At 67.6% G+C, this 57,671-nt stretch carries 50 protein-coding genes, 1 tRNA gene and 1 pseudogene (1 of these 52 running past the window's edge); 13 read left to right on the plus strand and 39 right to left on the minus strand.

The window, feature by feature from the left end:
• Positions 1-340 precede the first annotated feature (340 nt).
• The 8 genes from M7H19_RS04250 to M7H19_RS04285 all read right to left on the minus strand — a co-directional run bounded on the left by M7H19_RS04250 (position 341) and on the right by M7H19_RS04285 (position 7,513).
• The gene (locus M7H19_RS04250; protein ID WP_298177319.1) at positions 341-688 is read right to left on the minus strand and encodes an Lsr2 family protein; all 348 of its coding nucleotides are present in this window, start codon (positions 686-688) and stop codon (positions 341-343) included.
• 195 nt (positions 689-883) lie between these two features.
• Complete coding sequence (locus M7H19_RS04255) at positions 884-1,690, minus strand: type III pantothenate kinase (protein ID WP_298177321.1); 807 nt, start codon at positions 1,688-1,690, stop codon at positions 884-886.
• Positions 1,691-2,191 carry an aspartate 1-decarboxylase gene (panD, locus tag M7H19_RS04260; RefSeq protein ID WP_298177323.1) on the minus strand — a complete coding sequence of 167 codons (501 nt, stop codon included), beginning with the start codon at positions 2,189-2,191 and terminating at the stop codon, positions 1,691-1,693. It abuts the gene before it with no gap.
• A gap of 28 nt (positions 2,192-2,219) precedes the next feature.
• Positions 2,220-3,128: a pantoate--beta-alanine ligase gene (panC, locus tag M7H19_RS04265; RefSeq protein ID WP_298177325.1), complete on the minus strand. Its 909-nt coding sequence runs from the start codon at positions 3,126-3,128 to the stop codon at positions 2,220-2,222.
• Positions 3,125-4,021: a DUF2520 domain-containing protein gene (locus M7H19_RS04270; RefSeq protein ID WP_298177327.1), complete on the minus strand. Its 897-nt coding sequence runs from the start codon at positions 4,019-4,021 to the stop codon at positions 3,125-3,127. The genes panC and M7H19_RS04270 overlap by 4 nt, the downstream gene beginning before the upstream one ends.
• Before the next feature lie 132 nt (positions 4,022-4,153).
• Positions 4,154-5,263 carry a PrsW family intramembrane metalloprotease gene (locus M7H19_RS04275; RefSeq protein ID WP_298177329.1) on the minus strand — a complete coding sequence of 370 codons (1,110 nt, stop codon included), beginning with the start codon at positions 5,261-5,263 and terminating at the stop codon, positions 4,154-4,156.
• A 127-nt stretch (positions 5,264-5,390) separates the two neighbouring features.
• The gene (locus tag M7H19_RS04280) at positions 5,391-6,968 is read right to left on the minus strand and encodes a DUF6779 domain-containing protein (protein WP_298177331.1); all 1,578 of its coding nucleotides are present in this window, start codon (positions 6,966-6,968) and stop codon (positions 5,391-5,393) included.
• A 68-nt stretch (positions 6,969-7,036) separates the two neighbouring features.
• Positions 7,037-7,513, minus strand: a complete 477-nt coding sequence (locus M7H19_RS04285; RefSeq protein WP_298177333.1) for a DUF3180 domain-containing protein — start codon at positions 7,511-7,513, stop codon at positions 7,037-7,039.
• An 88-nt stretch (positions 7,514-7,601) separates the two neighbouring features.
• On the opposite strand from M7H19_RS04285, the gene M7H19_RS04290 reads away from it, so the two are divergent.
• Positions 7,602-8,534 (plus strand): MerR family transcriptional regulator, encoded by a 933-nt coding sequence (locus M7H19_RS04290; RefSeq protein ID WP_298177335.1) that lies wholly within the window; start codon positions 7,602-7,604, stop codon positions 8,532-8,534.
• A 133-nt stretch (positions 8,535-8,667) separates the two neighbouring features.
• On the opposite strand, the gene folK is transcribed toward M7H19_RS04290, so the two are convergent.
• The 13 genes from folK to dacB form a co-directional block, all read right to left on the minus strand.
• Positions 8,668-9,159, minus strand: coding sequence for a 2-amino-4-hydroxy-6-hydroxymethyldihydropteridine diphosphokinase (folK, locus tag M7H19_RS04295; RefSeq protein ID WP_298177337.1), 492 nt, complete (start codon positions 9,157-9,159; stop codon positions 8,668-8,670).
• A 32-nt stretch (positions 9,160-9,191) separates the two neighbouring features.
• Positions 9,192-9,593, minus strand: a complete 402-nt coding sequence (gene folB, locus M7H19_RS04300) for a dihydroneopterin aldolase (RefSeq protein WP_298177339.1) — start codon at positions 9,591-9,593, stop codon at positions 9,192-9,194.
• Positions 9,544-10,392: a dihydropteroate synthase gene (folP, locus tag M7H19_RS04305; protein WP_298177341.1), complete on the minus strand. Its 849-nt coding sequence runs from the start codon at positions 10,390-10,392 to the stop codon at positions 9,544-9,546. Before folP ends, folB begins: the two co-directional genes overlap by 50 nt.
• Complete coding sequence (gene folE / locus M7H19_RS04310) at positions 10,389-11,042, minus strand: GTP cyclohydrolase I FolE (protein WP_298177343.1); 654 nt, start codon at positions 11,040-11,042, stop codon at positions 10,389-10,391. The genes folP and folE overlap by 4 nt, the downstream gene beginning before the upstream one ends.
• Complete coding sequence (gene ftsH, locus M7H19_RS04315) at positions 11,039-13,447, minus strand: ATP-dependent zinc metalloprotease FtsH (protein WP_298177345.1); 2,409 nt, start codon at positions 13,445-13,447, stop codon at positions 11,039-11,041. Before ftsH ends, folE begins: the two co-directional genes overlap by 4 nt.
• A gap of 199 nt (positions 13,448-13,646) precedes the next feature.
• A complete protein-coding gene (locus M7H19_RS04320) occupies positions 13,647-14,432 on the minus strand; it encodes an ESX secretion-associated protein EspG (RefSeq protein WP_298177347.1) in 786 nt (261 codons plus the stop codon).
• Between the two features lie 67 nt (positions 14,433-14,499).
• Complete coding sequence (locus M7H19_RS04325) at positions 14,500-15,291, minus strand: ESX secretion-associated protein EspG (protein ID WP_298177349.1); 792 nt, start codon at positions 15,289-15,291, stop codon at positions 14,500-14,502.
• 3 nt (positions 15,292-15,294) lie between these two features.
• On the minus strand, positions 15,295-16,755 hold the full coding sequence (locus tag M7H19_RS04330) for a hypothetical protein (protein ID WP_298177351.1): 1,461 nt from the start codon (positions 16,753-16,755) through the stop codon (positions 15,295-15,297).
• 22 nt (positions 16,756-16,777) lie between these two features.
• Positions 16,778-17,146 (minus strand): hypothetical protein, encoded by a 369-nt coding sequence (locus M7H19_RS04335; protein ID WP_298177353.1) that lies wholly within the window; start codon positions 17,144-17,146, stop codon positions 16,778-16,780.
• Between the two features lie 151 nt (positions 17,147-17,297).
• Positions 17,298-17,852 (minus strand): hypoxanthine phosphoribosyltransferase, encoded by a 555-nt coding sequence (gene hpt, locus M7H19_RS04340; RefSeq protein WP_298177355.1) that lies wholly within the window; start codon positions 17,850-17,852, stop codon positions 17,298-17,300.
• A gap of 2 nt (positions 17,853-17,854) precedes the next feature.
• Positions 17,855-18,883, minus strand: a complete 1,029-nt coding sequence (gene tilS / locus M7H19_RS04345; protein WP_298177357.1) for a tRNA lysidine(34) synthetase TilS — start codon at positions 18,881-18,883, stop codon at positions 17,855-17,857.
• Positions 18,859-19,914, minus strand: coding sequence for a zinc-dependent metalloprotease (locus tag M7H19_RS04350; protein ID WP_298177359.1), 1,056 nt, complete (start codon positions 19,912-19,914; stop codon positions 18,859-18,861). Before M7H19_RS04350 ends, tilS begins: the two co-directional genes overlap by 25 nt.
• 124 nt (positions 19,915-20,038) lie before the next feature.
• On the minus strand, positions 20,039-21,778 hold the full coding sequence (dacB, locus tag M7H19_RS04355) for a D-alanyl-D-alanine carboxypeptidase/D-alanyl-D-alanine-endopeptidase (RefSeq protein WP_298177361.1): 1,740 nt from the start codon (positions 21,776-21,778) through the stop codon (positions 20,039-20,041).
• A 680-nt stretch (positions 21,779-22,458) separates the two neighbouring features.
• On the opposite strand from dacB, the gene M7H19_RS04360 reads away from it, so the two are divergent.
• On the plus strand, positions 22,459-22,974 hold the full coding sequence (locus tag M7H19_RS04360) for an inorganic diphosphatase (protein WP_298177431.1): 516 nt from the start codon (positions 22,459-22,461) through the stop codon (positions 22,972-22,974).
• Between the two features lie 99 nt (positions 22,975-23,073).
• Here M7H19_RS04360 and M7H19_RS04365 read toward each other — a convergent pair whose 3' ends face one another.
• Positions 23,074-23,592, minus strand: coding sequence for a gamma carbonic anhydrase family protein (locus tag M7H19_RS04365; RefSeq protein WP_298177363.1), 519 nt, complete (start codon positions 23,590-23,592; stop codon positions 23,074-23,076).
• Between the two features lie 84 nt (positions 23,593-23,676).
• Positions 23,677-23,750: transfer RNA gene (locus M7H19_RS04370), tRNA-Thr, on the minus strand.
• Positions 23,751-23,882: 132 nt separating this feature from the next.
• Between M7H19_RS04370 and M7H19_RS04375 the strand changes: the two genes are divergently transcribed.
• A complete protein-coding gene (locus M7H19_RS04375) occupies positions 23,883-25,559 on the plus strand; it encodes a hypothetical protein (protein WP_298177365.1) in 1,677 nt (558 codons plus the stop codon).
• A gap of 116 nt (positions 25,560-25,675) precedes the next feature.
• Here M7H19_RS04375 and M7H19_RS04380 read toward each other — a convergent pair whose 3' ends face one another.
• From M7H19_RS04380 to M7H19_RS04400, 5 genes are all read right to left on the minus strand, one after another.
• Positions 25,676-26,896 carry a DNA polymerase III subunit delta' gene (locus tag M7H19_RS04380; RefSeq protein WP_298177367.1) on the minus strand — a complete coding sequence of 407 codons (1,221 nt, stop codon included), beginning with the start codon at positions 26,894-26,896 and terminating at the stop codon, positions 25,676-25,678.
• Between the two features lie 2 nt (positions 26,897-26,898).
• The gene (locus tag M7H19_RS04385) at positions 26,899-28,980 is read right to left on the minus strand and encodes an MFS transporter (protein ID WP_298177369.1); all 2,082 of its coding nucleotides are present in this window, start codon (positions 28,978-28,980) and stop codon (positions 26,899-26,901) included.
• A 119-nt stretch (positions 28,981-29,099) separates the two neighbouring features.
• A complete protein-coding gene (locus M7H19_RS04390; RefSeq protein WP_298177371.1) occupies positions 29,100-29,573 on the minus strand; it encodes a hypothetical protein in 474 nt (157 codons plus the stop codon).
• Positions 29,574-29,775: 202 nt separating this feature from the next.
• Entirely contained in the window at positions 29,776-32,535 is a 2,760-nt protein-coding gene (gene topA, locus M7H19_RS04395) for a type I DNA topoisomerase (RefSeq protein ID WP_298177373.1), read from the minus strand.
• A gap of 291 nt (positions 32,536-32,826) precedes the next feature.
• The gene (locus M7H19_RS04400) at positions 32,827-33,504 is read right to left on the minus strand and encodes a hypothetical protein (RefSeq protein ID WP_298177375.1); all 678 of its coding nucleotides are present in this window, start codon (positions 33,502-33,504) and stop codon (positions 32,827-32,829) included.
• A gap of 479 nt (positions 33,505-33,983) precedes the next feature.
• Here M7H19_RS04400 and M7H19_RS04405 point away from each other — a divergent pair, with 479 nt between their 5' ends.
• Entirely contained in the window at positions 33,984-36,383 is a 2,400-nt protein-coding gene (locus M7H19_RS04405) for a DEAD/DEAH box helicase (protein WP_298177376.1), read from the plus strand.
• Here the strand turns inward: M7H19_RS04405 and M7H19_RS04410 are convergent.
• The 8 genes from M7H19_RS04410 to ssd all read right to left on the minus strand — a co-directional run bounded on the left by M7H19_RS04410 (position 36,347) and on the right by ssd (position 42,642).
• Positions 36,347-37,015 (minus strand): bifunctional DNA primase/polymerase, encoded by a 669-nt coding sequence (locus tag M7H19_RS04410; RefSeq protein ID WP_298177378.1) that lies wholly within the window; start codon positions 37,013-37,015, stop codon positions 36,347-36,349. The genes M7H19_RS04405 and M7H19_RS04410 overlap by 37 nt on opposite strands.
• 316 nt (positions 37,016-37,331) lie before the next feature.
• Positions 37,332-37,958 (minus strand): Rv3654c family TadE-like protein, encoded by a 627-nt coding sequence (locus M7H19_RS04415; RefSeq protein ID WP_298177380.1) that lies wholly within the window; start codon positions 37,956-37,958, stop codon positions 37,332-37,334.
• Positions 37,945-38,343 (minus strand): TadE family type IV pilus minor pilin, encoded by a 399-nt coding sequence (locus tag M7H19_RS04420; RefSeq protein ID WP_298177382.1) that lies wholly within the window; start codon positions 38,341-38,343, stop codon positions 37,945-37,947. Before M7H19_RS04420 ends, M7H19_RS04415 begins: the two co-directional genes overlap by 14 nt.
• Positions 38,344-38,523 (minus strand): DUF4244 domain-containing protein, encoded by a 180-nt coding sequence (locus tag M7H19_RS04425; RefSeq protein WP_298177384.1) that lies wholly within the window; start codon positions 38,521-38,523, stop codon positions 38,344-38,346.
• 72 nt (positions 38,524-38,595) lie between these two features.
• Positions 38,596-39,273, minus strand: a complete 678-nt coding sequence (locus tag M7H19_RS04430; protein ID WP_298177386.1) for a type II secretion system F family protein — start codon at positions 39,271-39,273, stop codon at positions 38,596-38,598.
• On the minus strand, positions 39,270-40,094 hold the full coding sequence (locus tag M7H19_RS04435; protein WP_298177389.1) for a type II secretion system F family protein: 825 nt from the start codon (positions 40,092-40,094) through the stop codon (positions 39,270-39,272). The genes M7H19_RS04430 and M7H19_RS04435 overlap by 4 nt, the downstream gene beginning before the upstream one ends.
• Before the next feature lie 4 nt (positions 40,095-40,098).
• Positions 40,099-41,280: a TadA family conjugal transfer-associated ATPase gene (locus M7H19_RS04440; protein WP_298177391.1), complete on the minus strand. Its 1,182-nt coding sequence runs from the start codon at positions 41,278-41,280 to the stop codon at positions 40,099-40,101.
• A gap of 249 nt (positions 41,281-41,529) precedes the next feature.
• On the minus strand, positions 41,530-42,642 hold the full coding sequence (gene ssd / locus M7H19_RS04445) for a septum site-determining protein Ssd (protein ID WP_298177393.1): 1,113 nt from the start codon (positions 42,640-42,642) through the stop codon (positions 41,530-41,532).
• A gap of 388 nt (positions 42,643-43,030) precedes the next feature.
• Here ssd and M7H19_RS04450 point away from each other — a divergent pair, with 388 nt between their 5' ends.
• The 6 genes from M7H19_RS04450 to murQ all read left to right on the plus strand — a co-directional run bounded on the left by M7H19_RS04450 (position 43,031) and on the right by murQ (position 51,578).
• Positions 43,031-43,882, plus strand: coding sequence for an HAD-IB family hydrolase (locus M7H19_RS04450; protein ID WP_298177396.1), 852 nt, complete (start codon positions 43,031-43,033; stop codon positions 43,880-43,882).
• A gap of 603 nt (positions 43,883-44,485) precedes the next feature.
• On the plus strand, positions 44,486-46,342 hold the full coding sequence (locus M7H19_RS04455; RefSeq protein WP_298177398.1) for a glycoside hydrolase family 3 protein: 1,857 nt from the start codon (positions 44,486-44,488) through the stop codon (positions 46,340-46,342).
• Positions 46,343-46,373: 31 nt separating this feature from the next.
• Entirely contained in the window at positions 46,374-47,645 is a 1,272-nt protein-coding gene (locus M7H19_RS04460; RefSeq protein ID WP_298177400.1) for a DUF1343 domain-containing protein, read from the plus strand.
• Between the two features lie 75 nt (positions 47,646-47,720).
• A complete protein-coding gene (locus M7H19_RS04465; protein ID WP_298177402.1) occupies positions 47,721-49,469 on the plus strand; it encodes a serine hydrolase in 1,749 nt (582 codons plus the stop codon).
• 140 nt (positions 49,470-49,609) lie between these two features.
• Positions 49,610-50,596: a MurR/RpiR family transcriptional regulator gene (locus tag M7H19_RS04470; RefSeq protein WP_298177404.1), complete on the plus strand. Its 987-nt coding sequence runs from the start codon at positions 49,610-49,612 to the stop codon at positions 50,594-50,596.
• A 55-nt stretch (positions 50,597-50,651) separates the two neighbouring features.
• Complete coding sequence (gene murQ, locus M7H19_RS04475) at positions 50,652-51,578, plus strand: N-acetylmuramic acid 6-phosphate etherase (protein ID WP_298177406.1); 927 nt, start codon at positions 50,652-50,654, stop codon at positions 51,576-51,578.
• 57 nt (positions 51,579-51,635) lie between these two features.
• Here the strand turns inward: murQ and M7H19_RS04480 are convergent, their stop codons facing one another.
• Entirely contained in the window at positions 51,636-52,370 is a 735-nt protein-coding gene (locus M7H19_RS04480) for an oxidoreductase (RefSeq protein ID WP_298177408.1), read from the minus strand.
• Between the two features lie 160 nt (positions 52,371-52,530).
• Between M7H19_RS04480 and acs the strand changes: the two genes are divergently transcribed.
• Positions 52,531-54,522 carry an acetate--CoA ligase gene (gene acs, locus M7H19_RS04485; protein ID WP_298177410.1) on the plus strand — a complete coding sequence of 664 codons (1,992 nt, stop codon included), beginning with the start codon at positions 52,531-52,533 and terminating at the stop codon, positions 54,520-54,522.
• Between the two features lie 188 nt (positions 54,523-54,710).
• On the opposite strand, the gene M7H19_RS04490 is transcribed toward acs, so the two are convergent.
• Complete coding sequence (locus tag M7H19_RS04490) at positions 54,711-55,496, minus strand: choice-of-anchor P family protein (protein ID WP_298177411.1); 786 nt, start codon at positions 55,494-55,496, stop codon at positions 54,711-54,713.
• A gap of 73 nt (positions 55,497-55,569) precedes the next feature.
• Positions 55,570-56,328, minus strand: a complete 759-nt coding sequence (locus M7H19_RS04495) for a L,D-transpeptidase (protein WP_298177433.1) — start codon at positions 56,326-56,328, stop codon at positions 55,570-55,572.
• Positions 56,329-56,989: 661 nt separating this feature from the next.
• Between M7H19_RS04495 and M7H19_RS04500 the strand changes: the two genes are divergently transcribed.
• Both M7H19_RS04500 and M7H19_RS04505 read left to right on the plus strand, forming a co-directional pair.
• Positions 56,990-57,442, plus strand: a complete 453-nt coding sequence (locus tag M7H19_RS04500; RefSeq protein ID WP_298177413.1) for a DUF6319 family protein — start codon at positions 56,990-56,992, stop codon at positions 57,440-57,442.
• 209 nt (positions 57,443-57,651) lie between these two features.
• Positions 57,652-57,671 (plus strand): annotated as a pseudogene (locus tag M7H19_RS04505) (VIT1/CCC1 transporter family protein); its annotated part runs 157 nt beyond the window's last position; the annotation flags it as partial.

The raw sequence follows: 57,671 nt of genomic DNA on the forward strand, positions 1-57,671 counted from the left end.
GACTACTCAGCGAAACCGGCCGGATACACTAATGCCCTATCGCGCCGCAATGACTCACCCCGATTACCCCACCGAACGAAAAAAGCCGGACCGCTCCCCACCACAACGGCTGTTCCACCCCACACCGAAACGGAATCGAAACAGATCACCCACGCCCACCGACCCAAGAACATCATCGAACCCAACGCCCCCGGCCACCACGACGGAATCATTTCGCCTCGATTTCACATCGGCCGACACCCACCCGGGCTATCCGAACGACAGCGGAAAGTAACCGTCCCACCGCGAAAAAATGGCCTCTCGGGCAGCTCGCCCGAGAGGCCACAACATACGGCTTCTTTCAGTTTCGCCTGTGGTAAGCCTCGACGATCTCCGACGGGATACGTCCACGATCCGAGACTTCGTAACCGTTCTTCCTGGCCCACGCACGAATCGCCTGGTTCTGCTCGCGGTCCACAGTGGCCGAGCGAGCCGGCGATTTCGCGGCGCCCCTGCTGGACGGCCGCTTGCGGCCACCAGACCTGCGGGCATGCTCAACGTACTGGGCGAGGGCGTCGCGCAATTCTTCCGCATTTTCCGCGGAGAGATCGATCTCGTAGTTGACGCCGTCGAGACCGAACTCGATCGTCTCATCCGCCTCCGACCCGTCGAGGTCGTCCACGAGAGAGACAAAGACCTTCTGCGCCATCCTATTCCTCCTGCTGAAGCCGTGGTGAGATCACGTAGTGCCCATGCCCGAGCCAAAAGCCTCGCCTGAGCATATTGTTACCCGCGCACATAGAATAACGCAAATCAACTTCACCGATTGTCTCGGCCACCCGAGTGCGCCTTAAGCAAGAGGAACACAATCCTTCGACGGACGAACCGACAGGAAACAACCCGCTCAGGACCGCGAGTGCCGCCTCGGCCCCGTGTTCCTCTCAAAAACGAGACGCAGTCCCAACAGAGTGAGCTGTGGCACGTGTTCTGTGATGGTTTCCGACTCACCCAACACAAGCGGAGCCGATCCACCGGTGGCGATCACTTCCACGGGTCCACCCGAGATCGCCGACAACTCTCGCGAGATTCTTCTGACGAGCCCGTCGACCTGTCCGGCGAAACCGTACAAAATACCCGACTGCAGACACTCGACGGTGTTTTTACCGATCACCGATCGAGGCGGAACGAGCTCCACCTTCCGCAGCGCAGCAGCACGGGAAGCCAACGCGTCCACCGAAATGTCGATTCCCGGGGCGAAAGCGCCACCCAGGAACTCCCCCTTCGCCGAAATGGCGTCCACGGTCGTCGACGTGCCGAAATCGACGACCACACAGGCCTTGTCGTACAGGTGGTGGGCGGCCAGGGTGTTGACGAGGCGGTCGCCGCCCACCTCCTTCGGATTGTCCACCAGCAGCGGCACACCGGTGCGCACCCCGGGCTCCACAATGATCTTCGGTACCCCCGGGTAGTAGCGGTCCGCCATCACCCGCAGTTCCCGCAACACGGTGGGCACCGTCGACAAGGCACTGATCCCGGTGACCTCGTCGACGGACCGGCCGAGCAGCCCCCGCATGGTGAGCGCGAGTTCGTCGGCCGTCATGCGCGGGTCCGTCCGAATCCGCCAGTCACGCACCAGGCAGGCACTCTCCCCTCGGCCCAAGAACAGGCCGAGAACGATGTTGGAGTTGCCGACGTCGACGGTGAGCAGCACCTACTTCTCCGCGTGCAACAACGCGTCCAGGCGAGCGGCGTCAGCCGTCTCGGCCATCGGCAACGCACGCATCTTCGTGCCTTCACCGTTCGCTGTGTTGGCCCCGCTTTCCAGGCCGTAACCGTCAGGCACCTCGGCGGGATCGTCGCCGAGATTCACGATGCGGTTGTCGCCGTCGACGAACACGATCCGAGGCTCGAACAACGCGGCCTCGGCCGAGTCCATCTGCCCGTAGGCAATCAGGATGACGATGTCCCCGGGGTGGACGAGGTGCGCGGCCGCACCGTTGATCCCCAGTACACCGCTGTCCCGTTCGCCCTCGATGACATACGTCTCCAACCGCGCGCCGTTGGTGACGTCCACGATCGTCACCTGTTCACCGGGCAGCAGGTCGGCCGCCTCCATCAGCGTCCGATCCACCGTCACCGAACCGACGTAGTGCAGGTCCGCCTGCGTCACCGTCGCCCGGTGGATCTTGGACTTCAGCATGGTTCGATACATGGCGGAATCTCCTCCTCCCCCTGCGTCCTCACTGCTGGCCGATACCGTGCTCGGCCGCCGCGCCGAGCAGGACTCCGACGTTGTCGATGAGTCGCGTGGTGCCGATCCTGGCGGCCACGAGCAGTCGGGCCTCCCCGTCGGTGGGTGGTGGCCCCAGCTCGGTGCTTCGGAGTTCGAGGTAATCGACCTCAACCTCGGGCCGCGCCGCGAGTGTGCTCCTGGCAGCGTCGAGCACCGCCTCCGCGCCGCGCGCACCGGCATGGGCACCCGCGACGAGTGCCGCCGACAACACCACCGCGAGTTCCCGCTGCTCGGCGGACAGGTAGGCGTTACGGGACGACAACGCCAACCCATCGGACTCGCGCACCGTCGGAACACCGAGGACCCTCACGTCCAGGTCCAGGTCGCGCACCATCCGCTTGATCAGCACGAGCTGCTGGTAGTCCTTCTCGCCGAACAGTGCGTAATGCGGGCGCACGATGTTGAACAGCTTCGCCACCACCGTGAGCACGCCCGCGAAATGGCCGGGACGCGACGCGCCCTCCAACTCATCGCCCAACGGGCCCGGGTGCACGGTGACACTCGCGTCCGGGGCGTAGAGGTCCTCGGTCTGCGGCGTGAACGCGATCTCGACGCCCGCCTCCTCCAACACCTCGAGGTCGGCGTCGAGGGTGCGTGGATAGGCGCCGAAGTCCTCGCCCTGCCCGAACTGCAGCGGGTTCACGAAAATCGAGGCCGCGACCACCGTGTTCGGCAGGCGTTTGGCCCGGCGCAACAACTCCTGGTGCCCGGCGTGCAGCGCGCCCATGGTGGGCACGAGCGCCACATTGCGGCCGACCGAGCGCAGAGCCGCGGTGACCTGGTGCACGTCACTCGGCTTGCGGTAGACGTTCACCCGGCCCCGGGTGAACTTAGGTGTGATCTTCGGTGTCGTCACTGGCCCTCACGTCCGTCGTCGAGCAGGTCGGTGATCTCGGCGGCGCCGTCCGACCCGAGAAGTCCGGCCTCACTCGCCCTCGCGGCCGTCCTTCTGGCCAACGCGGTGTATGCGGGCCTCAACTCGGGTGCGTGCTCAGCCAACACCCGCAGGTGAGTCCGCACGGTGCCCGTGTCTCCTCGCGAGACCGGCCCGGTGAGCGCACGGTCACCGTGGCGCAAGGCGTTGTCGAGCGAGGCGGACAGCAGCGGCGCGAGAAGGCGCTCCGGGTCGCTGACACCGTTGCGCCGTAACAATTCCACACAGTCTGAGACCAGAGTCGCGAGGTGGTTCGCTCCGTGAGCGAGCGACGCATGGTAGAGGGGCCGAGCCGGCTCGGGAATGCGCACGGGTTCGGCGCTCATCTCCATGGTCAGCGCCTCACCGACGTTCCACGCGGCCTCGTCCCCGTCGGCGGCGGTGACACCGATGGTGCACGAATCGAGACGCTGGAGGTCTTCGGGCGCTCCGGTGAACGTCATCACGGGGTGCAACGCCAACGGCAGCGCCCCCGCCTCCACGGCAGGCCGCAGCACCTCGATGCCGTAGGCCCCGCACGTGTGCACCACGATCTGGCCCACCCGGAACACACCGGCGTTAGCCAGCCCCGACACCATGGGGCCCAAAACGTCGTCCGGCAACGCGAGCAACACCAGATCAGCCCTCGCCACCACCTCGTCGGGAGGCAACAGGGGAACGCCGGACAACAACCGCTCGGCTCTTCGTACGGACGCGTCGGACACACCGGACGCGGCGACGACAGGGTGACCGGCGCGGGCGAGTGCCGCGCCCAACACGCTCCCGACCCGGCCTGCCGACACCACACCCACGGCAAGCCGCGCGGGACGGGTCATCGCGTGCCCCACTGGACGCTCATTGCACAAACTCCCAAACTCGTTCCAGTCCCGCTCTGCGGTCGCGGGTACCAGACGATGGCGCGAGATTAGTCCTCATCGGGCGGAAGCGCGCCCACGAGGTGACAAGCTTCACCCATCGGTGCTGCTGGCGAGCCTGACGGCGTCGTTGCGGGTTCGCCGCAGAACGGCGAGCAACTCGGCGTGACGACTCGAATGTTCGTCCCCGTCGTCGGCCCAGCGGCGCGCGAACGCGAGTTCGGTCACGGCCGCCTGATAATCGCCCACGGCCTTCGCGGCCGCTCGACCCGATTCCTTGCGCGCCTGCCTGCGCCACTGGCGACGACCCCGGAGATCGGCCAGCAGCGGCACCTCGGACGGGGCGATCCAGCCCGCCTCCGCCATGCCCGGCAGCGCGGCGGCGATGATGCGTTGCTCCCTGCGCCGTTGCCACGCCATGATCAACACCACGGCGGTGAAGATCGGGACCATGATCAGGAAGTAGATGTTGAGGAACACGTCGGCGCCGCCGAGCGTGGCGGACGCGTTCCACAAAGTGTGCAACAGGACCGCACCGACGTACGCGACCGCGGGGACCGCGATCTTCGCGCCCGGACCATCCGACCTCACCACCAGACCGACACCGATGCCGATGAGCACGGTGAACAGTGGGTGCGCGAACGGTGACAGCAATCCGCGCAGAATGAACGCCGCGAACACGCCCGCCGTCGTCCCGTCCCCGAAACCGTGTTCCACGAAGGCGCGGCCGAAGTAGTAGACGTTCTCGACGAACGCGAAACCCGCCGCGCTCAGCCCCGCGTACACGATGCCGTCGACCACGCCGTCGAACTCGTGCGAGCGCCGCCACATGAGCGCGACGACGGGCACCGCCTTGATCGCCTCCTCCACCAAAGGCGCGGATACGAGGGTGCTCACCTTGCTGCCGTTGCCCTCGCCCAACAACATGTCGCCCACAGCCGCCGCGGTGTCGTTGACCAACAGTGCCGTCAGGGTTGCGACACAGGCACCCCACGCGAACGTGAGGAGCAGCAACTTGGCGGGTTCCGGCTCCCAGCGGTCGATCCACAGAAACGCCGCCACCACGACCAGCACCGGCACCACGGCGGCCACCACACCGACGAGCACCGCGAGCGCGCCCACCCGCACGGTGGCCAACCCCAGGACGAACAGACCGGACAGCGCGAGCCCCACGATGCCCGCCACGGGCACCAGTACGGTCACTCGCCGCGGTGAATGCCTACGAAGCGTGGTTGTCGCCGGATCGGTCCGGTCGGCGGTGGCTCCCTTCACGCGGGCACCTTAGCGGCAATCCCCGGATGCGCGCCGAGCAGTGGAGCCCGCGGGACCGTCAATCCGCGGCGCGCCGACGACGGCGCGGCGTGATGTTGCCACCGCCATAGGCGGCGAGCAGTTCGCTCACCGAGCGCCCCTTGCTGTGAGAACCGGTCGACTCGTCGTCCGACTCCGACTCCGCGGCTTCCGGCGCGCGGCGACGACCACCCGAGGACGCCCCCGAAAGCCAAGCGGGTTCCTCGTCGTCGTCGCGATACCGCCTCCCACCGGAGGACTGGGACGGTGCCGGGGACTCCGTGACCGTGTCCTCGCCGTCGGCTTCGGCCCGGCGCCTACGGCCCCCGGGCTTCTGCACGGCCCTGATCTCCGGCGGCAACGTGGGGTTCGGCTCGGGCCGGGATTCGGCCGTCAACCCGGTGTCGGCCACCGCCGCTTCGAGCGTTTCTTCGACCACGGGTTCGGTCGCAGACGTCGCCTCAGCGGAAGACTCGGGCGGCACGTTCCGCACGGCATCGGCGGGTTTGCGCCCACCCGCGACGGGAGGTGTCACGGCAGTCCTGGCGTCCACGGGCACCTGGGTACGCGTCGGCGCTTCCTCGACAGCAGGACGACGCCTCTGCTGCGTGTGGTCCGCCCCATCGTGGCTCGAGGACTGGGCCGTCCTGCCCTCCACCGGGGCGACGGCGGAACGGGAACGTTCGGCGGCCCCGCGAGCGTCACCGGTGTTACCGGGCGCACGATACGGCGCATACGGCTCGGAACCTGGCTTTCCGGTCGGCCGGCCGACCGGCCGCTGATGAGGCCGGGACATCTCGGCCCGAGCCCTGCTCGCGGCCTCACTGGCCCGAGCCATCGCCGTGCCCGGCCTCGACCGCACCCTGCGGCTCGCGGGATCGACAGGCTGCTGACCGGGGTTACTGTCCTCAGGCGGACGCGACGGGCGAGGGACGAAACGTGTGCGCGGCGCTCCGGGCCGACGACGGCGGGGCTGTTCGGCGCGGGCCATGGTGGATTCCTCGACGTCGTCGTCCACCGGCTCGGCGTCCGAATCGCGAATGCGGCCGATCAACTCGGTAGGTGAGTCGGGTGCTTCGGCCGAGTCTTCCCCCACCGTGATCTGCGCGGCATGTCCGTTCGCGTCCTCGCCCACCGTGACCAGGCGAGGCTCCTCACCGAGCTTGCGCATACGCGTGGACTGCGCGGTCAAAGCCACCCGCTCCCATAACACCTCGCCACCGAAGAGGTTCTGGAGGTTCTCGCGCAGCGTCTTCAGTTCCTCGCGCAACGACTCCAGCTCGTCGCGGGTCTCCGCCTCGACCCGCTGCCGGGTCTCCGCCTCGACCTCCAGCTCGTGCTCCCGCCGAGCCGCGATCTCCTTCTCGAGTTCGAGCTCGTAGATCCGTTGCGCTTTTGTCGCCGACTTCTCGCTCAGCGCCGCCTGCCTGCGGTACTTGGCGGCCATGAGCGCCCCGATCAACGCCGCCCACAGCGCGGCGACGACCGCGAGCCGGACCCAACGCAGGTCGTCGGTGAGCACCAGAGCGAGAGTGGCACCGATGGCGAGGAGGAAGCCGACAGCCAACCAGGGTTTGGAGGCCGAGCGGTTCCGCGAGTCGTCACCCACGCCAGTCATGCCCACACCGTACCTTCCGGTAATCCATCTGAGACCTTTCCGGTACTTCGAACGGTGGGATCGGTGCGCTAATCGGTCGACGACCCACGGTTCCGGTCACCGCGACCACCGCGGTCACCGTTGCCCGGTGCGCGGCAACAGTGCTCCAACCACAGCGCAGCACCGACGAGTGCCACCGCACAACAGACTCCCACGACCGCCGCCGGAAGGTCCTCCGAGGCGGCGACGATTTCGCTCGAACGTGGCGCCAGATAGACCAGTGCACCGAGCCACGCACCGGCCATGAGCGCGCCCAACAACGACGACGCCTTGGCCAACGCGACCGCTCGCGCGATCCCGAGCCCGGTCACCACCCGATGCGAACGGATGCGCGAACGAACGGTGAACGCGAGTACCAGTTCCACGCCGGCGAGCACCAGCAACGTCACCCCGGCGAACGTGGGCAGACTGGGCAGTTCCCCGAAGGCGAAGCGGAACAGGGGAAACGTCAACCCGAACCCGATCACCCCGGTGACGAGCAGATCCCTTGCCCGCGTGAAGTGCATGTTCACACCGTACCGAGGGCTACGAAATCGTGTTTGACTCTCCATCGGCTGGAGACTTCAGCATGGGTTCTCGGTGACGGGGGTGAGCATGTTCGCGATCGGAGAATTGTCCAGAAGAACCGGCCTACCGGTCAAGACCATCCGGTTCTACTCCGACAGGGGACTACTGCCACCCACCGGCCGCACTCGCGCGGGTTACCGGCTCTACGACGCGCAGGCGCTGGCCAGGCTGGAACTGGTTCGGACCCTGCGGGAACTGGGGATCGGGCTCGCCGAGGTCGAGGCCGTGCTCAAGCAGGTGGCGAGCATTCCCGAGCTCGCCGCCAAACACGTGGAGGTGCTCGACGAGCAGATCCGCGTGCTGCGGCTACGACGATCGGTGCTCCGCGCGGTGATGAAACGAGAATCCGAACCGGATGAGGTGAGGCTGATGAACAAACTGGCTTCCATGTCGGACGAGGAGCGCAGGCGTCTCGTCGACGAGTTCTGGGACGAGGTCACCGAGGGCCTCGACATCGACCCGGAATTCTACGGTCGAATGCGCGAGGCCAAACCGGAGCTGCCCGACGACCCCACACCGGAACAGCTGGAGGCGTGGATCGAGTTCGTCGAACTGGTCCAGGACACCGATTTCCGCCGCACGATTCGGGAAATGGGTGAGCAGCAGGCCGCTCTACGGGAACGAAGCGGCGGCACGACCGACGCTTTGTCGAAGGCCCAGACCGAACACTGGTGCACGTGGAGTCAGCGGGCGCAGGCGGCCCTCGACTCCGGTGTGCTGCCGGACTCGGCGCAAGGCAGGGCACTCGCCGACGAGATCGTCGCCGCGAGCCTCGAAGAGGACGAGTCCGACACTCCCGAGCTGCGTAGGTCGCTGGCCGACCGGATCGCTCAAGGCTCCGATCGCCGTGGCGAGCGGTACTGGCAGCTGATGGCGATCATCAACGGATGGCCGCCGATCCCCACCCGCGTGCCCGCGGCACTGTGGATCGTCGACGCCCTCCGCGCTTCGGCGCAGTAGATCAGCGCAGTAGATCGGCACGGTAGTCCGGTGGGTGGTCCGGGTGGCATGGCCCGGACCACCCACGGCTCGGGTTTCGCCTCCTTGCAGCCGCCGTACCGTCGGCAGCACACATGTGCCGCAGGCGGGCACGTCACAGTGCCACGTCGGCACGCAGACGCACGCCCTCGCGGTCGTCCTCGGGAAGCGCGGCGAGCAGGTCGGCCGCCTTGCCACGACCCGGCACCTCGGCGTCGGGGTCGATCTCCAGCCACGGGATCAACACCGTGGCGCGCTCGTGCGCGCCGGGATGGGGCAACAGCAGGTCGGGGTCGTCGGAACGCACCGCGTCCACCGTGACCACGTCGACGTCGAGTGTGCGCGGACCCCAACGGCGCTCGCGGACCCGCTCCGCCCTGCGCTCCAGCTCCTGCGCGGTACGCAGCCACGCCCAGTGGTCGCGGGCAGGGTCGTCCACGAGACAGACGGCGTTGAAAAAGTCCGGTTGGTCGGTCACGCCCCACGGTTTCGTCTCGTACACCGACGAAACGGCCACCAGCACGTCCCGCAACCCGTCCACGGCCAGACGCAAATAACCGGCCCGGTCACCCAGATTGGACCCGAGGGACAACACCGCCCTGCTCATCGCCACACCTCGCCCACCACGTGTTTGACCCGTCAGCGCTGCCTGCGCACGGTCACGGCCACATCGGCGAACGTCAACGGGATCGGCGCGGACGGCTTGTGCACCGTCACCTCGACAGCGGACAACCGCTCGTCCTGCAAGACCTCGTCGGCGATCCGGCCCGCCACACTCTCGATCAGATCGAACGGCGGCCCCGCCACGATGTCGGCGGCCAGCTGCGCGAGTTCGCCGTAGTTCACAGTCTCGCCGAGATCGTCGGAACTCGCCGCGGCCGACAGGTCGAGCCACACCGTCAGATCGACCACGAACTCCTGGCCGTCCCGTTTCTCGTGCTCGTAGACACCGTGCCTGCCGAAGACCCGCAGACCCGTCAGCGTGATGCGATCACCCTCGGGCACGGCCGCTCCGCCAAGCCTGTCCGACCAACACCGCATCTAGTGACGCGCCCACGTCGTGCACCCGTACCCCCCACGCACCCGCGTGCGCGGCCAGAGCCGAGACGGCGGCCGTGGCCACCTCCCGCCCCGCCGGAGGCCTCGGTGTGCCATCACCATCGGCGAGCAACCGGCCGAGAAACCGTTTACGCGAGGCTCCCACCAGCACCGGGAAACCGAGCGACGACACCACATCGAGGCCGTGCAGCAGCGCCCAGTCGTGCTCGGCCCGTTTGGCGAAACCCAGCCCGGGGTCGAGCACGATGGCCTCCTCCCGCACACCCGCCGCGAGCGCTGCGTCCACGCGGGCGCTCAACTCGTCCCGGACCTCGGACACCACGTCGTCGTAGGTGGCCAGAGCGTTCATGTTCCTGCTGTGGCCACGCCAATGCATGAGCACCCACGGTGCCCCCGTGTCGGCTGCCACCTTGGCCATGTCCGGGTCGGCCAATCCTCCCGACACGTCGTTGATGATGTGGGCACCCGCCTCGATCGCGGCAGCCGCGACAGCGGCGCGCGTGGTGTCCACAGACAGCACCAGTCCTTCGGCGGCCAACGTCCTGACCACCGGCACCACGCGGGACTTCTCCGTCTCGGCGTCCACGCGTTCGGCCCCCGGCCGCGTCGACTCACCACCGACGTCGATGACATCCGCGCCCCGCCGCCACATCGCATGCGCGTGTGCGAGAGCGTCCTGCCGACTCAGATACCGACCACCGTCGGAGAACGAATCGGGCGTGACATTGAGAATGCCCATCACCACGCACCGGCCCGGATCGGGCAGCGCCGCGTGGCTCATCGCCGGCCCTTGATGAGCTCCAGCGCCTCGGACCGCGACGACGCCGACGACTGCAACAAGCCCCGCACCGCCGAGGTGGTGGTGCGGGACCCGGGCTTACGGACACCGCGCATCGACATGCACAGATGCTCCGCCTCGACGACCACGATCACGCCCCTCGGACGGAGCTTGCGGTTCAACGCGTCGGCCACCTGGGAAGTGAGCCGCTCCTGAACCTGCGGCCGCTTCGCGTACATGTCGACCAGACGCGCGAGCTTCGACAACCCCGTCACCTTGCCCTGCCCGTTCGGGATGTAGCCCACATGGGCAACACCGTGGAAAGGCAGGAGGTGGTGCTCGCAGAGACTGAAGATCGGGATGTCCGTCACGAGGACGAGCTCCTCGTGACTCTCGTCGAACGTCCGGTCCAGCACGTGGTCCGGGTCGCTGTACAGCCCGGCGAACAACTCTCGGTAAGCCCGCGCGACCCTGGCCGGCGTCTCCTTCAGGCCGTCGCGCTCCGGGTCCTCACCGCAGGCGAGCAGAAACTCCCGGACAGCGCGCTCAGCCCTTTCCTGGTCGAAGACGGCGTGACCGGCCTCGGGCCGTTCCTCGTCGACCCCGAGTGAAAAGGAGCCGTTGACTGTCACGTCACTGCCTTCCCCGATCACGAAGGCTGTTGGCCGTCCTGATCGTTTTCGTCATTGCGCTCGGTTTGTGGCTTCCCTTCCGCGGGCGGTGACGGTTGTCCCTGCTGCAGGGGCGGTTGGTCACGCCACGGGTAGCCATGATTGCCCCTCGGCTGCGTCGCCGGAGTCCACCCCGGAGGAGCCCCGTAGTGGGGCGGCCCCGGGTTGCTGCCGCCAGTACTCGGCTGGTTGCCGTGCGAGGACCACGGGGTGATGCCGCTGTTCTTGCTGGGCACCCCGTTGGAACCCGTGTCGCCGGAAGGCGGGGCGTACGGATTGTACGTCGACGACGTCGCAGGAGGTTCCGGCTGCTCACGCGGTGGTCCGCCGGGCAAGTCGCCGGCACCGGGCGCGGTCCGCACCGGGGTCGGCTCCGGCTCCTGGGCCTTGTCGGCGTCCGAACCCTTGTCGCCCTTGTCGGAATCCGACTCCGGGGGCCACGGCTCACCCCGCTCCAACGCCAGCTCACGCGGCGTCTTGATCGGCGGCTTGTCCGACGGGAGACGCTCTCCGAACTCGTTGAACGTCGTGATCCGCGGCCGCTTCTCCACCGTGGCGAAGATGCGTTCGAGGTCCTTGCGCTGCAGGGTCTCCTTCTCCAGCACTTCCATCACGAGGTTGTCAAGGACGTCGCGGTAGGTGGTGAGCACCTCCCACGCCTCGGTGTGCGCCGTCTCGATGAGCTTGCGCACCTCCTCGTCGATCTCGTGCGCGACCTCCAACGAGTAGTCCGCCTGCCTGCCCGCCGAGCGGCCCAGGAACGGATCACCCTGCTCTTGGCCGTACTTGACCGCACCGAGACGGGACGACATGCCGTACTCGGTCACCATCGCCTTGGCGATCTTGGTGGCCTGCTCGATGTCGGAGGACGCACCGGTGGTGGGCTCGTGGAAGACGAGCTCCTCGGCCGCGCGGCCACCCATCGCGAAGACGAGGCGGCCGATCATCTCCGACCGCGTCATCAGCTGCTTGTCGTCCTCGGGGACGATCAACGCGTGCCCGCCGGTACGCCCACGAGGCAGGATCGTCAGCTTGTAGACGGGTTCGATGTCGGGCATCGCCCACGCCGCGAGCGCGTGCCCACCCTCGTGATAAGCGGTGATCTTCTTCTCGTGCTCGGAGATGATGCGGCTCTTGCGGGCGGGCCCGCCGATCACTCTGTCGACGGACTCCTCCAACGCCTCCTCGGTGATGACGGAGCCGTTCTCCCGCGCCGTGAGCAGGGCCGCCTCGTTGATGACGTTGGCGAGGTCGGCACCCGACATGCCCACCGTGCGCTTGGCCAGCGCCTCCAGGTCGACGTTGTCGGCCAACGGCTTGCCCTTGGCGTGGACCTCGAGGATCCGCTTACGCCCCGCGAGGTCGGGGGCCGACACCGGGATCTGCCGGTCGAACCGGCCGGGGCGCAGCAGAGCCGGGTCGAGAATGTCGGGACGGTTCGTGGCCGCGATCAGAATGATGCCGCCACGCGAGTCGAACCCGTCCATCTCGACGAGCAACTGGTTCAGCGTCTGCTCACGCTCGTCATGGCCACCGCCGAGGCCCGCGCCACGCTGCCGACCCACGGCGTCGATCTCGTCGACGAAGACGATGCACGGCGCGTTCTGCTTGGCCTGTTCGAACAGGTCACGCACACGGGAGGCACCGACACCGACGAACATCTCGACGAAGTCGGAACCGGAGATCGTGTAGAACGGCACGCCCGCCTCACCGGCGACCGCGCGCGCGAGCAGTGTCTTACCCGTACCGGGCGGGCCGTACAGCAGCACGCCCTTCGGGATCTTGGCGCCCAAGGCCTGGTAGCGCGCCGGGTTCTGCAGGAAGTCCTTGATCTCGTGCAGCTCCTCGACGGCCTCGTCGGCTCCCGCGACGTCGCTGAAGGTCGTCGTCGGCATGTCCTTGTTCAGCTGCTTGGCCTTGGACTTGCCGAAATTGAGCACCCTGTTTCCGCCACCCTGCGCGCTGTTCATCATCCACATGAGCAGCAGCACAAGGATGCCCAGCGGAATCATGTAGATCAGCAGCTGGGTGAAGAAGCCGTCCTGGTTGACGGTGGTGTCGAACTTGACGTTCTGCTCACCCGTGCTCGAGTTGAGCAGCGTGTTGTAGAGCTGGTCCGACGCCCCTGCCGGGAACTTCGTGATGACCTGTTCTATCTGCTCGCCCTCGACCTCGATGGGTTCGGAGAGCTGCAGTTTGAGTTGCTGTTCCCGGTCCTCCAGGGTGGCCTCGTCGACGTTGCCAGAGCGGATCTGCTCGATGGCTTGCGACGTCGGCACTTCGGTATAGCCGCGGTCACCGTCTGTAAGAGTGCTGATACCGAAGTACAGCACCAAAGCCACGAGTATCCACAGCAGTGGGTTTCTGAACAGGCGCTTGCGGTCCATTCGATCCGGCCGTGGTGGCCTCGACCCTCCCTGGCTAGGCGGCAAGTCGTGATATCCGCCGTCGCGGTGTTGACGAAAGCATGGGCGCTACGGAGTTCACCGTCTCACCAGCGTACCGTCCGGCTTCGTCGAGGTGCCGGGCGATCCTGCTGTTGTCAACGGCCGGGGCCGCCACGATGTTCCCCACCTCTTGCCCGGCTCAGGATGTGACTTCGGCGACCAGTTCACCGAGACGGGTACGCAGCGTCTTGGTGTCCGCGGGCGCCACGGTCACCCACTCCCGGCCGTCCGGACCCGTGCGCGACACGCTGAGGTAACGCCCCGAGGCCGTGTCGAACCATGCCAATACCGACGAACGTCGCTTACCGCCCAGGTCATCGCGGCTGTTGGTGGCGAACTGGCCTCCTCGCAGCCGCGGCTGCGCGATCAGCCGGGCATAGGTTTCGACCGGGTCGTGCGAGCGGTCGGCGAGTCCCCCGCGCCTGCGCGGCGCGTCGTCCTTGCCTCCCACTCCCGCCACCACGCCCGTGCGTGCCGGCTGAATGCGCATGGCCTGGTCCAGCGGCAACGTGACGGACGCCTCGGTGCCGCGCCCACTCGCGGGCAGCAGATCCACGATCGCGGAAGCGAGACCGTCCGCGTAGATCGACCGCAGCCAGACACCGTCGGCATTCTGGATGGCGAGCACGGCCTGCCTACCGTCGGAGGCCGCCAACGCCGCGACCGGGTGCTGCTGGAACTCGGGGATGTACAGCGCGTCGATGCTGACCGAGGGCCGGGCCAGCAACCGCAGCCATTCCCCCACCGGGGAGGAAGCGAGATCGCGGGCGGAGAACTCGACGTGCACCCGTTGCCGCAGAGCGGCGCGTTCGGTCTCGTCGTCACCATGCGACGGCACGTTCAACGGATACGGCAATTCACCGACGCCCGCCTCCTCCCACAGAATGTCGAAGGCGACGGGTGTGAAGAACTCCTGCGCGGACACGATTTCCCCTGATCTGAAGCTGTGTAACGCGGCGAACTCTGACTCTGGCGATCGAGAGAATAGCGGTTCACAGACGGACAGTGGTGGCTTCGGCCGCGGAAGCCAACATCTCGGCCAACCGATGCCGCAGAGTAGGCGCGTCGGCCGGAGCGATGATGATCCAGTCCCTGCCGTCCGACCCCTTGCTCGCCTGGGTGAGATACCGGCCGGTCTCGGTATCGAACCAACTCAGCACGGGCGACCGGCTCTTACCGCCGGCCTGACCGCGAGCGTTGGCACCGATCTGACCACCGCGCTCCCGTTCCTGGGCGTGTAGCCGGGCCAGCGCCTTGCGGTCCTCGTCCGCGCGCGCCGTGTTGCCGTCCGCCGTGGTGGGTCGACGCTGCATGAAGTCGGCACCCGGCCCCACGAGCAGCTGCTCCAACGGGACGTTGATCGACTTCTCCTTGCCTCTCGGCGCCGCGGGCAACTGGCCGACGATCGCGGAGGCGAGGCCGTCAGCGGGTACCCGCTCCAACCACACCGTGCCGGCCTCCTGGACGACGAGGACACCGTGACCGCCCGCCGTCGCCGCCACCGCCATCCTCGGTTCCGCGTTCGGCGCGCTGAGCAACACGGAGTCGAGGCTGCGCTCGGCGAAAGCCAACACGCCGAACGCATCCTCGATATGCGGCTGCAGCCTGCCGCTCTCGTCGACGAGACCGCGCTGGACCAGGCCCGCAAGCACACGGGTCCGCAGAACCGCGCGCTCCTCCAGCGTGTCTCCGTGGGAGCGCACCGTGAGCGGATAAGGCAGTTCACCGAGGCCGCTTGACTCCCACAGAAAATCGAGTTCGACCTCGGTGAGCTGTTCACGCACCTGTTATCGCCCTTCGTCGTCGGGGTCCCACGCGCCCAGCACCGGGGGCGCCGCGGACTCCGTGGCTCCGAACGTGTCGTCGGGGTCGGGCTCGATGAGGAACGACGCGTGCGTGTGTTCCTTCTCGTCCTGCTGCCCAGCGGACGCGGCACCACCCATCGCGCCCATGCCGCCCATCGGTCCGACCGCCGGCGTGGCCGCCGGTCCGGCACCGACCACACCACCGGCGGAAGGCACGACACCCTGGTTCTGCATCGGCGCGACATTGACCGATGCGGGGGCCGCGCTGCCCGTCTGGTTGGCCGAAGCGACCGTCTCGGAAGCTCCCGAGGACACGGCCTCGGCGGCCTCGGCAGCCGTGATGGCCTCGGCGGTCTCGGGGGACTCGATGTTCTTCTTCGAGCCGGTGCGCTTGCCCGACAGGGCCTTGACACCCGCGTACCCGAGCGCACCGCCCGCTGCCGCCACGCCGAGCGACTGTCCGACGTTCAAGCCGCCACCGCCACTGGGAGTGGGAGCGGAAACGGAACCGGCACCCACACCGGGACCCGCGACCGGCGTGACAGGTCCACGGGGGCTGTCGGTGCCACCACCCGTGACGGCGTTGACACCACCCGCCGTCACACCGGGAGCGGCGCCGTGACCGGCCGGGACCCCGCCCGCATCGACACCGGAGACGGAGACGGTACCGACGGCGCCGAGCGTCCTGGCCTCGGTGGCGATACCGTCCGACAGCGGCTTGAGCCCCAGCGACTCCGGCCCGAAGCTCGGAGTGGTGCTGTCGATCTGCGACAGCTCCTCGGTGTACGCCTCCAGGAACGCGAGCTGCTGAGCCTTCACGGCCTGAGCCTCGTCGTACTGCTTCTTCAGATCGGCGACCATCGCAGCGGGGCCGCCCGCCAGCATGGCTGCTGTCTCAGCGCCGGGATCGAAGTCCTTCGGCGCCGGCATCGTCTTCAGCTTCGAAGCCGCCGAGGCCTGCTGAACCAGCCTGTCCTGCATCGTCCTCGCCGCCTCGGAAGCCTGCGCACCCGAGTTGGCGATACCGACGAGAGCGCCCTGCGCGGCACCGGAACCCTGGCCGACCCACACCGAGCCGAGCTCCATGATGGCGTTGTAGAGGTCGTCGGCGATCCGGTTGAGCTCACCGCCGTGCCTGCCCCAGACCTGCCCGAGTTCCTCGGCGGTGCCCGGCTCGTTGTTCACGGTGGCGTAGGCGTACAGCTGCTTGCTGTCCCTCGCCGCCCAGTTCGGCCGCGAACCGATGGCGCGGTCGTCACCGTAGTGGAAGGAGTCGGAACGGCTGCGCGCCCGCTGCACGAGATCGGCGACTTCCCCGCCCTCGCGCCGCATCACGGATTCGACGTCGACACGGCGCTCGCTCCAGCCGTATCCACCGTGCGCCCCGTACCCGCCTTCCGGCCCCGTGGTGGGCTCGGGTTCCTCGTTTCTCTCCGAGTACATGTCTCCCGTCTCCCCCTACCTCTCAGAGCTGCCCGGTGAACGACTGGGCGCTGGAGCTGTCGAAGTCCTCGTAACGGCTCATCGCCTCGAGGATCGCATGTTCGGCCTGGTCGTACTGGGTGTACAGGTTCCGCAGCGCCTGAGCGTAGGAGTCCCCCATCCCGGCAGCGCGGTTCGCGAACTTGCTCGCGATGGCCTCCCCCACGGGATTGGCCCCCAACTTCGGCGATACCGCGAGAAAACCGGTATCATCCAGCAGGGCCGCGACCGCGTCCTTACCGGTACGGATCTTTTTCAGGACGGCTTGCGCGGCGTCCGGGTCGATCCCAACCTGACCCTTCGCGGCGGCTTCGCGGAACGCGGCGGCGTCCGCATAGCTGCTGTTCGGCATGTGTTCGCTCTCCTGTCCCCAGCACAGCCCGACATCGGCTAAGCGCCTGCGATCTTCGCTAAGGCTAACGCAACTGAGTTACATCTACGACGACTTCTCACCGGTTCGGGTTCCGTATTCGCGGAATGTATCCGCTCGCGATGCCGGACCGTTACGAAGAGTAGACCCGTGGGTGGAGAGTTCCGATGAACGGCAGGTCACGGTACCGCTCCGCGTAGTCGAGCCCGTAGCCCACCACGAACTCGTTCGGGATGTCGAAGCCCACGTAACGGACCGGCACGTCGACCTTCACCGCCTCACGCTTGCGCAACAGCGAACACACGGCCAACGACGCGGGATTGCGGCTGGCGAGGTTCTTCAACAGCCACGACAGGGTCAGTCCCGAGTCGACGATGTCCTCGACGATGAGCACGTCCCTTCCGGCGATGTCGCGGTCGAGGTCCTTCAGGATGCGCACGACCCCGGATGACGAGGTCGAGGAGCCGTAGGACGACACCGCCATGAACTCCAACTGCGCCGGAACCGGCAACGCGCGAGCGAAATCGGTCATGAACATGACCGCGCCCTTGAGTACACCGACGAGGACGAGATCGGACGCCGCCTTGTCCGCCGGGTAATCCGCCGCGACCTTCTCGGCCAGCTCGGCGACCTTGTCCTTGATCTGCTCCTCGGTGATGAGCACGGAGGCGATGTCGCCCTCGTACACGGTCAGCTCCCTCGAATGGTGGGTTGGCATCGGTTCAAAACGAGCTTTTCATGCGCCCTGCGGGCCTCGACATCGCCGGGTAGGAAAACACCGCCCTGCCCACGCCAACGCCCCACGAGGTCATCCACCGATCGCAGGTGCGCGTCCGTGAGTTCCCGGACTCCGCCGTCGAGCAACCAAGTGCGCAACACCCTCCTCCGCACGGGTGGCGGCGTGTCGGCGAGCACGTCGACACGCAGGTCGGCACCCTCCCGGGCCCGCTTCGCCACCTCGTCGGCCATGGCGTCGAGGGCGTCACAGTCCTCCCGTAGTTGTCGCGCCGTACGCACGAGCGCCTCCGCGACCCCACCGGAGAGCACGTCCTCCAACAGCGGCAGCACCTCGTGACGCACGCGCACCCGCCGGAATCGGGGATCGGCGTTGTGAGGATCGCTCCACGGCTTCACCCCCAGTTCCTCACACGCCGCCGCGGTGACGGACCGGGGCACGTCCAGCAATGGGCGGGCCCACGGCGGGTCGAGCGGGCGCATACCGGCCAGCGACCGCGACCCCGACCCCCTGCCGAGCCCGAGCAACACGGTCTCGGCCTGGTCGTCGCGGGTGTGGCCGAACAGGACGAGCGCGTCGTCACCGGCGTGCTCCCGCAGCGCGGCGTAGCGCGCCTTGCGGGCCGCGGCCTCGGGACCACCACCGCCGCTGACCGTCACCGGCAGCACCTTCGCCGTGTCCACTCCCAGCCGCAGCGCCGTCTGCGCGGCCCACTCGGCCACCTCGGCCGACCCGGGCTGCAAGCCGTGGTCCACCACCAGCGCGCCCACCGTGAGACCACGTCGCCGCCCCACGTACGCGGCCGCCTCCGCGAGTGAGAGCGAGTCGGCCCCACCCGACACCGCCACGAACAACTGTCCCGACCTCAAGTGAGCGGACGCCACCGGTTCGGCGAGGAACGAACGCACCGCCCTCCGCACCGTCAACACCGCGTCCAACGGCGGACGCCTGAAACCCCCTACCGATGGACCCGACGCAACCATGCCTTCGGCTCCCTGATCTCGGCCCTGCTCGGGAGCGTCTCCGGAGATGTCCACACCGCGTTGAACCCGTCCATACCCACAGCCCGGACCACCTCACGAGTGAACGTGGAACCCAGCGCGTACTGCCGCACCTTGGCGTCGACGCCGAGCAGCACGCGCAACAACCGGTCCAGCGGACCACCGCCCTTACGGCGGGACGTGAACCGGCGCCTGATCGTCGCCACGCTCGGCACCACCTCGGGTCCCACAGCGTCCATGACGTAGTCGGCGTGTCCCTCCAACAGTGTGGACAACGCCAGGACGCGGTCGAACACCTCGCGCTGCCCCGGTGACTGCATCAGCTCCGCCAACCCCAACGAACCGTCCAGCTTGATCCGCCGTAGGTCCTCCGGCAAGCGCGACAGCACGGTGAGCAGCCCGTCCGACTCGGCGAACCCGGTGAGCAACCTGCCCACCTCGCCGGCGAAGTAGTCCCGCAGCCAGGGGACCGCGGTGAACTGCAGCCGGTGAGTGCACTCGTGCAAGCAGACCCACATGCGAAAGTCCCGACCCGGCACCCGCATGGCCCGTTGGGCGGCCACCACGTTCGGGGCGACGAGCAGCAACGTACCCCCGTGCTCGGAGCCGCCGAACGGGTCGTACTGGCCCAACACGCGCGAACCGAAGAAAGCCAACACCACCCCGGTCTGCACACCCGCGCTGCTCGCGAGCACCGGAGCGAGCGCACCCCTGGGCCCCTCGACGGTCGACATGGCCTCGCCGGTCAGTTCGTCGAGACCCGCGGCCGCCGAACGTATCCAGCCCGGTCGATCGACGACCTCCGCGGTCAACAACGGCAGGTCGGCGCCGAGCCCGGTGAGTTCCCTGACATGCCGTTCGGCGCCCACGGTCAACTCACGTAACTCCGTCACCACCCGGTCGGCCTCGGACCGCTCCACGACAGGACCGCCCCGCACGAGACGCACACCGGTCGAGGCGGCCACAGACCAGTCGATCAACGCACCCTGCCGGACACTCGCCTGCGCAGTCACGACGGCCGCTTCGGGTCGGTCGACATCGCGTTGCCGGGGATAAGGGTCCTCACGCGTCGTCCTTTCGCCGTGCCTACGCCTGTCCGGGTGCCGCTTCTCGGCTCGATCCCGACGCTACCCGTCCTCAGCGGCAACCACAGCCACGTAATTGGGCCGCGATCCGGTCCAGCGCCGCCCGCGCAGGTTCCGCTTCTCCGCCGTTGGACATGAGGGCGAACACCAATACCCTCTCGTCCTCGGTCAGTACCACCCCGGCGAGTGTGTGTACACGTTCCGCCGGGATGCTTCCCGTCTTGGCGCGCACCCATCCCCGGCCCTGCGTGGCCGTGTCGTGGTCGTAGCGGGCGGTCAGAGTGCCGCTCCCACCGGCCACCGGCAGGCCGACCAGCATCGGCCGCAGTTTCACCGTCACCTCGTTGCCGTTGTCCGGGGACGCCGCCAACACCAGCAACTGTGTGAGCGTGGTCGGTGAGATCTCGTTCAAGGGGGAGAGCCCGCTGCCGTCGTTGAGTCGGACGCCCCCGACGTCGATGCCGTGCCGGGACAGCACCTCCAACATCGCCTCGACACCACCTTCGAAGGAAGGCTGCTTGCCCTCGGCGATGGCGACCTGCCGAGCCAACACCTCGGACAGGAGGTTGTCGGATTCCACGAGTGAGACCCGCACCAGCTCGTCCACCGGTGGAGACCACACCTCACCCAGCACCTTCGCACCCTCCGGAGCGGTGGTCTCGCCCCCAACTTCCGCGCCGAGCCGCTGCGCGAACACCTCGGCGAGGTGCCCGGCCGGATCGGCGCGCCCCATCGAATGCCCGTTCGTGGGATCCGTGCGGCCACCGTCGAGCATGGCGGGCTGGGTCTGCACCATGTAGGTCGACGGCACGTCCTCCGACGCCCAGCCGCGGCCCTCCGTCGGCCCGGTGAACGCCGACAGGTCCAGCTCCACCCGGGAGACGTCACCACCGGTAGCCTCCCGCACCTGGTCGACGAGATCGTCGAGATGCGCCGCGCCGGGGAAAATCGACTCCTCCCCTCTCGGCAAGGACGAGAGAGTGACGTCACCACCGCCGACCAGAACCACCGTGCCCGGCTCCGAGCCCTCCACCACCCTCGTGGGGAAACGCATGTCGTGGTCGAGCGCCAGCAGCGCTGCGGCGGATGTCAACAGCTTCGTCGTCGAGGCAGGAGGCAGGGCCTGCGCGGCATTGCGTTCCCACAGGGCCGTGCCCGTGGCGGGGTCGACGACACTGCCGATGAGGGTGCCGAGCGCCGGATCGGACGCCAGATCATCGATGGCGGCGGCGACCCCCGACGGCGTGGGCGAGGGAGCCGATTCCGGTGGCTCGCCCAGAGCGAGCGCGACGTCCTGCGGGGCGGGCGGATCACCCTTCGGCGCGTTGGGCGCCCACGGCAACCCGAGCCGGTTGGACACGTCGGGCACCGCTAACGTCCCACCGACGACCAGCAGGACCGCCACGAGCACCGCCGCGATGACCAGCGGACGACGACGAGGACGCGGAACGGGGTCCTCTCCCTCGCTTCCCCCCGTCGGAGGCGTGGCACCGGGCGGGATCTCCTCGACCGATGTCCCGGCGGCGGGTGGACCCGCCTGCCCCGATTCCCCGGACTCGGCCGTAGACGCGGTGGACGCGGCAGACGCCGGGGGCGCTGGGGATGCCGCGGACGCCGTGGACACGGCCTGCTGCTCACTGGTGCCGTCGGGCCGCGGTTCGATGCGGACGGGCCACGCCTGCCTTCCCGCGGCGGGGATGGTCCTGTCGGGCTGGGGTACCGGGCCCGCCTGCGGTTCGGAGTGAAACTGAAGTGACTGAGGAGGGGACTGAGCAGGCGCCTGAGAACGCACGAACTGAGGCCGCTCCGACAGAGGCGCCGGAGGAGACCCGGCCTGCGAGGGAGACGACGGCGAAGACTGCGGGGGAGACTGCGGCGTCTGAGGCGCCTGTGACGCCTGAGGCGCCTGCGGTGACTGTGGTGACCGTGGTGACTGTGACTTCTGTGACACCTGCGACGAGGCCGGGGACCGCGGCTGAGGGTCGGCGGGACGTGGCGAGAGGTCGACGTCCTCCGGCTGCGAGGTGGGCCAGACGTGATCATCCGCCTGCTGGGAAGGCCACTCCTGTTCGTGCGCGTGCGAGGACGGCCAACCCCCGTCCTCCGATTCCGGAGCCGGCTGACCCTCCCCCCGACCCTCCACCGGCTGCGGGAAGGATGCGTGCACCCGTACCGTGGGATGATCCTGGGGATTGCTCGCGTAATTCGCGGGAATCCTCATCTTGTCGGTTGTCTGACGTGTCGAGGAGTCGGAATTGTCGGGATCATGGTCGGCCGATGGCCATCTAGGACCCGAACCGCCTCCAGTGCCTGGCAAAGCCCCTCCTTACAGTCAAGGGGGCAGACGTCACATTTGACACCATCAGTGCCCCACGTACCCGCTACGTGGTCCACACTAATGACGACCGAAATTGATCACATATGAGCCGCCCGGATAAGCAGCGGCGCGAGAGACGAGTCAGCGAGGACGGCGTGGAGTTCGACGTCACGATCGAAATCCCCAAGGGGGAACGCAACAAGTACGAGATGGACCATGAGACAGGGCGCATCAGGCTTGACCGCACCCTGTTCACGGCCACCCAGTATCCGGCCGACTACGGGTTCATCGACGACACGCTGGGCCAGGACGGCGATCCGCTCGACGTTCTCGTCATCGTGCAGGAACCGACATTCCCCGGCTGCCTGATCCGGTGCAGGGCCATCGGCATGTACCGCATGACCGACGAGAAAGGCCCGGACGACAAGGTGTTGGCCGTGCCCTCCGACGACCCGCGCATGGAACACCTGCGGGACATCCACCACCTGAACGAGTTCCACAAGCTCGAGGTCGAACACTTCTTCCAGGTCTACAAGGACCTGGAGCCCGCCAAGAGCGTCGAGGGCTCGACCTGGGTCAGCCGCGCGGAGGCCGAGGCCGAGATCCAGCGTTCCTACGAGCGCCACGCCGCCGAGCTGGAGAAGAAGAAGGAACAGACCACCGAGGTGTGAGCGCGAGCCGAATTCGCGCACCGAAGTGTGAAAAGGAGGGTCACGTCGCAGCCGACGTGACCCTCCTTTTTGTGGTTTCGTTCCTTTTGTGAAAACGCCTTACAGCTGTTCGATGCCCTCTGCGTGCCTGCGCGCCAGCGCTCGGTACACCTCGGCGTTGTGATCCACCCACACCTTCGCCGTGTCGGTGAGTGGAGTGAAATCCTTCGCCGGGCTGCCCTTGGCGATCGTCTCGTCGGGCACCCGGGTGTTGGGTGTGACGGTGGCTCCGGCCGCGACCAGGCTCCGCGTACCCACAACGGCCTTGTCGAGCACGATGGACCCGTTGCCCACCAGCGCCTGCTCACCGATCGTGCAGTCGTGGACGATGCAGGAATGCCCGATCGTGGCGTTGCGACCGACTTCGCACACTCCGTCGTTCACATGCACGACCGTGTTGTCCTGAATGTTGGCGCCCTCACGGACGACGATGCGCCCGAAGTCGCCTCGCAACACCGCCCCGTACCACACCGAGGCGTTCTTCTCCACGACGACATCCCCGATCAACGTCGCGGTAGGGGCGATCCAGGCTTCCGGGTGCACGGTGGGGCTTACGCCCTCGAAGGCGAACATCGGCATGGGGCACACCTTAACGATCTCGCCCGGCGGGCCGACGAAAAAGAGGTCCCTTCCATACCCGTGGAAGGGACCTCTTGCAAACAGAGCCGCCTGGGGGACTCGAACCCCCGACCTGCTCATTACGAGTGAGCCGCTCTGGCCGACTGAGCTAAGGCGGCGCGGGCGTACCCGGCTGCCTACGAGTATAGCGATTCGATTTCAAGCGTCACTGGCGGGGGCCGATGTCGTTGATCAAGCAGTGACACCGGCGCCCACCGCGCCGGCTCATGGCTACTGGGAGGACTTCTCGCATGCGCCGACGCCGTCTCCGCGTCCTGACTCTGCCCGTGATGGCCGCGATGCTGGTGTTGTCAGCCGGGCCGGCCGCCGGCCAGACCATCCCGACGACCCCGGAACCCGAACCGGCCGAGGACGGCCAGCCCCCGTTCTCGGAGGAGGAGGGCAAGCCGAACGGTCGCGTCATCGCCGAGGCCAGCACCGCACTCGGCGTACTCCGCCTACTGCCCGAGGCCATGGAGGCCGACGCCGTCCTACCCGGCGAACAGCCCCTGCCCAAGCAGTCCGTGTTGGAAGGGGGCGTGGGGCTGTCCTACGCGGGCGCCGACTCCGAGTCGTACCTGGCACACGAGCGTGCCATCGCCGAGGCCTCTCCGCTCGGGTTGTCCGTCGCGGGACACACCCCGCAGACCCCCGGCTCGGCGGTTCAGACGGCATTGCCCGACAACAACAAAGCTCTCTCCACGGGCCTGAAGGCGCCCGATAATCCCCTGGCCAACGTGAGCGCTCTCGAAGGCAGAGCCCACGCCCGCTGGAGCGAGACCAGCGGACCGTGCGTCGGCGACGGCACGATCGCCGACGCCGGCACGACGGCGGCAAGCCTCTCGCTGGTCAACATCATCCCGACGATGCCGGACACCAACCGCGCCACCCAGGCCGGCGGTGAACTCGGTTCCGCCCTGCGGGAACTGCCCGGCTCACTGGCCAACCTCGGAGGGCTGCTCTCCGGCCAGGGCAAACCGAACTCCGACGGCACCGGCTCGCTCGTCAGCGTTGACAAGGCGCTGGCGACCCGCTCGGTGGTGCGTTTGATGGACGTCGAAGGCACCGACGGCAAGGACCACAAAGGAGTCGAAGCCGTTTCCACGCTCCAGGGTGGGCGGATCGACATCCTGAAGGGCACCCCTCTCGGGCTCACCGTCAAGGTCACGAGCCAGCCGACACTGCGAGTGGTGTCCACAGGCGACGCCGAGACGTCCACCGTCGACTACACAGCACCCGTCCTGGCGGTCGAACGCAACGGCAAGGTCCTGTTCGAGCTCGACGCCGCCAACCCCACGGCCGACATTCCCGTCGGTCTTCCGAAACCCAGTCTGAAGGACATCCCCGGCTACGAGGACGTCAAGAACACGCCCGTTGTGGGCGATGCGGCCGAGAAAGTCGACGGCAGCGTCACCACCCTGTCGGAAAAAGCCGCGGACCACGTGCTCGATATCGGCGTGCTGCGCCTGAGCATCGCCGAACTCGACGAGAAGGCACAGACGGTGAGCGAACCGTTCGCCGGGCACCAGGTGTCGGCGGTCGCGCGGCTGCTCGACGTGCGGGTATTGCCCACCGACAGACTGAGGAACCTGCTGCCCGACAGCCTGGCTTCGAAGCTGCCGTCGGCGTTGGCCCAGGTGTCCCTGGGAGAACAGAGCGCGAGCGCGTACGCCCCCGAGGGCGGAGTCGACTGCTCCCAACCCGCCGCCGCATCGCCTCAGCCGATAGCCAATGAGCCCGCGGACTCCGATCCGTCCGGCGCGCCCACCAAGCTGGCACAGACCAACGCCGCGTACTCGGCTGTTCCGCTGTTCTGGAGCGGGACGGTGATGTTGCTGGTCGGCGTGGTGTTGGTAGCGGCACTGCCCAACCGCAGACACCGTGAGCCCGCCCCGGTGAAACCGTCACCCCACTCCCGAGGGGAATGACGAACCCGGGTCACCTCGGCAGCGCGCCGGGGTGACCCGGGCACTCACCCTGTGGTGTGCACCGGACTACACAGGCTGCGGACACAGCTACGCAAACTGCGGACACGGTGGGGGCGTCAGCCCTCGCGGAGGGTCGTGAGCATGGCTTCCACGGCGATTCGGGGCTTGACGTTCCAGGCGATGGCGTCGCGACAGGCCAGCACCGCTTCCAGCCGCCGCAGTGTCGACGCGGGGGTCCACTGCCGGGCAGCCTCCGCCGCCTGTTCGGCGACGTCGGGGTGATTCAACGCCGCGTCCGAACCACTCGACAACACGAGCACGTCACGGTAGAAACCCGCGAGGTCCACGAGGGCGAGATCGAGCGTGTCCCGCTGCGTCCGCGTCGCCCTGGACTTCTGCTTCTTCTCCAGAGCGCGGACGGCCGCGTCGGCCGCACGCTTCGCCCCGGCGACTCCCTTGCCCGTGCCGCCGGATCCCATCGCGGTGCGCAACGCGTCCTGTTCCGCCTCGTCCCGGGCCTTACTCGTCTCGGTGGCGTCGGCCTCGGCCGTTGTGATCAGCTCGTCGGCGCAGCGGAACACGTCCTCGGCGCGACGCAAGCCGAGCGGAATACGCAGCACCGCCTCCCTCCTGGCGCGGGCGTTCTCGTCAGTGGCCAGCCTGCGGGCCCGCCCCACGTGACCACCGCACACCGACGCCGCCCACCGAGCCCGTTCCGGGTCTATACCGTCGCGTTCGACGAGCACGGTGGCGATCGACCGCGATGAAGGCGTCCGCAAGTTCACCGAGCGACACCGCGACCGAATGGTGACGCTGATGTCGTCAGGGTGGTCCGACGGGGCGCACAGAAGGAACACCGTGCGTTCGGGCGGCTCCTCCACGGCCTTGAGCAGCGCGTTCGACGCGCCCTCCGTCAACCGGTCGGCATCCTCGATGATCACGATCTGCCATTGCCCCGTCGTGGGCCTGCGCGCGGCGGCCTGCACCAGCGCACGCATCTCCGCGACCGAGATCGAAAGCCCCTCGGGCACGACCAGCTTCACGTCGGCGTGGGTGCCCGCGAGTGTCGTATGGCAGCCCTGGCACCGACCACATCCGGCGTCGACGGTGCACTGCAGGGCCGCCGCGAACGTACGGGCCGCTACCGAACGCCCCGACCCGGGCGGGCCGGTGAACAGCCACGCGTGCGTCATGGAACCCGGGTCGGTGGTACGTCCGGACACCAACGCGGCAGCCGACTCGGCAGCCGACGAGAGGAGTTCCACGGCGGACTCCTGGCCGACGAGCTGCGACCACACTCGGCCGACCGTCTCGCCGGCCGCGGCAGGAGCAGTCACGATCACATCACCCCCTGTTTCGCGGGCGGCAACGCGACCTTTCCGGACAGCGCCTCCGACACCGACGTCCGTACCCGCTCCGCGACCTCACCCTCGGTGCCTTCGGCGTCGACAACGACGTACCTGTCGGGGGCCGAGGCCGCCATTTCCGTCAATATCTCCTGCACCCGCCAATGACGGTGCTCGGAGGTACCCGTGGACTGTCCGGAGGTCTCTCCGGGATCGGCGTCGAGCAGCACCGTGAGATCGGGACGCAACGCACCGGTCGCCCAGTCGGTCAAGCCCTCCAGCTCGGTGGCGTCGAGCCCCGCCATCGCCGACAGGTGGGCCAGCGGGGTGTCCACGAATCTCTCCATCACCACGATCGCACCTCCGTCGAGCGCCGGTCTCACGTTACGTTCGACGATGTCGGCGCGGACGGCCGCGGCGGCCAGCGCCTTCGCCCTCGCCCCGGTGAGCGATGCTCTGGACATCAGGGAGGTCAGTCGTTCGTCGTCGAGCGCCGGGTCGGCGGCCAGCACCACTCGCTGGGTACCGCTGCCGAGCCACTCCGCCAACCGCGAGGCCTGGGCGGCGGTGTCGGCGGCCGTCGTCCCCTCCAGCACGATGAGCAGACCGCTCGTCCTGCGGGGACGGCGGATGACGTTGCGGAGATCGGCGAAGATCGGTTCGGTGCGCCGCGAGTCCATCTGCCGGTAGGCGATCACCCCTACAAGCGCGGCGAGCAACCCGCCTGCCAGCAGCACGGGGCGCGTACCGTCGATGATGATCTGGTTGCCCCACACGGTGACTCTCCGGGGCTTCACCAGGCCGATCAGTCCGGGTACCGCCGACGTCGTACCGAAGATGATGATCTTCATCAGGGACTGGTAGATGGCGTTGATGCGGCCCCGGATGCTGTCGTCGATCTGCGAGCCGATGATCGTGATCCCGGTGAGGAACGCCGCGCCCGCGCACGCGCCCACGAGCGCGACGGCGACGAGCGCCACCGCGAGATGCGGCGCCAGGGCCACCACGATGAGCGTCAGTCCCGCGACCACGATGCCGACGCCGAACAAGCGCTCGTGCGGCAACCGGCGAGCCAGCTTCGGCGCACCGGCCAGGCCGACGGCGGCCCCGAGGAACACGGCCACGAACAGCAGACCGAACGCGGCATCACCACCGCCGAGACTCGACGAGTACGGCTTCGCCGAGCCGATCACCGCGCCGCCCGCCGCGAAGGCCCCCATCATGCCGATGAGCAGCCCTCGGATGAGCGGCGTGCTCCGGACGAACCGCACGCCGTCGCGCACCATGCCGCGCAGGCCACCCGTCTGCTGCTCGGGCTCGCGCGTGGCCTGTTCGGTCTTCGTCTCGGACACGGGGTGGACGTTGCGCAACGAGAGCTCGGGGATGCGAGCGACCAGCAACGCGCTGGCCAGGTACAACAGACCGTTGAGAACGACGACGATCTTGGCGGTGCCGAACTCCCCCAACATGCTCGGAGGCAGGCTGAAGGTCGTCTGGATGCCCGTGAGGATCGCGTAGAGCCCGGCACCGGTGACGACGGCGACCCCGTAGGTCATCACCATGCCGAGTTGGTTAGCCGTTTCGACTTGATCGCGTCTGCGAAGCAGATTCGGCACGGCGGCGTCCTTGGACGGAATCCACATCATGGCGGCGGAACCGACCAGGAAGTTGCCGATGAACAACCACAGCGGTGCACCCACGATCGCGATGGAAATGAGCAGACCGAAACGCGCGAGATCCGCGATGATCATGATCTTGCGGCGGTCGAATCGATCCGCGAGCATTCCACCGAGCGGTGCGAACAGCAGGCCGGGAAGCAGCTGCGTCAACACGATCCCGGCGAAAGCGAAGTTCTGCGCTGTGTAGTTGTCGGTGAACTTCGTGACCAAACCGGTCAAGGCCAGCAGCGACAACCAGTCGGCCACGCTGCACAAATACGTAACGGCCCACAGCCGCCGAAAGGGACGAATGGCCAATACGCGGCGTACTCTTCCGACGGTGGACGCCTCACCGGACGCGCTTGATCGCGTTCCGACGCCCCGCTCCCTTTGTCGCGACTCGTTGATGGACCCCACCCCATAAAACTCGGCACTGCCGTGCGCTCAGGGTAGCGCCGAGTGCAGAACACGCGATGGAGAGCCAAACTTTCACTTAGAGTCAGCGAACCAGCACGATTTGTATGGCCGTCGGCGCGTCATCCGAAAATACTGGTCACGCTTTCCACGAAACTGACCACAAACTGAATGGCGATCAAAATGAAGATCACCATCAGGACGAGCGCCACCGCCAATCCCGCCGAACCGGACGACGGCTTGCGCACATGCGGCGCCGGACGACGAGAACGTGGCCGATCACCGGGTTTCCGACGCAGCCGCAGAATAGGCGGCAGCAACGCGGGCTTGGACGCCCGCACCATCCCGGAACGCGGCGGAGCCTCGGCGGCCTGCTCGTCGAACTGAGTCTCACCGGACCCGACACTCGCGCCGCTTTCGGCGGCCATCTCGGCGTCCACCAGTTTCTGCACCGCCTCGCGGTCCATCCCGACGGGCTGGGCGGCACCGGCGGGGATGCCTTGGGCAGGAGTGCGCTCTTCCCGCGTCCCGCCGCTCAGCGGATCACTGAACGGCTTCGGTGGCTCGGGATTCTGGGTACCATCCGCGCCCACCACACGTCCCTTCCTGTCCGGCTTTCCGGGTCACGGCGCTTCCGGCACGTCACCGCGAGACCCCACCACCGACAGGTCGACAGGTCACTGTGCGTGCCGTGCCGCACGCCGTGTGTTCACCAGCGTAGCGGCACGGGACCCACTCGCCACCCGTCGTTTGGGCGCATCTGTCGATCACACAGCGCAGCCGACCACTCGGCCGGGGTCAGCTCTTCGACTTCGCCGAAGCGGTGGTCTTCTTCCGCGTGGTGCCCTTCTTCGCGGGTCCCTTGGCTCGCTTCTCCGCCAGCAGCTCCGCGGCGCGTTCGGGCGTGAGGTCCTCCACGGTGTCCGACTTACGCAACGACGCATTGTACTCGCCGTCGGTGACGTACGGCCCGAATCGACCGTCCTTCACCACGATCGGCTTGCCCGACACCGGGTCCTCGCCCAGTTCCTTGAGCGGTGGTTTGGCCGCGGCCTGCCGTCCCCGGCGTTTCGGCTCGGCGTAGATCTTGAGCGCTTCCTCCAGCGTGATCTCGAAGATCTGTTCCTCGCTGGACAACGACCGGGAATCCGTGCCCTTCTTCAGGTAGGGCCCGTAGCGGCCGTTCTGCGCAGTGATCTCCTCGCCGGTCTCCGGGTCGGTGCCCACCACCCGAGGCAGGGACAACAACTTGAGCGCGTCGTCGAGCGTGACGTCCTGCACCGACATCGACTTGAACAGCGACGCCGTCCGAGGCTTCGGCTTCTTCGCCTTGCTCTTCTTCCCGTCCGCGGGCTCCTCCGGCTCGGGCAGCACCTCCGTGACGTAAGGACCGAACCGGCCCTCCTTGACCACGATCTCGTGTCCCGTCTCCGGATCGGTACCCAGCACTCGCCCTTCCTGCGGGGTCGCGAACAGCTTCTCGGCGATCTCGACCGTGAGCTCGTCCGGCGGCAGGTCCTCCGGCAGGTTCGCGCGCTGCGACTGGCCGTCCACCTCTCGTTCGAGGTAAGGCCCGTAGCGCCCCACCCGCACGTACACCTGGCGGCCCTCGCTGTCCCGGAACATCGGAATCGAGTTGATCTCGCGGGCGTCGATGTCCTCCACACCCGAGCCGACCAGCTTCTTCAACCCGCCGAGACTGCCGACCGAGTCGCCGTTCCCCTCGCCGTTACCGAAGTAGAACCGCGACAGCCACTCGGTGCGCTGCTCCTCACCCGCGGCGATGCGGTCGAGCTCGTCCTCCATCGTGGCGGTGAAGTAGTAGTCCACCAGCCGCTCGAAATGCCGTTCCATGAGCCCGACCACCGAGAACGCCACCCACGACGGCACGAGCGCGGAACCCTTCTTCCACACGTACCCACGGTCCTGGATGGTCTTGATGATCGACGCGTACGTGGACGGCCTGCCGATACCGAGCTCCTCCAGCTTGCTCACCAGGCTGGGCTCGCTGTAACGCGACGGCGGCGAAGTGGCGTGGGAATCCGGGTGCAGTTCCGTCGCGGTCAACGGCTGGTCCTTGGTCAGACGTGGCAGCCTGCTCTGCTTGTCGTCTGCCTCGCCACCCGCCTCGGCGTCCACCGACTCGACGTAGGCCCTCAGGAAACCGGGGAACGTGATCGTGCGCCCGGACGCCGAGAACACGCATTCCTCACCACTCGCCGCGGTGCCTGCGATCTTCACCGACATCGTGGTGCCCTTGGCGTCGGCCATCTGGGAGGCGATGGTGCGCTGCCAGATCAACTCGTACAGCTGGAACTCATCGCTCTCCAACTCGCCGGCCACGGCACCCGGGGTGCGGAACACCTCACCGGCCGGGCGAATGGCCTCGTGAGCTTCCTGCGCGTTCTTGACCTTGCGCGTGTACTGGCGCGGCTTGTCCGCCACGTACTCGGCCCCGTACAGCTCGGTTGCCTGACTACGCGCCGCCGACAACGCCGAGGCCGACAGCGTCGTGGAGTCGGTGCGCATGTAGGTGATGTAGCCGTTCTCGTACAGCCGCTGCGCAATCCGCATCGTGCGCTCGGAGGAGAACCGCAGCTTACGCCCGGCCTCCTGCTGCAACGTCGACGTCATGAACGGCGCGTAAGGCCTGCGGGTGTAAGGCTTCTCCTCGACCCCGATGACCGTGAAATCACGGTCGGCAAGCGCTTCCGCCAGCCTGTTCGCCTCGGTCTCGTCCAGCACCCGGACGTTCTGCGACTGCTCCTTGAGCCGGCCGTCGGGACCGAAGTCCCGGCCCGTCGCCAGCCGAGCGCCGTCCACCATGGTCAGCCGGGCGGGGAAGGACCGGGGCGTGGCCTCCGTGCCCGCGGCACCGGTGTCCATGACGGCGGAGATGTCCCAGTAGGACGCCGAGGTGAACCGCATCCGCTCGCGCTCCCGCTCGACGATGATGCGGGTGGCGACCGACTGCACACGGCCCGCCGACAACTTCGGCATGACCTTCTTCCACAGAACGGGCGAGACCTCGTAGCCGTAGAGCCGGTCGAGGATGCGTCGGGTCTCCTGGGCGTCCACCAGGTTGAGGTCGAGGTCACGAGTGTTCTCGGCGGCAGCGCGGATGGCCTGTTCGGTCACCTCGTGGAACACCATGCGGCGCACCGGCACCTTCGGCTTCAGCGCCTCCAGCAGGTGCCACGCGATGGCCTCGCCTTCCCGGTCGGGGTCGGTGGCCAGATACAACTCGTCGACTTCCTTCAGCAGGCTCTTCAGCTCGCTGATCGTCGACTTCTTGTCCGGCGTGATGATGTAGAGCGGTTCGAAGTCGTTGTCGACGTCGACCCCCAGGCGGGCCCACGCCTGGCCTTTGTACTTCGCGGGTACGTCGGCCGCTCCCCGGGGCAGGTCACGGACGTGGCCACGGGAGGACTCGACAACGTAGTCGCTCCCGAGATACGGAGCGATCTTGCGGGCCTTGGTCGGTGACTCGACGATCACCAATCTCCGGCGACCATCACCGCTCGTGCCCGTTTTCTTCGTCCGTGTCGATCCAGCCACGCTGTCCGCTCTTTCGCTTGATTCCACTCGTTCGACCAGCCAGTGTGCACGCCGCGCGCCGTCACTGTCCGCTCAGGTGCTTTTCAACACATCAGCGCACGCCCGCGTTCCGCCTGCTGACGAGAGGTCGACGACATCTCCTTTTCCACTCCTAGCACGTGGCACATCACCCACCACGTCCAGGGCACACGGTGACGGGCCGAGTACCCCGTGCATGTGAGTGCCGCTGTCAGCCGACGAGGCACACCACCGACATGGGTTCCCAGCCGAATTCCGAAGAAACGACCGTCTTCACGGCCCGGGCGAGTCCAGCCGAGGAGCCGGGTCGGATCCGGTGAGCTGCTGACACGCCGGGGCCTGCCGACTGGCCCGACTCAACGCGGGCACCGAGTCGAACTCCCCCAACAGGTTGAGGTCGCCGATGTCGTCCAGCGGCTCCTTGACCGAGCTCACCGCCTCACGACTGGCTTCGGGCCCCCGCGCGGTCTCGAGCTCGTCCAACACCCCACGCGCATGATCGCGGATGGCCGAGTACGTGGCCACGGCATCGCGCCGTACCTCTTCGGCGCCCTGCACTGGCGGCGGGTCGAGATTGTCCAACCGGTCGAGTGTGCGTTCGAGTCCACCCACCACCACCTGCAACAACTCGCCCGATGTCTCCGAGGCACGTTGCACAGTGCTCGCGTCCACGGTCGGCATCCTCGACACCGAACGGACCAACTCGGAAACCGCGCCGCAGTAGTCCTCGGCCCACGAGACGGTGGCCTCGAACACCTCGTCCTCGTCGCGTTGCTCCGAACGCGGCGCATCCCCCGTAGCCGACGGCACCGCACTCGAATGCGGATCGGGCGGGGTGGCACCGCCACAGCCCGCGGCAACCACGCACATGGCAACGGCCGCGCACAGGCCGGCCCTGCCCTTGAGCCGGTGCACACACACCTCCGAAGCGAACGGGGCCAACGGCTGCACTCTAGGGCGTGTTTCACACGTTCCGCTTACCGGCTACGGGGCCGCACTCAGCCGGGTCGGACCAAAGCGACAACCCGTGAGATTTCGCCCTGACCAGCCTCTTCACACCGGAACCCCGAAGAGTCGCACGGCGTCCGGGAATGTCTGGAGCCTCTGCGCCGAGAGCCAGGCTGGGCGTCCGTCGTGGTGCCCCGCCGCCGGGGCGATCGACAACGACGCTCCGCTGACACCTCCGCGGCATCGCTCGTCTTCCGCGGGGCGTGCTCGCGGTGAGATGTTCGCCACCGCCTTCGTCGCTCGGTGGAGGCCAACGGTAACGGTGACGGAGGCAGCCGCGATCCGGATCGCGAACGGAGAAGCGCGTGAAGCCGAGTCGCCGAAAGAATGCGTCTGCGGCCATATGAGCGGATGTGCGAAGCTCAAAAGGTGACGAATCAGTTGATAAATCGACAAAGACACTCAGCCGTCGGCGGGCGACCGTGACCGACGACGCGGCGGACACTCGGGCACACCGTCTCCTACATCGGACGACGGCGGGAATACCTGAAGACCGCTATCCCGTCACACACATCGCCGATCTGCCCGCCTCCGAACCACGTCACACCGAGTGGCCCGATTGGGTACCCGACCGAGTACGGGACGCCCTGCGGAATTCCGGCGCCGACGGACCGTGGACCCATCAGGCCGAAGGGGCGTCCCTGGCCTGGTCCCGATGTAACGTCGTGGTGGCCACGGGCACCGCTTCGGGAAAATCGCTGGTCTACCAGCTGCCGGCACTTTCCACATTGGTGACCGAAAGTAAGGCGACCGTCCTTTACCTGTCACCCACGAAAGCGCTGGCGGCCGACCAACTGCGCGCTGTGTCCGATATGGACATCGAGGGAGTCCGCCCCGCGACCTACGACGGAGACACCCCCCGAAGCGAACGCACATGGGTGCGGGACCACGCCCGCTGGGTCTTCACGAACCCCGACATGCTGCACCGTGGCATGCTGCCCGCACACCATCGTTGGACCCGGTTCTTCCGGGGCCTGGCCTACGTCGTCGTCGACGAGTGCCACAGCTACCGCGGCGTGTTCGGCTCCCACGTCGCACTCCTGCTACGCAGGCTGCGGCGCATCAGTCGCCACTACGGGGCCGATCCGACGTTCGTCCTCACCTCGGCCACCACGGCCGAGCCCGTCGAGTTCGCTACCCGGCTGATCGGCGAGGACTGTGTCGCCGTCACCGACGACGCCTCACCGCGAGGTGCCAGGACCGTGGCACTGTGGGAGCCACCGCTGATGGCGGAGTTGACGGGCGAGAACGACGCGCCCGTGCGACGTTCCGCGGGTGCGGAAGCGGCCCGCATCCTCGCCGAACTCGTCATCGAAGGTGCCCGCACGCTGGCGTTCGTGCGCTCCCGACGCGGCGCCGAACTGACGGCACTCGGGGCGCGCCGCATTCTCGCCGAGGTGGCTCCCGAACTCGTCGACAAGGTAGCGGCCTATCGCGCCGGCTACCTGCCCGAGGAACGCCGTGAACTGGAGGCCGCCCTGCTCGATGGTCGCCTGCTCGGCGTCGCGACCACGAACGCGTTGGAACTCGGTGTGGACATCTCCGGGCTGGACGCGGTGGTGCTCGCGGGCTATCCAGGCACGTTGGCGTCGTTCTGGCAGCAGTCGGGACGCGCGGGACGTGCGGGCGACGACGCGCTCGTGGTGTTCGTGGCCCGCGACGACCCGCTCGACACCTATCTCGCACACCACCCGGAAGCACTGCTGGAGCGGCCCGTGGAGGCCGCCGTGCTCGACCCCACCAACCCTTACGTACTGGCCCCTCACCTGGCGTGCGCGGCGGCGGAGAAGGCGCTCAAGTCCGATGAGCTGGGCCAGTTCGGTGGGGAGCCGGCTCGCACCGTCCTGGACGGCCTCGTCGCGGACGGGGTTCTGCGGCGACGCCCGAGCGGCTGGTACTGGACGGCGCGACAGCAGCCGCATCACGACGTGGACATCCGCGGTTCCGATGCGGAGCAGGTCGCGGTGGTGGAGGCCGACACCGCACGGCTGCTCGGCACCGTCGATTCCGTATCGGCGTGCAGCACCGTTCATCCGGGCGCGGTGTATCTGCACCGGGGCGAGTCGTACGTGGTCGACGACCTCGACCTGGAGCAGGGTGTCGCCTTCGTGCACGCCGAGGACCCGGAATGGAACACCTCGGCACGGGAGGTGGTGGACATCGAGGTGCTGGACACCGTGGAGCGGCGCGTCTACGGCGGTGTGACCGTGAACCTGGGGCATGTGGCGGTGACGTCGCGGGTCGTGGGTTACCTTCGGCGGCTGCCTTCCGGCGAGGTGCTGGACCACGTTCTTTTGGACCTGCCGGAGCAGGTGTTGGATACGCGTGCTGTCTGGTACACGATCGACGAGGACTTGTTGTGCGGTTCACGCAGGCGGCCGGGGCGCGCCGGTGTGGAACCGGCGCGTGTCCCCGGCGCCTTGCATGCCGCCGAGCACGCGGCGATCGGCCTGCTACCGCTGTTCGCGACGTGTGACCGATGGGATATCGGCGGTGTGTCTACCGCGGTGCACGCTGACACCGGGGAGGCAACGGTGTTCGTGCACGACGGTCATCCCGGGGGTGCGGGATTCGCCGACCGCGGTTTCGCCGCGTTCGTTCCCTGGCTCACCGCCACGCGGGAGGCCGTGATCTCCTGCAAGTGCCCGGCGGGGTGCCCGTCCTGTGTTCAGTCGCCTAAGTGCGGGAATGGCAACGAACCGCTGGACAAGGCGGGGGCAGTGGCCGTGCTGGACATCGTCCTGGCCGCGGTCGGGGCAGCGGCCGGGCACGACCACATCGGTGATCAGGCTGCCGACGACCAGGTCGGCAACTCGTGCTGAGTGTCCACTTCGGTGGATGACTCACTGTGCAACGCACGGGTGAGCACGTCGTGGACCGTGTCGGCGTGGGGAAGTCTCCAGCCCCAGACGTCGGGTTTGACCCTCCAATGCACGACACCGTGCTCGAAGGGCGTCGGCGGAAGTGGGATCCAGCTTCCCTTGCCGTGCCGTCCGATGCCTTCCACTTCGGACAGAGCCGCAGGGAAGTGCTCGGACGACGAGGTGAGGAACAGCCAGCGTCCGTTCGGCATGGCGATGATGGGCGCGGGACGGCCCGTGGCCCGCAGCAGTATGGCGGCGCGACGGCCGAGATGATCGTCGACCTCGATGGCGTCCACCACCGTCCCGGTGGCCACGAGGAGGCTGTACGGCTTGCCGGTCCACCATGCGGCGACCTGCTGTGGGTGCGCTCCGAGGCGACGCTCCCAATCGCTGTGCGCGGGAACGGGCCCACTCCACGTGTCGGAGCTTCCCTGCTGCGCGTCCGTACCGGCGCAGGCGACGCCGGAGTCGCTGTCCGGGTAGGTTCCCGGGATCACCGGCCAGCCACGCCAAGCGAGGCCGATGGCTTCGGCACGCAGCTCGATACGGAAGGCAGCACGCCAGCTATTCGGCCATTCGGTGTCCAACATGTCGTACTCGTGCCTCCTCGGAAGTGACCGCCATTGGTCTGGTGCTGTTCACCACTCAACGGCAAATTGCAGGTTGCCGGAAGCACCCACTCGGCAATCGGCCGCTGGTAGACGACGAGTGAGCAAATGAGCAACATGCGAGCCGAACACACGAACCCGCTGGTGGCACCGGTCGTCGCTACCCACCCGTAGGCAGAGGCTCTCAGTCGGAGGGATCCTGCGGCGACTCCCGTTTCCGTACCGTTCATCGCTACCAAACGACCGCTGCTCGCGATCATGGTGCTCCGGTGGACGGGTCAGTGCCCGTCAGTGCCCGTCAGTACTCGCCAGCGCTCGTCAATGCCCGACTGTGCCCACCTGTGCCCGCTGTCGGACGCTCGTCGATCGGGCCGGCGGGGTTCTCCTCCCCCGCGATGTCCGGAAGCGTCGTAGCGTCGAGCACCGGACCCGCTCGGGCTCTGGCTGTGATCGTTCCGCCCACCGTTCCACCCAACCCGGCGAGTCCGTGCACTTCCGACTGAACGGTCACCAACACATCCCATCCGTCGAGTCGGCACTCGACGACGTGGACCGTCATTCTGCGTGCCAAGTCGTCGGCATGCGCACACGCCACTGCTTCACCCCTGACCGCGTGAGCCGCCGCGCCCAGCGCCGCCAGGTCCGCGGCCCCGGCAGTTCGGTGGCGAGCCACCACCACGGCAGCCAGCGTCCACACCGCGACGGCGACCACGAGCAGGACGGCGACCGCGCACGCGGCCCACACGGTCGCCGCGCCCACATCGTCAGCGTCACCACCGACGTCACCAGCGGCATGGCTGTCGCGATCACCATCCTTTCCGCCTCTGCCGTACTCGATACCCCCAATGTCCTCAATGCACTCAGCGCACTCAGCGCCCTCGGTGCCCTTAACGTCCTTAACGTCCTCAGAGTCATGGGTGCGCACGGTCGTGCTCCCAGTCGACGCCGGGTTCCAACCGCGCGTGGGCTTCGGCGCGTAAAGAAACCCCGGGCAGCATTCCCCCGACCGGCCGAGCACTCACCCGCACCACCACGATGTCCCCGCTGCGCCGGACGGTCATGGTCGCTCCTTTCGGCGCCATCACGTCGACCAGCCGCTGGGCCTCCGTTTCGGGTTCTCCACGTGCGAGCGCTCGGGCGGACTGGGCCGCGGCGTCCGTACAACGCACCTGCTCGACGACTGTCGCCACACCGACGAGCACGAAAGCGAAGACCGCTACCAACGCGCAGAGACCGATCGCCGCCTCGACGGTGACGCTGCCTCTGTCCCCGGTTCCGCCCAAAGAACGCGGTCGGTGCTGCGTACGCATCTAGAAGTCCACGGAGATCGCCCGCTCGATGAGCGAGGTGAGCGCCGTCAGCACGGAATCACCCGTGACGATCGCGTAGAGCAGAGCCGCGAACGCCGCGGCTGCGATCGTGCCGATGGCGTACTCGGCGGTGGACATGCCCTCGTCGGAGCTGTCGGCTGTGAGCATTCGACCGAGCATTGCGGGAGTTCCTTTCTGGCAGTCGACGGAGAGACCGGTGAAAACCGGTGAGAGACCGGTGAAAAACCACTGTCACGGCGTGAGAGTGAGTCGGCTGGCGAGGCCGAGGACGACCGGGATCACCCCCAAGCACAGAAAGGCCGGTAGGAAGCACAAGCCGAGTGGCCCGGCGACCAACACACTCGCCCGTTGCGCTCTCGCTTCGACACGGTCGGCGGCAGCGTTTCTGGCCCGTTCGGCTAGCGCGAAGGCCTGTTCGGCCAAGGCACTGCCGGACGAGGCGGTTCTGCATGCCGCCCGGGCGAGGCCAGCCGTGTCGGGGTGATGCCGGGCGCGTCGCCACGCTGATTCGGCACTCGCACCCAGCGCGAGAGCATTGCTCGTGGACCGCAGCACCTCGGCGATCGGACCGGTGGCGACGTCGGCGACCACCGACACCGCCGTCGGTACCGGCAGACCGGCGGTCAAACAGGCCCCCAGCAGGTCCGCGATCAGAGCCGTGTCCGTGCCCGAGCGTGTGGACGAGTCGACGAGCGCACCATCGCGATGGCTGTGAACACCGTGCTCGTGGCGAGTGCCGTGCGAAGGCACCCGCCACGGCAGACGCAACCGCGTGAGCGCGACGGTACGCCGGGAACCGACCGGCGGCGGACGGTCCACTCGTGTGACGGCCCGCAAACGCGCGGCGGACGCCGAGGGGATAAGCAGCAACGCCACCGCAGCGAGTACAACGGCGCTCACCGTGTTCACCGGACCACCCGCCCGGTCAACGCCGAGGTCCATACGACACCGGCCGTAAGCAGAGCAGCGCCGAGGACGAACAACACGGCACCGACCGAGGTCCCGGTCAATACGTGGACAGGGGCGGCGCCCATGGCCTCGCCGAGGACGAGCCCGGCGGCTGGGAGAGATGCCAGGACAGCCGCGCCCGCCCTCGGTCCGGCCAGTCGTGCGTCGAGCTGTCGGGCCGAGCGTGCCGCGTTCTCCACGTCTCGGTGCACGGCGGCGAGAACATCGGCCAGAGGGATGCCGTGCCGCGCCGACAGTGACCACGAGGCGGCGACCCGTCCGAGCGCGCGTTCGACGTGCTCCGGTTCGGCGGCGACTCTGGCGGTCATTCCCGTCATGGGCGATCCACTGATCCGAACCGACGCCGCAAGAGCGCGAAGCCGCGCCGCCAACGGCGGTGGTGCCTCCCGTGCCACGCTCTCGACCGCGGTCACCGGATGGGCTCCGGACTGAAGTTCCGTGACCATCCCTTGGAGCACCGAGGCGATATCGCCGCAGGCGGTGACCGCCGTTCGGGTACGCGCCCGCCCCCGCCGATGCAGTACGACCGCCGTCACGAGCAGCCCGCACCCCACCGTGACGCCGACACCGACGGTCATGATGCAGACAACCGCCGTGGACACGGCGCACACGGTGGTGAAACGTCGGTCGCGCCATAACGAACGTGCCGTTCCCCCATCGACCTCGGGCTCGGCGAGGATCATCGTGAGCCGTCGCCCCACCGTGCGCGGCGGCCACAGCACCAGGCCGATCGCCAACGCCGACATCGCGGGTGTCAGCACGATGTCACCTCACCGTGCCGAGTCCGTGCGGCGTGCTACGTCGCGAAAGCAGGGCCACGGTGAGCGGCGAATCGCGCCTCAACCGCTCCCCCGGCCGCCACGCGGGTTCGACACGCACGACATCGCCATCACGGCGCACCAAGCCGATCTCGGCGAGCACCCGACGCCCCGACGGTTCCCGGCGCATGTGCAGCACAACCTGGACCGCGGCGGCCAATTGACTGTGCAGTGTTTCCCTGGACAGGCCACCGAGTGCCGCGAGCGCTTCGAGCCGTGCGGGTACTTCGGCGGGTGCGTTCGCGTGGAGCGTTCCCGCACCACCGTCATGCCCGGTGTTCAGCGCCGTGAGCAACTCCACCACCTCGTGTCCCCGGACTTCCCCGACCACGAGTCGATCGGGCCGCATCCGAAGCGCTTGCCGCACGAGCTCGCGGAGCGTGACCTCCCCCGATCCCTCCACATTGGGTGGACGAGCCACCAACCGGACGAACTGGGGGTGGTTGGGCTGAAGCTCACCGACGTCCTCGACACAGACCACACGCTCGGCGGGGTCGACGGCCCCGAGGAGCGCACCGAGCAGTGTGCTCTTGCCGGAACCCGTCGCCCCGTACACGAGGAACGCCAACCGCGCCTTCACAAGAGCTTCGAGCAGTGCCAGACCGGCCTCGTCCACCGTGCCGAGCCGACGCAGGGAACGTAGGTCGTGCGTGGCGGGACGTAGTACTCGTAGGGACAGGCATGTGCCGTCGGCCGCGATCGGCGGCAACACGGCGTGGAGTCGAATCCGCCCTTCCGGGCCGCTTCCCGGCAACCAGCCGTCCACGAAGGGTTGCGCGTCGTCGAGTCGCCGTCCCGCCGCGAGCGCCAACCGCTGCGCGAGCCTGCGCACGGCGTCCTCGCCGGCGAACCGGACGTCGGTGCGGCGAAGTCCGTCGGAGCCGTCCACCCACACCTCGTCCGGTGCCGTGACGAGGATATCGGTGACCTCGGGGCTTGCGAGGAGTTCCTCCAACGGCCCCACGCCGACCAGCTCGTCGTCCAATAGTTTCAGCGCGGCGAGCACGTCGAGGTGGCCCGCTACGCCACCTGCCTCGGCACGGACCGCATCGGCTACCGCCCGTGGATCCGTGGCGGCGTCCGTACCGGCGAGTCTGGCCCTGACCCGATCGACGAGATCGGTACTCATGTCTCCCCCTCTTCGATTTCTTTCGATCTCACAGCGGTCCTTCGTCACGATTCCGGCCGCACGAACGTGCTCACAACTGTCGAAAGCCACGGCCTGTGGACAACCGGTCGCCTGTGGACAATCGAGCCGTCGAAGCACCCACACGGACCCGAAGCAGGGTCATGAGAAGGCACCGCTTTCCGGCCCACCAGACCGATCCGGGTTCATCGAACTCACCCAAGGAAGGCCACAGTGGACCCAGCCGTGCCACTACGAGAAAGTCGTCAGCGGTTCTTCCGGCGACTCGGTGAGCAGCGCCAAGACGGCCTTGGACACCTTTCCGATACGTCGACCGGGATCGAATACTCCGTGGTCGAGGGCCCGAGGCACGGCTCGTTCGTCGCGTAACCAACCGAGCACGGACACACCCACCGCTTCGGTGACGTCGGCTTCGGTGAGGCTGCTCGTCGCAGGCCCACGGATCACCGCACCGACCCGAGAGATGCGCTCGGACAGCCGACGGCGCACCCGCGCGGCCGACACACAGCCTCGGACGTCGGCGGGCACCACCAACACGGCGAGGTCAGCGCGTCGTAGTGCCTCGTCGGCAACCGGGTCCGGATGTCGAGGCACATCGCACACCACCGTTCGCCCAGCCCGCCGCCCCGCGTCGAGGACGGCGGCCAAGGCGGTGTCCGTCGGCCCCGGCCCGGCACGATCACACGACAGGAACGACAACCGGCCGCGTCCTCGCCGCCGGGACGGGAGAGCGGCGTCCAGCTCGCTCATCGACACCCTTCCCGAGGACATCCGCAAGTCGGGCCACCGCAGTCCCTCGTCGGCCTCGGCGCCCAGCACCAGATCCAGCCCACCGCCGAGCGGATCGCAGTCCACCAGCAGCGCCGTTTCCCCGGATCGGGCCGCGGTCAGACCCAACCCCGCTGCCAGTACCGACGCTCCCGCTCCGCCTCGGCCACCGACGACCGCGAGTACCCGGCCCGCCCGGTCACTCGGTTTCTCGACGACGTCGGCGAGCGCGGTGACGACGACGTCTTCGTCGGCGGGCAGAACGGCCACCCCGTCCACGCCCAATGCGACGGCGGCCTTCCACTGTGCCGGTGAGGGGCTGTCCGGACGAACCAGGAGCACTCCGGACCTGCGAGGAACGTCGAGCTTGTCGGGGATGTGGTCGAGCAGCACCAACGACGCGTCCGACCAGTACGGGCGTGCTGCCGCGACATCGGCGACATGGCGGGGTTCGCATCCCACCGCCGCGGCGAGTCTCGCGATGTGGTCGCGGACGGCGTCGTCGGTGACTACCACGAGGGGACGACCGTCCACGCCGCCCGCCGTCCCGGCCGTCCCGTCCCTTGCTCCACTCATCGCCCATCTCGTCCATCGCCGCATCACAAGCCCCCATGTCGTTCACCTTCCGACACCACGGTCACGCGAGAAGGAACGACGCGGCAACCCACGCACGAACGGGCCTGTGGATAACCGGGGATCTGTGGACAACCCTTGTGGGCAGCTGAAAAAGAGGCGGCCCTCGCCAGGGGGAGGAGCGAGGGCCGCCGAACTTCAGTCCCGGGGGGTCGGACTGAATCCGTCCGGTGTGACCGGACGGTTCCACTGTAACCCGGTGGACAGCATTTGAAATCCCCACGCACGACGAGTGGCACGCCACAATCGGTCAGCGTGTCGCCCACCGCCGCTTCCGCTTCCCACGGTTCCCGTGTCCCCGTTCTCCCCGTGGTTCCCATATCGTGTTGTCGTGCCCTCACCCGACAACGCTTCCGACGTATCGATCCCACGGTCCGCCGCCTCCGCCACCTCGGCGGCGTTCTTCGACCTCGACAAGACGATCATCGCCTCGTCCAGTGCGCTCGCGTTCAGCAAGCCGTTCCTCCGACAGGGACTCATCAACCGCAGAGCCGCGTTGAAGAGCGCCTACGCCCAGTTGATGTTCGCCTTGTCCGGCGCCGACGCCAACCGGACCGAACGCCTTCGCGCCGAGATCTCCCGGATGTGTGCGGGGTGGGACGTCGACCAGGTCAAGGCCATCGTCGACGAGACCTTGCACGACGTGGTGTCCCCTCTGGTCTACGCCGAGGCCACCGAACTGATCGAGTGGCACAAGTCCGAGGGCAGGGACGTCATCGTCTTGTCCGCGACGGGTGAGGAGCTGGTGCGGCCGATCGCCGACATGCTCGGCATCACGCACTGTGTGGGCAGCCGTATGGAGATCGTGGACGGCCGTTACTCCGGCACGGTGGACTACTACTGCTACGGCGAACACAAAGCCACCGCGGCACGGCGGTTGGCCGACGAGCACGGCTACGACCTCACCACCTCCCACGCCTACACCGACTCCAGCACGGACCTGCCACTGCTGGAGATCGTCGGCCACCCTCACGTGGTGAATCCGGACAAGGCTCTGCGCAAGATCGCCCTGGAGCGGGATTGGCCTGTGCACACGTTCACGAACCCGGTGTCCCCTCGCGCGCGGATCCCGGCGCCCTCCACGGCGGCGGCCGTGGGGCTCGGGGTGAGCGCGGTGGCCGCGGGCGCGACGCTGTTCGGCCTGACCCGCAAGAAGCGGAAGGAACCACCGGCGAAAAGCTGACACGGGCAGCACGGCAGCGCGCGGCGCTCGGCCTTCCGTCGGAAAAAAGAAGGACGACGTATTCGCCGCAACCCCTTGAAGTGACCTTCATCACTGACTACAAAGGGAGGTACGGAGGTTCTTCGGCCAGGGACCCGGCGGAAGAGAAGCCTGGTTCACCCCGACAGAACGTCCGGACGTGGACCTCGGGTACCCACGCGCAGCTCGCCGCAGAAGGCCCGTCGTCGAGGGACTGCGTAACGGGACGCCGGACGCCGAGTACCCGGAAATGACGACACGATTTGCACGCTTGTTCGCCCGATCGGTTCATGTGACGCCGTAGCGCCCGTTGGCCTCGAAGCCGACGGGCGCTACTCCTGTGCGGTTTCTATACGACCCCTGGGCGGCGCGCTTGCCGCTGTCACTTTTCTGCGCTGCCCCTGGGGAGCTCTGGGCGGTTTCGCCTGGTTTCCCGCGACGCGACGCGGGCCCGCTGTAGATCTTTCGGCGGAGCCCATTGCTACTTCCGGTCATTGACCGGTCACGCTTTCGTTAGTAGCTTTCGCATGCCGACCCGTATAGGTGGACTTCCCACATTCCGCGTGACCGCATACCGGAGGCCCTGTGACCACTGTCAAAGCCCGCCCGTGGAAGGCCTGCGCCGCCGCCGCGCTCGTAGGCTTACTCGCCGTGACCACTGGCTCGGCGTCCGCACAACCACACCGATCCTCACCGTCGGGTGAGCAGCAGGCTCAGCACGGCCCGGGCAAGCAGAGCTGGCCCCAGCGCACCCTGCACTCGATGACGCTGGAACAAAAAGTCGGCCAATTGTTCGTCGCCGACGTGTGGGGCCTGTCGGCCGACGAGGCGCACCCCGGCAACCAGGAGAAGTACGGAGTCGACACGGCTGCCGAGGTGGTGCGGAAATACCACGTCGGCGGTGTCATCTACTTCAACCACAGCGGTACCGACAACATCGAGACGCCGCGACAGGTCGCACGGCTGTCCAACGGTCTCCAGCGTGCGGCCCTGCAGTCGCAGCCGCGTATCCCGCTGATCGTCTCCGTGGACCAGGAGGGTGGCCGGGTCACGCGCATCGCCGAACACGCCACCGAGTACCCGAGCGCCATGGCGTTCGGGGCGTCGCGTGATGTCGAGGGCGCTCGCACGGCCGCGGCCATCAGCGCGACGGAGCTGCGTGCCATGGGCATCAACCAGGACTTCGCGCCGATCGCCGACGTGAACTCCAACCCGCTGAACCCGATCATTGGTTCCCGTTCGTTCTCGTCGGACCCCGAACTGACGGGAGAGTTCGTCGAGGCGCAGGTGGACGGCTACCAGAACTCCGGGCGACTCCGGCAGACGGTGTCGGCCGCGGCCAAGCACTTCCCGGGCCACGGTGACGCCGCCACCGACAGCCACATCGACCTGCCCGTGATCGATCGCAGCGAGGAGGACTGGCGGGCCAACGACCTTCCGCCGTTCGAGCGGGCCGTCGAGGCGGACATCGACGCCATCATGACCGCCCACATCTCGATGCCGAACCTCGACGCCTCGGGGGATCCGGCCACGCTTTCCGAGCCGATCATCACCGGGCTGTTGCGCGAGGAACTCGGTTACGAGGGTGTGGTGGTCACGGACTCACTCGGCATGGCCGGGGTGCGTGAGATGTACTCCGACGCCGAGATCCCGGTGCGTGCGCTGGAGGCGGGTGTCGACCAGATGCTCATGCCGCCGGACCTCGATGCCGCTGTGAACGGCGTGCTGGACGCGGTGGAAAGCGGCCGGATCACCGAGGAACGCATCGACCGGAGTGTGCTGCGCATTCTGGAGCTGAAGCATAAGCGCGGCATCGTGACGGCCCCGTTCGTCTCGGAACGTCTGGCTGAGCGCGTGGTCGGCACCGAGGAGAACCGCGACGCGGTGCAGCGGATCACCGACACCTCGACCACCGTGCTCAGCGACGAGGCGGGACTGCTGCCGCTCGGCGCCGATGTCCGGAATGTACTGGTCACCGGCTGGAACCGGCCGGACTATCCGGGTTACGCGGCGGAGCCGGTCGACGACCTCGCGGGCGCGTTGTCGCAACGCAGCGACGCGAACGTCACCGCCCTGCCCACCGGCACGGACCCGGACGCGGCGGCCGTCGACGAGGCCGCGGCCGCGGCAGACGGCGCGGACCTGGTGATAGTACTCACCAACGGCTTGCGGGACAGCGAAGGACAGCGTGAGCTTGTGGAGCGGCTGACCAGCACCGACACACCTGTGATCGCGGTCGCCGTCCAGGAGCCGTACGACCCCGGCCACGCCGATGTCCCCACCTGGATCGCCACTTACGACTGGCGTGGCGTCACCATGACTTCCCTGGCCAAGGTGCTCGTCGGAGAGCGTTCTCCCGTAGGAACGCTGCCCGTCACGATTCCGAGCGGGAGCGACCCCGACCAGACCCTGTACCCCTTCGGCCACGGGCTGACGTGGTGACCCCGGCCCGACGTCGAGAACGAGGCACACCATGACTGTGAACAGACGCAGGTTCCTATCCACGAGCGCGCTCGCCGGTTCACTGTTGGCCACCGCCGCGACGTCGGCGGCGGCCGCGCCCTCCGAATCGGCCGGACGCGGACGCGCGCGGGTGACGACAGGTGCCGACCGGTTGGCGGCCGACGGCTGGCGGCGGCTCAGCGGTCGCCGGGTCGGCGTGCTGTCCAACCCGACGGGCGTCCTGGCCGATCAGGTTCATGTCGTGGACTCGCTGGTGGAGGCGGGTGTCCGCCCGGTCGCCGTGTTCGGTCCCGAGCACGGCTTCCGGGGAAGCGCGCAGGCCGGCGGCTCCGAGGGCGACTACGAGGATCCGCGCACGGGTGTGCCCGTGTACGACGTCTACGGCGTCGACACCGACAAGTTCACCGAACTGCTGCGCAAGGCGAACGTGGACACGATGGTGTTCGACATCGCCGATGTGGGCGCACGGTTCTACACCTATATCTGGTCGATGTACCACGCCATGGTGGCCTCGGCCCGGGTCAGCGCGTCGTTCGTGGTGCTCGACCGGCCCAACCCGATCGGCGGGCAGGCCTACGGACCGATGTTGGACCCGGCGTACAGCTCCGGTGTCGGCCTCAAACCGATCGTGCAACAGCACGGCATGACGGTGGGTGAGCTGGCGAAGTTCTTCGCCGCCGAGTTGCTTCCCCAGGAGGGTGTGCGGCTGGACGAGCTGGAGGTCGTCACCATGCGCGGGTGGCGACGTCGGCAGGTGTTCGCCGACACGGGGTTGTTGTGGACACCGCCCTCGCCCAACATGCCGACTCCGGAGACCGCTCTCGTCTACCCCGGCACGGGGTTGTTCGAGGGTACGGTGTTCTCGGAAGGACGGGGCACCACTCGCCCGTTCGAGATCGTCGGTGCGCCGGAGGTTGACTGGCGGTGGCGGGAGGAGATGACCTCCCACCGGCTGCCCGGGGTCGTGTTCCGCGAGTGTTACTTCGTCCCCACGTTCGGCAAGTTCACCGGTGAGACCTGTGGTGGCCTACAGATCACGGTGACCGACCCGTATTCGTTCGATCCCATCCGCACGGCCGTGGACCTGATCGTGACGGCCAGAAGGCTGTATCCCGACCTCTTCGGTTGGCGGGAGGACAACTTCATCGACAAGCTCACGGGTTCGGACCGGTTCCGGACGATGGTGGACGCCGGAGCGACGACCGACGAGGTCGTGGGGTCGTGGCGTGCCGAACTCCACGAGTTCACCCGGAAACGGCAGCCGTACCTGCTCTATCGGTGACCTCTCGCCGGCTGGGGCCGGCCCGTCGGCGGACAGCGGCGGAGACGCCGTGACAAGGTGAGGTGGAGGGACGCGATGCGCGCGAAGACCGCAGTCTCCCGGATCGCGGCACTGTTCGCGGTCCTGCTGGTGACAGGAGCGACCGCGATGGCCGCAGGGATGTCGAGCTCCGGCCGGTTCGATCGGCCGCAGCGGGGTTTCGCGCCCTCGTCCACGGTGCTCGAAGCCGCCGCCCCGGAGGACGTCGGGCTGGACCCCGAACCGATCCGGGAGGCCGAACTGCGGCTCGCGCGGATGACGGAGTCCGACTACGTGGACGGGCATCCGCTGTTCGCGGGCGCCGTGGGGCTGCTCGCGCACGACGGGAAGGTCGTCGACACCTACGCCGTGGGCAGCGCCGTGCGATACGCCGACGGACAGGGCACCGAACTCCCCGTCGGCGAGCAGGTGCCGATGCGTGAGGACACCATCTTCGACATCGCGTCGGTGACGAAGCTGTTCACCTCGATCGCGGTGATGCAGCTGGTGGAACGCGGCGAGGTGGACCTCGACCGGCCCGTGGCGGTCTACCTGCCGGAATTCGGGGTGAACGGCAAGCAGGACATCACCGTCCGGCAGCTGCTCACCCACACCTCGGGTTTGGAACCGGGGCTGTTTTTGTGGCGGGACTGGCCTGACGAACAGTCCCGCATCAACGCCGTGCTGGAGGTTGCGCCGCAGGACGAACCCGGCACCACCTACACCTACTCCGATCTCAACCTCATCACGCTCGGCGTGCTGGTGGAGCGGGTGACGGGCGACGAGCTGGACGAGGTGATCGCCGAGCGGATCACCGAACCGCTCGGGATGAAGGACACGGAGTTCAACCCGCCCGCCGAGAAGCTCGACCGGATCGCCGCCACCGAATTCCAGGAACAGCCGCCGCGGGGCCTGGTGCGGGGTGAGGTGCACGACGAGAACGCCTGGTCTCTGGGCGGGGTGGCCGGGCACGCGGGGTTGTTCTCCACGGCGCGGGACCTGGGTGTGCTCGCACAGGCACTGTTGAACGGCGGCGCCTACGACGGCGAACGCATCCTGCGTCCGAGCACCGTGTTGCAGTTGTTCACGAACTACAACAGCGCATTCCCCGACGACGCGCACGGGCTCGGCTTCGAACTCGACCAGATCTGGTACATGGGTGGGCTCACCTCACCTTCCACCGCTGGGCACACGGGTTACACGGGTACGTCGTTCGTGATCGACCGCCAGTCGCGTTCGGTGGCCGTGCTGCTGACCAACCGTGTGCATCCCTCGCGTTCGTGGGGTTCGATCAACCCGGCGCGGCAGGTGTGGGCGACCGGGCTCGCCCGGGCTCTCGCCGTCGAGCCGACGCACGGCCGACGCGCATGGTCGTCCTTCATCGGTGACGATGCCACCGCCACGCTCACCACTCCGGACCTCAACGTCCGGGGGCGCGGTGCGGTGGTGTCCTTCGATGCCTTCGTGAACACCGAGCCGAGCGACCAGCTCGTGTTGGAGGCCAGCACCGACCGTGGCCGGACATGGGCGACCGTTCCCGTACGCGCGAGGGGCGCTGGAGCTCCCCGTGGTGAGGTGGAGGGACTTTCGGGCACGGAGGACCGCGCCTGGTGGTCGGTGCGTGCCATGGTTCCCCAGGCCGAGGTCGTCACTCTTCGTTGGCGATTCACAACAGACGGGGACTACACCGCGCGTGGGGTCGTCGTCGACGGGATCCGGGTCAGCGGAGACCGTGGGGTCCTGTTCGACGGAGAACGCCATTCACAGCGATTCGACGCGCAAGGTTTTACCTTGACCGACCGCTGATAGTTGCCAACTCGTTAACCGATTCGGGCTAACGCCAAAGTCTGGATAAGCGACTTTCCGGGCAACCGGACACTCGCAGCCCGTCGTGCGTTCCGTTCGGGTTGCGACCACCCCGAAAGGTGCGAGTAACCTTGTCACATATGCCTGGTGTTAGTAACTTTCCCACCGAAGATCTCAAACCGGAGCAATCCACGGCCGACGCCGTGAACGGATCCGAGTCGGCCGAGGCGGGGACAAGCCCCCTCGTGCGCATCCGCTCATTGCTCCCGGGCCTTGCCCGCGCGGAACAGCGAGTCGCCAAGGTCGTGTTGGAGGATCCCTCCTCGGTCGCGCGCCGAAGCATCACCGAGGTGGCCATGGCCGCCAAGACCAGCGAGACCACCGTCACCAGGTTCTGCAAAGCCATCGGAGTGGGCGGCTACCCCCAGCTCCGCATCGCACTCGCCGCCGACACGGCACGCACCGAGGCCAAATCCTCCCGCGATCTGGGTGGCGACATCACGGCCGACGACGACCTGGCCGCGGTCGTGAGCAAGGTCGGTTTCGCCGATGCCAGGGCCGTCGAGGAGACCACCGAACAGCTCGACATCGCCGAACTCACGCGTGTCACCGAGCTGATCGCCCAAGCGAAGCGGGTCGACGTCTACGGCGTGGGTGCCAGCGCGTTCGTCGCCGCCGACCTGCAGCAGAAGATGCACCGCATCGGCCGGGTCTCGTTCGCGTGGTCCGACACGCACATCATGCTGACCTCGGCGGCCGTGCTCTCCGAAGACGACGTCGCGGTGGCGATCTCCCACTCGGGCGCCACCACCGACACGGTGGAGGCCTTGCGGGTGGCCAAGGAACACGGAGCCACCACCGTGGCCATCACCAACTTCCCGAGGTCCCCGATCACCTCCGTCGCCGACCACGTGCTCACCACGGCGGCACGGGAGACGACGTTCCGTTCCGGAGCCACGGCCAGCCGCATCGCGCAGCTCACCGTGATCGATTGCCTGTTCATCGGTGTGGCGCAGCAACGCATGGACGAGTCGTTGGCGGCGTTGGAGGCCACCCGTGACGCCGTCGACGGGCACAGGCTCGGCATTCGCCCGGACGGAAGGCGGCGTGCCCCCCAAGACCGGTAAATCAGTCGGGCGCTCAACGGTGCGCGTTCGCCAGTCGAGAAACAGTGAGGACCAGATGACCGTTTCACCACAGGCCGTGCACGTCGAGTCGCCCACCGAGCGACGCAACCCGAACACAACCGACATCGATCAGATGTCGACCCTCGACATTCTCGCCGCCATCAACGCCGAGGACCGGACCGTCCCCGAAGCGGTGCGACAGGTGTTGCCGGAGCTGGTGAAGGCCGTCGACGCGGCCACGGACGCCCTGCGCGGTGGGAACCGGGTGCACTATGTGGGCGCGGGCACGTCGGGACGGCTCGCGGTACTCGACGCCGCCGAGCTGGTGCCCACGTACAACGTGCCGGAAGATTGGTTCATCGCGCACCATGCGGGCGGCCAGCAAGCGCTGCGGAACGCGGTGGAGAACGCCGAGGACAACGCCGAGGCGGGTGCCACCGAGTTGCGGGAGAGCGTGTCGCCGGGCGATTTCGTGCTGGGTCTGACGGCCTCGGGCCGCACCCCGTTCGTAATCGGCGCGCTCGAAGGAGCCAAGCAACGCGGCGCCACCACCGCGCTCGTGTCGTGCAATCCGGAGGCATCGGTTCCCGACAGCGTGGACGTGCTGATCACCATGAGCACCGGTCCGGAAGCCATCGCGGGCTCCACGCGGATGAAGGCCGGTACGGCACAGAAGCTGGTACTCACCGCGTTCTCCACCGCGACGATGATCAAGCTGGGGCGGACGTACTCCAACTTGATGGTTAGCGTGCGCGCGACCAACGCCAAGCTACGAGGCCGCATCATCCGGATCCTCCGGGAGGCCACGGGCTTGAGCGATCAGGACTGCAGCGAGGCTCTCACCAAGGCCGACGGTGACTTGAAGGTCGCACTGGTGCAGTTGCTCGCCGACGTCGACGTCGCCGATGCCGCCGCCGCGCTGGAGGCCACGGACGGCCACGTCCGAGCCGCGCTCGACGCGGTGAAGCAGACGGCGTCCTGACGGTGCGGGACGGTGCGAGGTGTTCGCGGCCGACCGCCCGTGGTCACGGCGAGGAGCTCACGCGCCCGTCGCGTCGGCGATTCCCTTCGCCTCTCGGGCTCCCGCCTCGAACGCCTCGCAACAGAACAACAGCCACTGCCGCACCCCGTCGGGCTCGCCCGAGGCGAACGCCTGTACCGCTTCCTCGTATCGGCGCTGCCTACGGAAACACGCCACCTCGGGCACTGTCAGGGCTTTCGGGTCGAGCCCGGTGGCGATCATCGCGAGTCGGGCCGCCGCCCGGGCGAGCACACCGTCCGCCGAGCCGAACGGTCGCAGTGTCAGCAGCTCCCCGTGCACCACGGCCGTCAACACTGGCCCGGGCACGGTGGTGGCGCCCGTGACGAGTTGGGCGAGCAGCTCCAGACGCTGCGCCACCCCGTCGGCCGATCGAGGCCTGCCGAGCGCGTCGGCGTCATCGGTCAGGTCCGCCGCGGCGAGCACGTGCATCCTCGCCAGTACCTGCAAAGGCGCCCGTCGCCATGTCGGCAACAACGACTCGGTGGCCTCGGCCACCCGTAGCGACCCCGCGAGCACGGGATCGGCCACCACCCCGTCGTCGGGGAGGTCGGGATCGGCGCCGTCGAGCGCGGCGGACGCTCTGGCCGCACGCACCGACGCCTCCGCGGCGGTGGCCGAACCACCTCGCAGGTTGGCGGGTAACCGGTGTACGGCGAACACGGCGTCCTGGGCGCTCTTCGCGGCCTCGGCGACACCGCCGAGCTCCATCAGCGGTGCTAGTGGGTCGCTCATGCACGCGAGCATAGGCAGCGCTCATCCACCGTTCGTCAGCCACTCGTCCCACAACGCTTGTCGGCCGTCGCGGAGTGGCTACACCTAAGTGACTTGGGGTACTAACGTCGCTACGGGCGCCGCGGGCGTAGAGCCAGGAATTCGCATTTCAGGAGGCACCATGACAGAGCAGTCACCGGCACTCGACAACCTGCTGACCGAGAGCCGAACCTTCCCTCCGAGCGAGGAGTTCGCGGCGAAGGCCAACGCGACCGAACAGTGGTACGCCGACGCGGACGCCGACCGGGAAGCGTTCTGGGAGCGCCAGGCCGAACGCCTGCACTGGGACACCAAGTGGTCGAAGGTGCTGGACTGGTCGGACGCCCCCTACGCCAAGTGGTTCGTCGGCGGCAAATTGAACGTCGCCTACAACTGCGTCGACCGACACGTCGAAAGCGGACACGGCGACCAGGTGGCGATCCACTGGGTCGGCGAGCCCGGCGACACCCGGGACATCACCTACGCCGAACTGCACCGTGAGGTCTGCAAGGCGGCGAACGCGCTGGCCTCGCTGGGCGTGACCGCGAACGATCGGGTGGCCATCCAGCTGCCGATGATTCCCGAGGCGATCGTGTCGATGCTCGCGTGCGCGCGGCTCGGCGCTCTGCACAGCGTCGTGTTCGGTGGGTTCTCCCCTTCCGCGTTGCGGTCACGTGTGGACGACGCCGAGGCCAAGGTCGTGATCACCTCCGACGGCCAGTACCGCCGGGGCAAGGCCGTGCCGATGAAGGCGAATGTGGATGAGGCCCTGGACGGCGCCGACACGGTGCAGAAGGTCATCGTGGTGCGGCGCGCGGGCGACGACCTCGGCGGCGAGGTGCCGTGGACCGAGGGGCGCGACGTGTGGTGGCACGACCTCGTCGACGCGCAGTCCGACGAGCACGAGCCGGAGGCATTCGACTCCGAACACCCGCTGTACATCCTGTACACGTCGGGCACCACGGGGAATCCGAAGGGCATCCTGCACACCTCGGGCGGCTACCTCACCCAGGCCGCCTACACCCACCACGTCGTGTTCGACCACAAGCCCGGTGAGGACGTGTATTGGTGCACCGCCGACATCGGCTGGGTCACCGGGCACTCCTACATCGTGTACGGGCCGCTGGCCAACCGCGCCACGCAGGTCGTGTACGAGGGAACGCCCAACACGCCGCACGAGGGCAGGCACTGGGAGATCGTGCAGAACTACAAGGTCACGATCTACTACACCGCGCCCACGTTGATCCGCACGTTCATGAAGTGGGGCAGCGACATCCCCGCCTCCTACGACCTATCGTCGCTGCGGGTGCTCGGCTCCGTCGGCGAGCCGATCAACCCCGAGGCGTGGATGTGGTACCGCGAGCACATCGGCGGCAACCGCTGCCCCATCGTGGACACGTGGTGGCAGACCGAGACCGGCGCGATCATGATCTCGCCGTTGCCGGGCGCCACCCACGCCAAGCCCGGGGCCGCGCAACGTGCCCTGCCCGGGCTCTCCGCGAAGGTCGTGGCCAACGACGGCACCGAGGTACCGAACAACGGTGGCGGATATCTCGTGCTCGACAAGCCGTGGCCGTCGATGCTGCGCGGTGTCTGGGGTGACGACCAGCGGTACCGGGACACCTACTGGTCGCAGCTCGCCGATCAGGGCTACTACTTCGCCGGGGACGGCGCCAAGTACGACGCCGACGGCGACATCTGGGTGCTCGGCCGGGTGGACGACGTGATGAACGTGTCGGGTCACCGCATCTCGACCACCGAGGTGGAGTCGGCACTGGTGTCACACCCGACGGTGGCCGAAGCCGCGGTCGTGGGCGCCACCGATCCGACCACGGGACAGGGCATCGTCGCGTTCGTCATCCTGCGCGGTGACGCCGCCGAGAACGAGGCCGGCGGCGAGCAGGCCATCCAGGAGCTGCGTAATCACGTGGCGAGGGAGATCGGCCCCATCGCCAAGCCCAGGCAGATCATGGTCGTGCCCGAGTTGCCCAAGACCAGGTCGGGCAAGATCATGCGGCGGCTGCTGCGCGACGTGGCCGAGAACCGCGAGATCGGTGACGTCACCACACTGGCGGACAGCTCCGTCATGGACCTGATCGCGAAGGGGATGAAGTCCGGCTCCGGCGACGACTGATCGGCTGGAACCGGCTGAGATCGGTTCAGACTGTGCCAGGACGAGCTCGACCCGCTGGGCCTGGCACGGTCGGCCGAAGAAGCGGACGAAAACAGAAGGCGGCCTCCACCCTGCTCGTGGTGGAGGCCGCCTTTTCGGTGTGTGGGGAGAGGTGTGGAGGTGAAACCCTCACCCCGACACCGAGTCGATCAGCCGGTCACGTCCAGGTGGCCGGGCTGCGGCACGGGCGTCGGTGCCTTGCCGTCCTCGTCGGGCCTCGAACCGGGGAGGTCGTCGTCCCCGCCGTTGCCGTCGTCACCGTCGTCACCGCCGTCGGCCGGAGGCGTGGTCGGCTCCTCGGTCGGCTCGGTGGGCTCCGGCTCCGGCTCGGGCTCCGGTGCGGGCGCCTCCTCCTTCTCGGTGCAGGTGGCCGTGGACAGGTCCACGGTCTGCGTACCGTTGAGCAGGTCCACCGACAGGGCGCTGACGGTGAGCGAGCCGTCGCCGTTGTCGGCCTGCTTGTTCAGGGTGATACGGGCGATGCCCTGCAGCGGGTCGGGGATCAGCTCCGTGTTCGGCTTGATTTGGTCGAGGTTGATCTCCTGGCCGTCGACCTTCAGGTCGGCGATGGAGACGTTGCCCTGGGCGTCGTCGCACTCGGCGGTCACGAGGCCCAGGCTGATGACGGGAGCACCCGGCAGCCCCAGCTCCACGTCGGCGGTGCTGGCCTTGGCGTAGCCTTCCTCGACCGCCGAGTTGAACACACCGGCGTGCAGGATGCGGTCGGAACCGGTCGGCAGGTCGGCGTGGACGAGGTGGTCCTTACCTTCGCCGACGACGTGCGGCAGCTTGGTGATGTTGATCAGACCCGATGCGCTGAGCGCGTAGGCGGAGTCCTCGGGCTCGGCGTACGCGGCCGGGGCGAACGCGACACCACCCACGACGAGTGCGGAGAGGACACCTGCGCCGAGAGCAGCGGTTTTCTTCTTCGACAAGTGAGTGCCTTTCTTGGATCGGTAAGGGTATGGATCAGCAGCTGTGCTGCTGAGAGAAAGCCCCGCTACCGGATCAGACGATGTTGACGATCGTTCCGAGCGGGAGTTGGGTGAGCGCTTCGAGTGCGTCCTTGGTCACCCTGATGCACCCGTCGCTGTTGGCCTTGCCAACGAAACTGTCGTCAGGCCATGTGTGGATGCCGACGGTGCCTGGACCACCGCCGTAGGTTTCGTGCGAGTCGGAGTGGTAGCTCAGCGGGAGAACGATCGGGCTGTAGTCGTTCACGGTCTCCTCGATGGAGGCGATGATGTACGCCCGTCCCGTGGGTGTCGGAGACTCGGGCTCTCCGATGCCGACGGTCCACTCGCCGATCTGCTCGCCGTCTTTGAGGATCTCCAGGTTGAACGAGTCGAGCTCGACGTTGACGAGGTAGTCGTTCTCGGCTGACTCGACCGCGTCGCCCGAGGTGTTGATCCATCCGGTCGCGCCGTTGGGCCGGGTCGGCAGCAGGATCTGTGCCCAATCACCGTCGCGCGCGATGACGGGGACCCACGTCGGTGACGAGATCTGCTTGACAGGCAGACGTGCGATCGGCTCACCGTCGACCGCGTCGTGGACCGTCAGCTCCCGGGTCGGATGCAGGACCTCCCCTTCTGTCGGGGCGTTCGGCTCCGGGTCGATGGGAGCGTTCGGGATCTCCTCGTACGTGGTCGCCTCCGGAAGCGAGGCGGTCTGCGGCTGCTCTCCGGCGGCTTCGGCTTTCCTCTCGGTGTCCCCGCCACAGGCGGAGACCAACAATGTCAGCGTCGCCGCGGCTGCGACCGCCAACAGCTTGCGGGAGGACCGTCTACGGCCGACCGAACCTTCGTGGCAGCCTTGGGAAATTTCTGTTCTTTCCATTAATCACAGTCCCTGCGGCATAGATCAACTGGGCGAGTGATCGATATTCAAGCAAAGACTTTTCTCTTGCGATCAAGCAGGCTCACATTCATCGAAAAACCAATCTTGAACCCACGGAAAGGGCCGAAATCCTGCGGAAACCCGAACGGACAGTCCACTTGAGAACTAAGTCGCCGACAACCCGGCGAGCACACAACGGACAAACGGGGAAAGTTGATCAGAGGCATTCGTTACGGAGAGTGGAACAACTGGGCCAAGCAGGCACAACAACCCGCCTCTGGCCACCCAAAAAATCGATGCGGGCAATGTTAACGCTCCGTAGCGCTACCAATCTACTGCAATTTTCACCCTTTCGTGTGGACACCTGTAACACAGTAGTCGCCAAATCGGGGTAGAAATAACATTCCTCATTGATCTCAATACGATTACAGAGGCAACCTTCGGGACATATCCGCGATCACTTCTGTAACCGAGAAAGGGGCCACGCTGCGACCACCCTGCGCTCCGAACAGTCGAACGCGCGTTCTATCCTGACCGCTTGCAGGAGCCCTCTTGCAGCACAACCGCGTTCTCTAAGGAGACGACACTGACGATGACCGTTGACGCTGGTTCCGCGACCCAGGAACGGGACGACAACCCGGTGAACCGGGAGGGCGAGCACCCGGCCGAGCCCGAGCAGCAGACGCAGCAGGAGCAGCCGGAACAGTCCGACCGGTCACCACAGGCGGAACCGGCCAAACCGACTCGGGGCAGGACCAAGAGCAGCGCCCGCAAGACCAGGGCCGTGGTGCTCACCCTCACCGTCACCGGCACCGCCGACGGTGAATGGCAGGCCGAGCTCAAGCACGGCAGCAAGTGGGTCGCCAAGGGTCTGGACATCCCGGCCTCGGCCGTGTCCCGCGCGGCGAAGGAGCTCCACGAGGAACTCTCCGCACCGATCGACGAGGTGATCAACGAGGCCCGCGAGCAGCAGCAGGCCAAGGTCGCACAGCTGGAGGCCGAGCTGGAGCAGGCCAAACAGGCTCTGGCCGAACTGCAGAGCTGACGAAGAGGACAGCCCATCCGAAAATAAGAAGGGGGGCGGATTCCGCCCCCCTTCTTCTCGTCTTGCCGGTCGGCCCGGTCCGGGTTGTCATGGAACGGTGTCCGAGGCTCCGAAGGAGATCCACGCCGACGAGCCGCACACCGCTCACGTGGGCGGCAGACTCAACTGGTTGCGAGCGGGCGTGCTCGGGGCCAACGAACGGCATCGTGAGAGTGCCCGCCACGGCCGG

Origin of the sequence: Saccharomonospora sp. (genome assembly GCF_027317685.1) — a bacterium.
Classification (GTDB): domain Bacteria; phylum Actinomycetota; class Actinomycetes; order Mycobacteriales; family Pseudonocardiaceae; genus Saccharomonospora.

Bases quoted from the DNA above. Each gene is read 5' to 3' on its own strand.
- folK (WP_298177337.1), bottom strand. From the start codon at position 9,159: ATGAGCAGGGCGGTGTTGTCCCTCGGGTCCAATCTGGGTGACCGGGCC.
- folB (WP_298177339.1), bottom strand. From the start codon at position 9,593: ATGCGGTGTTGGTCGGACAGGCTTGGCGGAGCGGCCGTGCCCGAGGGT.
- M7H19_RS04280 (WP_298177331.1), bottom strand. From the start codon at position 6,968: ATGACTGGCGTGGGTGACGACTCGCGGAACCGCTCGGCCTCCAAACCC.
- M7H19_RS04330 (WP_298177351.1), bottom strand. From the start codon at position 16,755: ATGTACTCGGAGAGAAACGAGGAACCCGAGCCCACCACGGGGCCGGAA.
- M7H19_RS04460 (WP_298177400.1), top strand. From the start codon at position 46,374: ATGACTGTGAACAGACGCAGGTTCCTATCCACGAGCGCGCTCGCCGGT.
- ftsH (WP_298177345.1), bottom strand. From the start codon at position 13,447: ATGGACCGCAAGCGCCTGTTCAGAAACCCACTGCTGTGGATACTCGTG.
- M7H19_RS04425 (WP_298177384.1), bottom strand. From the start codon at position 38,523: ATGCTCGGTCGAATGCTCACAGCCGACAGCTCCGACGAGGGCATGTCC.
- M7H19_RS04335 (WP_298177353.1), bottom strand. From the start codon at position 17,146: ATGCCGAACAGCAGCTATGCGGACGCCGCCGCGTTCCGCGAAGCCGCC.
- M7H19_RS04480 (WP_298177408.1), bottom strand. From the start codon at position 52,370: ATGAGCGACCCACTAGCACCGCTGATGGAGCTCGGCGGTGTCGCCGAG.
- M7H19_RS04440 (WP_298177391.1), bottom strand. From the start codon at position 41,280: ATGAGTACCGATCTCGTCGATCGGGTCAGGGCCAGACTCGCCGGTACG.
- M7H19_RS04470 (WP_298177404.1), top strand. From the start codon at position 49,610: ATGCCTGGTGTTAGTAACTTTCCCACCGAAGATCTCAAACCGGAGCAA.
- acs (WP_298177410.1), top strand. From the start codon at position 52,531: ATGACAGAGCAGTCACCGGCACTCGACAACCTGCTGACCGAGAGCCGA.
- M7H19_RS04285 (WP_298177333.1), bottom strand. From the start codon at position 7,513: ATGCACTTCACGCGGGCAAGGGATCTGCTCGTCACCGGGGTGATCGGG.
- M7H19_RS04420 (WP_298177382.1), bottom strand. From the start codon at position 38,343: ATGCGTACGCAGCACCGACCGCGTTCTTTGGGCGGAACCGGGGACAGA.
- M7H19_RS04500 (WP_298177413.1), top strand. From the start codon at position 56,990: ATGACCGTTGACGCTGGTTCCGCGACCCAGGAACGGGACGACAACCCG.
- M7H19_RS04375 (WP_298177365.1), top strand. From the start codon at position 23,883: ATGCGCCGACGCCGTCTCCGCGTCCTGACTCTGCCCGTGATGGCCGCG.
- M7H19_RS04250 (WP_298177319.1), bottom strand. From the start codon at position 688: ATGGCGCAGAAGGTCTTTGTCTCTCTCGTGGACGACCTCGACGGGTCG.
- M7H19_RS04410 (WP_298177378.1), bottom strand. From the start codon at position 37,015: ATGTTGGACACCGAATGGCCGAATAGCTGGCGTGCTGCCTTCCGTATC.
- M7H19_RS04465 (WP_298177402.1), top strand. From the start codon at position 47,721: ATGCGCGCGAAGACCGCAGTCTCCCGGATCGCGGCACTGTTCGCGGTC.
- folP (WP_298177341.1), bottom strand. From the start codon at position 10,392: ATGAGCCACGCGGCGCTGCCCGATCCGGGCCGGTGCGTGGTGATGGGC.
- M7H19_RS04365 (WP_298177363.1), bottom strand. From the start codon at position 23,592: ATGCCGATGTTCGCCTTCGAGGGCGTAAGCCCCACCGTGCACCCGGAA.
- ssd (WP_298177393.1), bottom strand. From the start codon at position 42,642: ATGAGTGGAGCAAGGGACGGGACGGCCGGGACGGCGGGCGGCGTGGAC.
- M7H19_RS04290 (WP_298177335.1), top strand. From the start codon at position 7,602: ATGTTCGCGATCGGAGAATTGTCCAGAAGAACCGGCCTACCGGTCAAG.
- M7H19_RS04270 (WP_298177327.1), bottom strand. From the start codon at position 4,021: ATGACCCGTCCCGCGCGGCTTGCCGTGGGTGTGGTGTCGGCAGGCCGG.
- murQ (WP_298177406.1), top strand. From the start codon at position 50,652: ATGACCGTTTCACCACAGGCCGTGCACGTCGAGTCGCCCACCGAGCGA.
- panD (WP_298177323.1), bottom strand. From the start codon at position 2,191: ATGTATCGAACCATGCTGAAGTCCAAGATCCACCGGGCGACGGTGACG.
- tilS (WP_298177357.1), bottom strand. From the start codon at position 18,883: ATGGTTGCGTCGGGTCCATCGGTAGGGGGTTTCAGGCGTCCGCCGTTG.